General features: G+C 71.7%; 46 protein-coding genes and 1 pseudogene (2 of these 47 only partly in view). 30 read left to right on the top strand and 17 right to left on the bottom strand.

What is annotated here, in order from left to right; genetic code table 11:
* Positions 1-1,246, bottom strand: partial view of a GNAT family N-acetyltransferase gene (locus tag WMF17_RS44770; RefSeq protein WP_437599656.1) — the 5' portion only. It extends 41 nt beyond the left edge of the window; the window shows 1,246 of its 1,287 coding nt (coding positions 1-1,246); it begins with the start codon at positions 1,244-1,246; its stop codon lies beyond the left edge, outside the window.
* Between the two features lie 214 nt (positions 1,247-1,460).
* On the opposite strand from WMF17_RS44770, the gene WMF17_RS44775 reads away from it, so the two are divergent.
* The 3 genes from WMF17_RS44775 to WMF17_RS44785 all read left to right on the top strand — a co-directional run bounded on the left by WMF17_RS44775 (position 1,461) and on the right by WMF17_RS44785 (position 6,393).
* Positions 1,461-3,440 carry a DsbA family protein gene (locus WMF17_RS44775; protein ID WP_437599657.1) on the top strand — a complete coding sequence of 660 codons (1,980 nt, stop codon included), beginning with the start codon at positions 1,461-1,463 and terminating at the stop codon, positions 3,438-3,440.
* Positions 3,441-3,626: 186 nt separating this feature from the next.
* Positions 3,627-4,919, top strand: a complete 1,293-nt coding sequence (locus WMF17_RS44780) for a DUF6882 domain-containing protein (protein WP_437599658.1) — start codon at positions 3,627-3,629, stop codon at positions 4,917-4,919.
* 142 nt (positions 4,920-5,061) lie between these two features.
* Positions 5,062-6,393 (top strand): phosphoribosyltransferase family protein, encoded by a 1,332-nt coding sequence (locus WMF17_RS44785; protein WP_437599659.1) that lies wholly within the window; start codon positions 5,062-5,064, stop codon positions 6,391-6,393.
* Between the two features lie 37 nt (positions 6,394-6,430).
* On the opposite strand, the gene WMF17_RS44790 is transcribed toward WMF17_RS44785, so the two are convergent.
* Both WMF17_RS44790 and WMF17_RS44795 read right to left on the bottom strand, forming a co-directional pair.
* Positions 6,431-7,936 (bottom strand): hypothetical protein, encoded by a 1,506-nt coding sequence (locus WMF17_RS44790; RefSeq protein WP_437647039.1) that lies wholly within the window; start codon positions 7,934-7,936, stop codon positions 6,431-6,433.
* 356 nt (positions 7,937-8,292) lie between these two features.
* A complete protein-coding gene (locus WMF17_RS44795) occupies positions 8,293-8,463 on the bottom strand; it encodes a hypothetical protein (RefSeq protein ID WP_437599661.1) in 171 nt (56 codons plus the stop codon).
* A 12-nt stretch (positions 8,464-8,475) separates the two neighbouring features.
* Between WMF17_RS44795 and WMF17_RS44800 the strand changes: the two genes are divergently transcribed.
* The 9 genes and pseudogenes from WMF17_RS44800 to WMF17_RS44840 all read left to right on the top strand — a co-directional run.
* On the top strand, positions 8,476-8,706 hold the full coding sequence (locus tag WMF17_RS44800; RefSeq protein WP_437651469.1) for a hypothetical protein: 231 nt from the start codon (positions 8,476-8,478) through the stop codon (positions 8,704-8,706).
* Complete coding sequence (locus WMF17_RS44805; RefSeq protein WP_437599662.1) at positions 8,703-9,245, top strand: inorganic diphosphatase; 543 nt, start codon at positions 8,703-8,705, stop codon at positions 9,243-9,245. Before WMF17_RS44800 ends, WMF17_RS44805 begins: the two co-directional genes overlap by 4 nt.
* 186 nt (positions 9,246-9,431) lie before the next feature.
* A complete protein-coding gene (locus WMF17_RS44810) occupies positions 9,432-9,575 on the top strand; it encodes a hypothetical protein (RefSeq protein ID WP_437599663.1) in 144 nt (47 codons plus the stop codon).
* A gap of 296 nt (positions 9,576-9,871) precedes the next feature.
* Complete coding sequence (locus tag WMF17_RS44815) at positions 9,872-11,635, top strand: DUF1592 domain-containing protein (protein WP_437647041.1); 1,764 nt, start codon at positions 9,872-9,874, stop codon at positions 11,633-11,635.
* A 51-nt stretch (positions 11,636-11,686) separates the two neighbouring features.
* Complete coding sequence (locus tag WMF17_RS44820) at positions 11,687-12,994, top strand: DUF1552 domain-containing protein (protein ID WP_437647043.1); 1,308 nt, start codon at positions 11,687-11,689, stop codon at positions 12,992-12,994.
* An 87-nt stretch (positions 12,995-13,081) separates the two neighbouring features.
* On the top strand, positions 13,082-14,371 hold the full coding sequence (locus WMF17_RS44825; RefSeq protein ID WP_437647045.1) for a DUF1552 domain-containing protein: 1,290 nt from the start codon (positions 13,082-13,084) through the stop codon (positions 14,369-14,371).
* Positions 14,372-14,492: 121 nt separating this feature from the next.
* A complete protein-coding gene (locus WMF17_RS44830) occupies positions 14,493-16,871 on the top strand; it encodes a methyltransferase domain-containing protein (protein ID WP_437647047.1) in 2,379 nt (792 codons plus the stop codon).
* Between the two features lie 553 nt (positions 16,872-17,424).
* Positions 17,425-18,102: a hypothetical protein gene (locus tag WMF17_RS44835; protein WP_437599668.1), complete on the top strand. Its 678-nt coding sequence runs from the start codon at positions 17,425-17,427 to the stop codon at positions 18,100-18,102.
* A gap of 198 nt (positions 18,103-18,300) precedes the next feature.
* Positions 18,301-18,567: pseudogene (locus WMF17_RS44840) on the top strand (phytanoyl-CoA dioxygenase family protein); the annotation flags it as partial.
* A 124-nt stretch (positions 18,568-18,691) separates the two neighbouring features.
* Here the strand turns inward: WMF17_RS44840 and miaA are convergent.
* Genes miaA through WMF17_RS44855 form a run of 3 tightly spaced genes read right to left on the bottom strand, consistent with a single transcriptional unit; the run spans position 18,692 to position 22,244 of the window.
* On the bottom strand, positions 18,692-19,639 hold the full coding sequence (miaA, locus tag WMF17_RS44845) for a tRNA (adenosine(37)-N6)-dimethylallyltransferase MiaA (RefSeq protein WP_437647049.1): 948 nt from the start codon (positions 19,637-19,639) through the stop codon (positions 18,692-18,694).
* Positions 19,636-21,660 (bottom strand): DNA mismatch repair endonuclease MutL, encoded by a 2,025-nt coding sequence (gene mutL, locus WMF17_RS44850; protein ID WP_437647051.1) that lies wholly within the window; start codon positions 21,658-21,660, stop codon positions 19,636-19,638. Before mutL ends, miaA begins: the two co-directional genes overlap by 4 nt.
* Positions 21,657-22,244, bottom strand: coding sequence for a hypothetical protein (locus WMF17_RS44855; RefSeq protein WP_437599672.1), 588 nt, complete (start codon positions 22,242-22,244; stop codon positions 21,657-21,659). Before WMF17_RS44855 ends, mutL begins: the two co-directional genes overlap by 4 nt.
* A gap of 238 nt (positions 22,245-22,482) precedes the next feature.
* On the opposite strand from WMF17_RS44855, the gene WMF17_RS44860 reads away from it, so the two are divergent.
* A complete protein-coding gene (locus tag WMF17_RS44860; protein WP_437647052.1) occupies positions 22,483-23,784 on the top strand; it encodes an RNA polymerase factor sigma-32 in 1,302 nt (433 codons plus the stop codon).
* A 3-nt stretch (positions 23,785-23,787) separates the two neighbouring features.
* On the top strand, positions 23,788-24,666 hold the full coding sequence (rsmI, locus tag WMF17_RS44865; protein WP_437599674.1) for a 16S rRNA (cytidine(1402)-2'-O)-methyltransferase: 879 nt from the start codon (positions 23,788-23,790) through the stop codon (positions 24,664-24,666).
* A 37-nt stretch (positions 24,667-24,703) separates the two neighbouring features.
* On the opposite strand, the gene WMF17_RS44870 is transcribed toward rsmI, so the two are convergent.
* Complete coding sequence (locus WMF17_RS44870) at positions 24,704-25,855, bottom strand: mannose-1-phosphate guanylyltransferase (RefSeq protein WP_437647054.1); 1,152 nt, start codon at positions 25,853-25,855, stop codon at positions 24,704-24,706.
* A gap of 254 nt (positions 25,856-26,109) precedes the next feature.
* Here WMF17_RS44870 and WMF17_RS44875 point away from each other — a divergent pair, with 254 nt between their 5' ends.
* From WMF17_RS44875 to WMF17_RS44890, 4 genes are read left to right on the top strand one after another with little or no spacing between them, the layout of a single operon-like run.
* On the top strand, positions 26,110-26,628 hold the full coding sequence (locus WMF17_RS44875; RefSeq protein ID WP_437647056.1) for an NADH-quinone oxidoreductase subunit A: 519 nt from the start codon (positions 26,110-26,112) through the stop codon (positions 26,626-26,628).
* The gene (nuoB, locus tag WMF17_RS44880) at positions 26,625-27,173 is read left to right on the top strand and encodes an NADH-quinone oxidoreductase subunit NuoB (protein ID WP_437647058.1); all 549 of its coding nucleotides are present in this window, start codon (positions 26,625-26,627) and stop codon (positions 27,171-27,173) included. The genes WMF17_RS44875 and nuoB overlap by 4 nt, the downstream gene beginning before the upstream one ends.
* A 40-nt stretch (positions 27,174-27,213) precedes the next feature.
* Positions 27,214-27,762, top strand: a complete 549-nt coding sequence (locus WMF17_RS44885; RefSeq protein ID WP_437484678.1) for an NADH-quinone oxidoreductase subunit C — start codon at positions 27,214-27,216, stop codon at positions 27,760-27,762.
* Entirely contained in the window at positions 27,759-28,925 is a 1,167-nt protein-coding gene (locus WMF17_RS44890) for an NADH-quinone oxidoreductase subunit D (RefSeq protein WP_437647060.1), read from the top strand. The genes WMF17_RS44885 and WMF17_RS44890 overlap by 4 nt, the downstream gene beginning before the upstream one ends.
* A 17-nt stretch (positions 28,926-28,942) precedes the next feature.
* On the opposite strand, the gene WMF17_RS44895 is transcribed toward WMF17_RS44890, so the two are convergent.
* From WMF17_RS44895 to WMF17_RS44905, 3 genes are all read right to left on the bottom strand, one after another.
* On the bottom strand, positions 28,943-29,563 hold the full coding sequence (locus WMF17_RS44895) for a hypothetical protein (RefSeq protein ID WP_437647062.1): 621 nt from the start codon (positions 29,561-29,563) through the stop codon (positions 28,943-28,945).
* A gap of 246 nt (positions 29,564-29,809) precedes the next feature.
* Positions 29,810-30,211 carry an MmcQ/YjbR family DNA-binding protein gene (locus WMF17_RS44900; RefSeq protein ID WP_437647064.1) on the bottom strand — a complete coding sequence of 134 codons (402 nt, stop codon included), beginning with the start codon at positions 30,209-30,211 and terminating at the stop codon, positions 29,810-29,812.
* Between the two features lie 46 nt (positions 30,212-30,257).
* A complete protein-coding gene (locus WMF17_RS44905; protein ID WP_437647066.1) occupies positions 30,258-31,463 on the bottom strand; it encodes a methyltransferase in 1,206 nt (401 codons plus the stop codon).
* Positions 31,464-32,030: 567 nt separating this feature from the next.
* Here WMF17_RS44905 and WMF17_RS44910 point away from each other — a divergent pair.
* The 5 genes from WMF17_RS44910 (at position 32,031) to WMF17_RS44930 (ending at position 39,001) form a co-directional block, all read left to right on the top strand.
* A complete protein-coding gene (locus tag WMF17_RS44910) occupies positions 32,031-32,396 on the top strand; it encodes a hypothetical protein (RefSeq protein WP_437647068.1) in 366 nt (121 codons plus the stop codon).
* Positions 32,397-32,492: 96 nt separating this feature from the next.
* Entirely contained in the window at positions 32,493-36,587 is a 4,095-nt protein-coding gene (locus WMF17_RS44915; RefSeq protein WP_437647070.1) for a hypothetical protein, read from the top strand.
* A 218-nt stretch (positions 36,588-36,805) separates the two neighbouring features.
* On the top strand, positions 36,806-37,240 hold the full coding sequence (locus WMF17_RS44920) for a hypothetical protein (protein WP_437647071.1): 435 nt from the start codon (positions 36,806-36,808) through the stop codon (positions 37,238-37,240).
* Between the two features lie 339 nt (positions 37,241-37,579).
* On the top strand, positions 37,580-38,365 hold the full coding sequence (locus WMF17_RS44925) for a hypothetical protein (protein ID WP_437647073.1): 786 nt from the start codon (positions 37,580-37,582) through the stop codon (positions 38,363-38,365).
* 132 nt (positions 38,366-38,497) lie between these two features.
* Complete coding sequence (locus tag WMF17_RS44930; RefSeq protein WP_437599683.1) at positions 38,498-39,001, top strand: hypothetical protein; 504 nt, start codon at positions 38,498-38,500, stop codon at positions 38,999-39,001.
* Positions 39,002-39,222: 221 nt separating this feature from the next.
* Here WMF17_RS44930 and WMF17_RS44935 read toward each other — a convergent pair whose 3' ends face one another.
* Both WMF17_RS44935 and WMF17_RS44940 read right to left on the bottom strand, forming a co-directional pair.
* Complete coding sequence (locus WMF17_RS44935) at positions 39,223-39,762, bottom strand: carboxymuconolactone decarboxylase family protein (RefSeq protein ID WP_437647075.1); 540 nt, start codon at positions 39,760-39,762, stop codon at positions 39,223-39,225.
* 80 nt (positions 39,763-39,842) lie between these two features.
* Positions 39,843-40,307: a MarR family winged helix-turn-helix transcriptional regulator gene (locus tag WMF17_RS44940; RefSeq protein WP_437647076.1), complete on the bottom strand. Its 465-nt coding sequence runs from the start codon at positions 40,305-40,307 to the stop codon at positions 39,843-39,845.
* Between the two features lie 666 nt (positions 40,308-40,973).
* Here WMF17_RS44940 and WMF17_RS44945 point away from each other — a divergent pair.
* A complete protein-coding gene (locus tag WMF17_RS44945) occupies positions 40,974-41,387 on the top strand; it encodes a hypothetical protein (protein WP_437599686.1) in 414 nt (137 codons plus the stop codon).
* A 194-nt stretch (positions 41,388-41,581) separates the two neighbouring features.
* Here WMF17_RS44945 and WMF17_RS44950 read toward each other — a convergent pair whose 3' ends face one another.
* Both WMF17_RS44950 and WMF17_RS44955 read right to left on the bottom strand, forming a co-directional pair.
* Positions 41,582-42,853, bottom strand: a complete 1,272-nt coding sequence (locus tag WMF17_RS44950) for a serine hydrolase (protein ID WP_437647078.1) — start codon at positions 42,851-42,853, stop codon at positions 41,582-41,584.
* Positions 42,854-43,081: 228 nt separating this feature from the next.
* The gene (locus WMF17_RS44955; RefSeq protein WP_437647080.1) at positions 43,082-43,876 is read right to left on the bottom strand and encodes a phytanoyl-CoA dioxygenase; all 795 of its coding nucleotides are present in this window, start codon (positions 43,874-43,876) and stop codon (positions 43,082-43,084) included.
* A gap of 594 nt (positions 43,877-44,470) precedes the next feature.
* Between WMF17_RS44955 and WMF17_RS44960 the strand changes: the two genes are divergently transcribed.
* The 3 genes from WMF17_RS44960 (at position 44,471) to WMF17_RS44970 (ending at position 49,223) form a co-directional block, all read left to right on the top strand.
* Positions 44,471-45,334 carry a toll/interleukin-1 receptor domain-containing protein gene (locus WMF17_RS44960; RefSeq protein WP_437647082.1) on the top strand — a complete coding sequence of 288 codons (864 nt, stop codon included), beginning with the start codon at positions 44,471-44,473 and terminating at the stop codon, positions 45,332-45,334.
* Positions 45,335-45,618: 284 nt separating this feature from the next.
* Positions 45,619-46,257 carry a DUF6531 domain-containing protein gene (locus tag WMF17_RS44965; RefSeq protein WP_437647084.1) on the top strand — a complete coding sequence of 213 codons (639 nt, stop codon included), beginning with the start codon at positions 45,619-45,621 and terminating at the stop codon, positions 46,255-46,257.
* A 443-nt stretch (positions 46,258-46,700) separates the two neighbouring features.
* Positions 46,701-49,223, top strand: a complete 2,523-nt coding sequence (locus WMF17_RS44970; RefSeq protein ID WP_437647086.1) for a HEAT repeat domain-containing protein — start codon at positions 46,701-46,703, stop codon at positions 49,221-49,223.
* 72 nt (positions 49,224-49,295) lie between these two features.
* Here the strand turns inward: WMF17_RS44970 and WMF17_RS44975 are convergent, their stop codons facing one another.
* Genes WMF17_RS44975 through WMF17_RS44985 form a run of 3 tightly spaced genes read right to left on the bottom strand, consistent with a single transcriptional unit; the run spans position 49,296 to position 51,873 of the window.
* Positions 49,296-50,162 carry a helix-turn-helix domain-containing protein gene (locus WMF17_RS44975; RefSeq protein ID WP_437647088.1) on the bottom strand — a complete coding sequence of 289 codons (867 nt, stop codon included), beginning with the start codon at positions 50,160-50,162 and terminating at the stop codon, positions 49,296-49,298.
* A gap of 57 nt (positions 50,163-50,219) precedes the next feature.
* Positions 50,220-51,368 carry an SUMF1/EgtB/PvdO family nonheme iron enzyme gene (locus WMF17_RS44980; protein ID WP_437647090.1) on the bottom strand — a complete coding sequence of 383 codons (1,149 nt, stop codon included), beginning with the start codon at positions 51,366-51,368 and terminating at the stop codon, positions 50,220-50,222.
* A gap of 10 nt (positions 51,369-51,378) precedes the next feature.
* Positions 51,379-51,873, bottom strand: a complete 495-nt coding sequence (locus tag WMF17_RS44985; RefSeq protein WP_437599694.1) for a TlpA family protein disulfide reductase — start codon at positions 51,871-51,873, stop codon at positions 51,379-51,381.
* A gap of 281 nt (positions 51,874-52,154) precedes the next feature.
* Between WMF17_RS44985 and WMF17_RS44990 the strand changes: the two genes are divergently transcribed.
* The 3 genes from WMF17_RS44990 to WMF17_RS45000 all read left to right on the top strand — a co-directional run.
* Positions 52,155-54,848 carry a HEAT repeat domain-containing protein gene (locus tag WMF17_RS44990; RefSeq protein WP_437647092.1) on the top strand — a complete coding sequence of 898 codons (2,694 nt, stop codon included), beginning with the start codon at positions 52,155-52,157 and terminating at the stop codon, positions 54,846-54,848.
* A 240-nt stretch (positions 54,849-55,088) separates the two neighbouring features.
* On the top strand, positions 55,089-55,502 hold the full coding sequence (locus tag WMF17_RS44995; protein WP_437599696.1) for a hypothetical protein: 414 nt from the start codon (positions 55,089-55,091) through the stop codon (positions 55,500-55,502).
* Positions 55,496-57,514, top strand: partial view of a M20/M25/M40 family metallo-hydrolase gene (locus tag WMF17_RS45000; RefSeq protein ID WP_437647094.1) — the 5' portion only. The gene runs 60 nt beyond the window's last position; 2,019 of the gene's 2,079 nt are visible here — the first part of the coding sequence; its start codon is at positions 55,496-55,498; the stop codon falls past the right edge of the window. Before WMF17_RS44995 ends, WMF17_RS45000 begins: the two co-directional genes overlap by 7 nt.

Consider the following 57,514-nt stretch of genomic DNA (forward strand, 5'->3'; position numbering starts at 1 on the left):
GGTCGAGCAGCACGCGCCGCAGCTCGTCCGGGAAGCTGGGGTCGAGATGTACGATGAGCCACCGCGAGCCGACGCTCGGGGGGTGGGGGCGGGAGAAGAAGCCGAGCGCCCGCAGGCGCGCGCTGAACGAAGGGGGGGTCACGAGGAGCATCCCCACGGAGACGTGCCCCTCGCGCCGCATCGCCTGGCAGAACTCGAGGAGCAGGGCGTCGAGCAGGGGGCCGCTGTCCTCGCAGAACACGTCGGTCATCTCGACCTTGTTGTTCCGCACCGAGTAGACGGCGTAGCCGAGCAGCCGCCCGTCGTGCCTGTCGAGCATGCAGAAGAAGCGGTAGCGCGTGTTGCCGAGCTGCGCGTAGCGCCAGTTCAGGAACTGGGCGCTCCGCTCGCCGACGATCGGCGAGGGCTTCGCCCGCGACCACAGCTCGTCGAAGCGATGGTCGGCGGCGTCCACGAGCTCGGTGCGCACGCGGCTGCCCTTCGCGAGCAGCGCTGTGGTGTCCCGGAGCGCCATGGAGGCGTCGACGGCGCGCCCGGCGGCGCGCACCAGGGCGTTGTCCGGCTTCACCGTCGCTCGCTGCACGACGCGCTCGGCGGCCGTCGACAGCGCCTGCGTGAGGGGGGCTGGCGGGTCGCCCGGCGTCGCCGCCTCCCAGAGCGCGCGCCAGCGAGGGTGCGGGACCGCCGAGGCCGCCCGCTCCGCGACCCGCTGCACCACCGCGCTCACCGTGCTCCGCTGCTCCCCGGCCGACGAGGCGGCGAGCTCGCTCAGCTTGTACGCGGCCATGAGGGGGCGGACCCAGAGGGTGGAGTCCGCGATCTTCTTGTAGCCGGCGCGCTGGAAGATCGGGAATGACGCCTTGTTGGGGAAGCCGAACAGGAAGTCGACCCCGGCGTCGCGGCAGCCCTTCGCGAGCTCGCGCTGGATGCTCATGGCGGCCCCGGCGATGCGGTGCGCCCTGGTCACGCCGAAGTCGCCGAGCACGCCGGCCTTGAGCTTCCGCCCGCCGACGTGGACCTCGCGCGGGTAGAACGAGCCGCTGCCGATGATCTCCCGCTCCGGGCCGTGAAAGCCCATCCAGGTCCGCGGGGGGCCCGCCGGGTTCTGCTCCTGGAACCAGCGCATCCGCCGCTCCACGAGCTCCTGCGACACCTCGCCGTGGGCGAGGTTCTCTTTCCAGAGCTGCGCGAGGACGTCCCTGTGCTCTTCCGGCTGGATGCGGGCGGCGCTGTAGACCTTCTGCATGGCGTTCCGGTGCGCTCTCCTGGCGCGGCCGAGCGGCGCGCTGGGGCCGTCATGGCCGAAGGCGGCAAGGGCGTCAATCGTGCCTGGCCGGGGCTTCTCCGTTCACTTCGCCGTTCATCATCGACGACGCACGACGCGAGGGGGCGTTCCGCGCCGGGCGCAGCGAGGCGCGCGGGGCGACGGCATCATCACGGAACGAGGGTACACTCGCGCGATGTTCCGCCGCGCCATCGCCGCCGTCGCCTGGGTCTCGCTGATCTTCGCCCTGGCCTGCAGCTCTGCTCTCTCGCCGCCCCCTCCGGGCACCTCGCAGCCGAAGGCCGGCGGGGCCGCGGCGCAGCCGTCGGGGGCGGGCGCGCCGCTCGACGATGTCATGGTCGCGGAGGGCGACCCCGGGCCGGTGCCGGTGACCCGCGCCGATCCGGCGCGCGGCAGCCGGCTCGCGCCCGTGACGATCGTCGTGTTCTCCGATTTCGAGTGCCCCTTCTGCAAGCACCTGGACGGCACGCTGAGGCAGCTGGAGCGGCGCTACGGCCCGGACCAGCTGCGGATCGTGTGGAAGAACTTCCCGCTCGCCTTCCACAGGCAGGCTCGGCCGGCGGCCGAGGCGGGGATGGCGGTGTTCGCGCACGCCGGTCCCAGCGCCTTCTGGGCGTTTCACGACGCCATCTTCGGCGCGGACGAGCGGCTCTCGCCGGCGCTCGAGGCCGTGGCGCTCCGGCGGGCGGGGGTGACCCCCGGCCAGGTCAAACAGCTCGTTCAGCGGAGCGCGGCGGCGCAGAAGGTCGACGCCGACATGGCGCTCGCCGCGCGGCTCGGCGTGAACGGCACGCCGGCGTCGTTCATCAACGGCGTCGCCCTCGTCGGCGCGGAGTCGGCGGAGCGGTTCGCCGAGATCATCGACGCGCAGCTCGCCTCGGCGCGGGCGCTCCGCGCCGAGGGGACGCCGCCGGAGCAGGTGTACGCGGCGCTCACGAAGAAGAGCTTCGCCCCGCCCGCCGCGGAGCCCGAGGACGCCGAGGAGGAGGAAGAGCGCAGGACGGTGCACCTCGTGCCCGTCGGGGACTCGCCCGCGCGCGGCAAGGACACGGCGCTCGTCACGATGGTGCTGTTCAGCGACTACCAGTGTCCGTTCTGCAGGCGGATCACGCCGACGGTCGACAAGCTCGCGGCGCAGTACGGCGACAAGCTGCGCGTCGTCTGGAAGGACAACCCGCTGCCGTTCCACCCCCGCGCCGAGCCCGCTGCGGAGCTCGCGCGCGAGGCTCGGGCCCAGAAGGGGGACGCCGCCTTCTGGCAGGCCAATGACCGCCTCCTCGCCGTCGAGGCCAGCCTCGACGACGCGGCGCTCGAGGCCCTCGCCGCGGATCTCCGGCTGAACGTGGCGGCGGTGAAGCGCGCCATCGCCTCGCGCAAGCACGCGGCCAAGATCGAGGCCGACATGGAGCTCGCGGACGACCTCGGCGCCGCGGGGACCCCGCACTTCTTCATCAATGGACGCCGGCTCGTCGGCGCGCAGCCGCTCGAGAAGTTCCAGGCGCTCATCGACGAGGAGATCGCCAAGGCGGAGGCCATGGTCGTGGCGGGGACGCCGCGCGCGAAGGTCTACGAGTCCATCCAGAAGCAGGCTGTCCCGCCGGCGTCCCCGCCGAAGGTGTCCGTCCCGCCGCCGTCCAAGGGCCACCCCGGCAAGGGCGCGGCCGCCGGCAAGGTGGTCATCCAGATGTTCTCCGACTTCCAGTGTCCCTATTGCGCGCGCGGCGGCGCCACGATGGACGAGCTCATCAAGGCCTTCCCGGGCAAGGTCCGCGTGGTTTTCCGCCACCTGCCGCTCCCTTTCCACCCCGAAGCGCAGCTGGCGGCCGAAGCGGCCATGGAGGCGCTCGCGCAGCAGGGGCCGGCCGGCTTCTGGAAGATGCACGATCGGCTCTTCAAGGCCCATGACGCCTCGAACCTCGATCGCGCGGCCCTGGAGCAGCATGCCGCGAGCATCGGGCTCGACGCGGCGCGCTTCGCCCGGGCGCTCGACGAGCGCACCCATCGATCCGCGGTCGAGGCCGACGCGCAGACCGCGCGGAGCGCCGGCATCACCGGGACTCCCGGGTTCGTGATCAACGGTTACCTGGTCAGCGGAGCCCAGCCGCTCGCGAAATTCAAGAAGGTCGTGCGCCGCGCCCTCCGCGAAGCGAACTGAAGCGAAAGGAAGCGAAATGAAGCGAACTGAACGTAAACGCCCGTGAGCTGAACGCGGCCAGGCAGACCGAGCTTGGGCTGCGGGCTTCTGGCCTGGCGCTCGGTCGACTGGCCTTCCGTTCGCCATGCGCGTCTCTCGGGGCGCGTCCATCGGTATCGCCCGCCGAGCTCGTGATACCTTGTCCCAATGCCCAAACCGCGCGGTCGAGTAACCTCGGCCGAACCCAGGCGCACCGTCAAGGCATCGAGCGGGCGGGGGCGCGCGCAGCCTCGTGACAAGGCGGGCCAGCGCGGCGTCGCCGATGCGGGCCCGCCGGCCGCGCTGCGCGACAAGCAGGAGCGGTCGCCCGTCAGCGCGCGGGCCACGCCCAGGAAGGCGAAGGGGACCGCCGCGCTTGTGGAGGCCGCTCCGGCGGAGCGACGGGTCGCGCCGAAAAAGCGCGCTGTGACGGAGCGGCCGGCGCCGAGGAAGGGCGCCGCGACGGAGCGGCCGGCCGCGCCGAGGAAGGGCGCCGCGAGGGCGCGCGCCGACGAGCAGCCCCGCGCCGCGCCGCCTAAGCGACGACCTCGGACCGCGAAGGTCAAGAGCACCGCGAAGGTCAAGAGCGCCGCGAAGGTCAAGAGCACCGCGAAGGTCAAGAGCCAAGCGGGCGACGCGGAGCTCTCGCCTCCCCGTCCGCCGGAGCTCGACTGGGACGACACGCCGTCCGGCAGCGCCGAGGAAGCGCTCGCCCAGCGCTGGGCAGCGCGGGGCGAGGAGCTCTTCCAGCAGCTCGCCGATCACGGCGCCTCACAGCACGAGTACCGCGCCGACCTCAAGGAGGGGCGCTTCGTCTGGATCGCGCCGGGCGGCCGCGTGTCCGCCGAGGCGGGCGCGCGCCTGCTATGCAGCTGGTCGCGCGCCACGTCGGTCCTGGTCATGGCGTGGGCCGATCCGCTCGTCAGCAGCACGGGGATCGAGCGCTTCGACGGGATGCCCGCGGAGCAGGACAGCGTGGACGAGGAGGGCGCCTGGCAGATCGCGATGAGGTCGGCCGACGCCTGCGGCGCGGCGTACCTCTACCGCGTGTCCTCGCCGCAGGCCCTGTACTTCCTGGCGCTCGACGATCTGACGTTCTCGCCGAAGCGCGCCTCGTTCCACCCCGGCGCGCCGGTCGGCCTCGTGCTGCGCGCCATCGGCGAGATCCGCGAGGCGATCGCGTCCCGCGCCGAGCCCGCCGAGGTCATCCGCGACAGGATCTCCGCGCTCAGCGACTCGCTGTTCCACCAGGCCAGGTACGCCTACCGCGACACCGACTGGGTCGCGCGCCTCGACCGGACCGGCTCGTGCTTGATGCACCTCGCGAAGCGCATCCCGCGCGCGTGCTTCAGCGCGGTCGCGGCCGGCCAGCGCGTCGACGAGTGGCTCGAGCGCGAGCTCGCGCTCGAGCTGCTCAACGCGCTCTCGCTCATCGAGGACGAGTGGAGCCTGTTCGGCTGACGGGCCGCCGCGCCGCGCCGCGCGGCTGAGCTCGCGCCGGCGCTCGGCCCCGTCCCCCACCGCCCCCCGCCAGCCCGGTGCGTGACCCGCGCGGCACCGCTCTTGAAAGGTCGAGAGGGGGCGGAGGTGAGGGGAGGCGGCGATGGGTCGAGCGAAGCTGTTCCAGGATCGCAGGGACGCCGGGCGCAGGCTCGCGCAGCTGCTCTCGGGGTACAGGAGCGAGGCGCCGCTCGTGCTCGGCCTGCCGCGAGGCGGCGTCGAGGTGGGCTACGAGGTGGCGCGCGCGCTGGGCGCGCCGCTCGATGTGTGGATCGTGCGCAAGCTCGGCGCACCCGGGCAGCCGGAGCTCGGCGTGGGCGCGATCTCCGAGGGGGGCGAGGTGTACATCGACCGGAGCCTCGTCGCGCTGCTCGGGATCACCGAGGCGGAGCTCGCCGAGGTCGCGGAGCAGCAGGCCGCCGAGGTGGAGCGGGGGGTGCGCCGGTTCCGGGGCGACAGGCCGATGCCCCTCATCGAGGGGCGGACGGTCATCGTCGTGGACGACGGCATCGCGACCGGCGGCACGGTGCGGGCCGCGCTGCGCGACCTGCGCAGGCGCTCGCCGAAGCGGCTCGTGCTCGCGGTGCCGGTCGCCGCGCCGTCGAGCCTGTCATCGCTCGGCCGCGAGGTCGACGGCATCGCGTGCATCGAGGAGGACCCCGGCCTCCAGGCGATCGGCGCCTACTACGAGGACTTCTCGCAGACCTCCGACGAGGCGGTCGTCCGGCTGCTCGCCGAGGCGCAGCGCGAGCTGCCGCCGCCCGAGGGCGCGGAGCGGCCGCTCTGCGTCCAGGCGGGGACGGCGGCGCTGCCCGGGGATCTCGCGGTCCCGGAGAGGGCGGTCGGCCTCGTGCTCTTCGCCCACGGCAGCGGCAGCGGCCGCAGGAGCCCTCGCAACCGCTCCGTCGCGGAGGCGCTCTGGCGATGGGAGCTGGCCACGCTGCTCTTCGACCTGCTCACCGAGGACGAGGCGGAGGAAGATCGCCGGAGCGCTCGCCTCCGCTTCGACGTGGACCTGCTCGCCCGGCGGCTGATCGGGGTGACGGACTGGGCGCTCGCGCGCCCCGAGCTCCGTCATCTCGGCGTCGGCTATTTCGGCGCCAGCACCGGCGCGGCGGCCGCGCTGATCGCGGCGGCGGCGCGGCCTCGCGCCGTGGGCGCCGTCGTGTCGCGCGGCGGCAGGCCCGATCTCGCGGGCGCGGCCCTGGCCAGGGTGCGGGCTCCGACGCTGCTCATCGTGGGCAGCGCGGACACCGCCGTGCTGGCGCTGAACCAGGACGCGCTCGCGCACCTCGCGGGCCCGCGCCGCCTCGCCGTCGTGCCGTCGGCGACGCACCTGTTCGAGGAGCCGGGCGCGCTCGCGGCGGTGGCCCGGCTCGCGGGGGAATGGTTCGCGCAGCACCTGTCCCCGAGGGGCGACGAGGCGCGGCCGTGACGCGGCGGCCGGCGACGCGGACGCCGGCCCGCGTCGCCTACTTCGAGAGCCAGACCGTGTAGGCGTGCGGCATGAACGGCGCATCGTCGGGATCGAACGGGCGGCTCCGGATCATGCTCCCCGCGTTGACGCCCACGAGGAGCAGCCCCGAGAGGCCGTCGAGCCCGACCACGGTGCGCTGCGCGCGGCTGCTGCCGAAGATGCCGGCCACCTCGACGCGGCCGGCCTCGGCGCCCCGCCTGTCGACCTTCACGATCGCCCAGCGGAACAGCGCGGGCAGCTCCCAGTCGGCCACGAAGGTGATCTCGGCCGCCTTGAGATCCGGCCGAGCGCTCGCGTCCTCGGCGGAGAGATCGAGCCACAGGTAGGTGGCGCCGGTCGGCTCGATCGGCCGCAGGGGCGCGACCCGCCGCGGGAGCGTGGCGTAGGGCAGCGACCACTCGAAGCGCACCCGGCCGAAGTCGCCGAACCGCTCGGCGTCCGACAGGTGGGCGCCGTCGCTGCGGCTGCCCAGGAACGCCCGCGCGATCGCGAACTCGAGGAGCAGGTCGTCGAGGTCCTTGCCGCGGGACCTGAGCGACGCCCGGAGCGCGTCGAACGTGTCGGGCTCGGCGCGGAAGCGCGCCGCGCCTGCGGGCGTGGACTGCGCCGCGATGGCGAGCAGCGACATCGCGACCTGCGCCGGCGTCCCGGTGCCGTAGGCGTCGTCGAGGTACCACGGGAAGAGCAGGGCGCCGTCGAGCGCGCCGAGCGCCGCGCCCGTCAGCGCCCGCTCGGGGGCGCGCTGGAAGGCGTCGATCGCGGCGAGCTCCTCGGCCGCGCAGGGCGCCGCGATCGCGGCGAGGTAGCTCGCGGCCATGGCGAGCGCGCCCTCCTCGGCCCCGGCGTCGAGGCGCACGGCGACGGCGTGCCCGAGCGCGTACGCCGCATCGGACGCGCTCGGGCACCCGCCGCGCCCCGGCGCCGCGATGAGGGCGAACGCGCTCGCGGCGTCGAACCGCTCGCCGACCGCCCGCAGGTCGTGCCCGACGCGCGTGGGCCTGCGGCGCGGGCCGCGCTCCAGGTAGAGATCGTACGACGGGCTGCCGCCCCGCGCGCCGTCGGGGAGCGGCCGCGGCAGGCCGAGCGCGTCGTAGGCGCGCATCGCGGCCTCCAGGTGAGCGAGGCTCTCCAGGAGGGCGGCGCCGGGGACGTCCGCGGGCGCATGCACGCACACCGGCAGCGTGAAGGAGCAGGCGCGCTGCGGGGCGTCGCGTTCGCCGGGGCGCTGCACCGGCGAGACCACGGGGCGGCCCTCGGCCGGCGAGCCGGCGGCCTCGTCGGGGGGCGCGCCAGGTTGCGCGCTCGACGCGGGCGGGCCGGTCGACGGCGCGTCCGGCGCGCGCGCTGCCGCCGCGTGGGGGCCGCCGAGGGACGCGATCAGCGCGATCAGCGCGAGCGCGCAGGGCGCCTTGCGCCGCGGCCGCTGCGGAGCAGGCGCGCGCTCCCGCCCCTGGGGTGGGGCGTGCGTGGGGCACGGTCTCGTGGGGAGCGCTACAGCCATCCGGAGGCCCGCGGGCGAGGTCTGCCCCCGCGATGGGGCCCTAGCTCATCGCACGAGCGGCGCCTCCTGCCCATCCCGGGATGCTCCACGCGGCCGGCTTGCGCGGCGCCGGGTCGGGCGGCCGGGCCGCGGAGCGTCCTGCGGATTGTACCGGTGTGACCGTGCCAGATACTGCCGAGCTCGTTGCATGGCTGTGCTCGGACGAGGAGGTGTTGAGCGGCCGAGGTACAAAGGATGTCTGGAAGATAAAATCGCGACTTCTCCTGTGGCGCAGCGGCTCACGCGTTGTGGTGCATGTGCGCCGAGCTCGTTCCAGTCCAGGGCTCGCTCAACGAGATGCACACCGCGAGCTACTCCTACGTGAACCAGGAGCTCGCGTCGTTCTGTGGCCTGGAGGCGCCGGGCGGGGCCGCGGACCAGGACGGCATGACGCGGGTCGACCTCACCGGGTCGAACCGGATGGGCATCCTCACGCTCGGCAGCGTCCTCCGCACCCACGGCGCGCCGCCGGGTCGTCGCCCGTGCACCGCGGCAAGTTCGTGCGCGAACAGCTCCTTTGCCAGCCGCTGCCGCCGCCGCCCGCGGGGCTCGACGTCAAGCCGCCATGGACCAGGCCGAGCTGGCATGGCCGCGTCCGCCCGGCCGGGTCCGCTCGGCCGCCAGGTGCGTGGCAAGCGACACGCCGAGCGCCAATTTGCCTTGAATTCTGCTATCCTGCGTACCCCCCGCCCGCCTCCAGGGCGGGGCGAAAGCCCAGGACGCCTCAATGACACATCCGCTTCACGACATCGTGCTTCCTGACAGCCGGCACGATTTCTTTCCCGTGGTGATCGAGATCCCGAAGGGATCGAAGTGCAAGTATGAGCTCGACAAGAAGACCGGGCTCTTGATGCTCGACCGCGTGCTCTACTCGTCTGTGCACTATCCCGCCAGCTACGGCTTCATCCCCCAGACGCACGCGGGCGACGGCGACCCGCTCGACGTCCTCGTCCTCATGCAGGAGCCGGTCGTGCCGCTCACGATCGTGCGGGCGCGCGCCATCGGCGGCTTCTTCATGCGCGACGACAAGGGCGTCGACGACAAGATCATCGCGGTCGCCGTCGACGACCCCTCCGTGGCCCATTACCTGACCCACGAGGAGCTGCCCCCGCACGTGACAAAGGAGCTCATGCGGTTCTTCATCGACTACAAGACGCTCGAGAACAAGCTCGCCGAGGTCGACACGATGTACGACAGGAAGCGGGCCCTGGAGGTCATCGAGGAGTCCGTCGCCAGCTATCGCTCGATCAGCGCCTGGTCCAAGGGCTGACGTGGCCGGGGTTGGGGGGCCCGGTCACAGAAGAGCACGGATGGATCGCTGCCGGGGTGGATCACGCTTCCTGGACTTTTTGGCGTCCACCCACGCGAAATCTCCGAAAAAATCCATAAACTGGCCCAGGACCCATGGGTAGCTCCTGAGAGACGGAGCGGCACACGGGTTGCTTAGTATTTCTCCGTGGATCGCTTTTCGACACTCACGGGAAATGAGCAGCTCGGCGCGAGCCCCGAGGTCGAAGCGCGCCTGGCGATCCAGCGGCCCCGGTCCGGCTTCGACATCGAGGGCGGGCCGAGCTCGTTCGCGTGGCGGATGGCATCGTGAATTGGCTCGACGCAAAGCGTCGAACACGACTCTACCCCTGGAGAGCCAGCTCGGTCCGCCAGCGGAACCAGGCAGAAGCGCTGAGAGATCCGATAAAGATTCGGGAACAGAGCCGGGAACAAGCCGGGAACAGAGCCGGGAACAGAGCCGGGAACAGAGCCGGGAACAGAGCCGGGAACAGATTCGATAAAGAATGACGAGTTGCGTCAGGGCGCGTGAGAAATCACGCGAGTTATCGAGGCGACACCGCTTGATCGGGGCTTGACAACATGAGAGACATCAGCTTTTCTCAAGCAATGATGAGCACGCTTAACAGCTTGGTTTCGGCGAGGGCGTGTCGCCGCTATTCCGCGGTCGCGCTCCTCCTCGCCGGCCCGCTCGGTTGCTTGGGCAATCTGGGCGATGTTGACGGCACGGCCGCCGAGGAGGGGGAGGAGGAGAACAAGCCCGATCCCACCAACCCGCTGCCGACCGACGATCCGCCGCCGCAGCCGCACGACATCCCCAAGGTGTCGGCCTGCATGGTCGAGGACCTCGGCACCCCCGGCCCGCGCGTGGTGCGTCGCCTGACGGTGGACCAGTTCGAGGCCACCGTCCGCGATCTCTTCAAGGATCCGAGCGTCGCCCTCCCGAGCATCTTCAACGATCCGCAGGTGCTCGGGTTCACGGCCGACGCGAACGCGCTGGTGATCCGTGACCTGACGGCCCAGCAGATCATGGACTGGGCCGAGGCCACCGCCGAGTGGGCGGTGACGAGCAAGCTCAACAGCATCACCTCGGTCACCTGCAGGGCGACGGACGCCGCCTGCCGGGGCGAGTTCATCCGTGACTTCGGCCGCCGCGCGTTCCGCGAGAAGCTCTCGGACGACCGCGTCGCGTCCTACGACGCCCTGTTCGCGCCGGAGAAGACGTTCGAAGACGGCGCCAAGGTGGTCGTGAGCGCCATGCTGCAGTCGCCGTTCTTCCTGTACCGCCACGAGATCGGGACCGATGCCGGCGGCGCGGGCGTCTACGAGCTCACCCCGCACGAGATCGCGAACAACCTCTCGTACCTGCTGACCGGGACCATGCCGGACGAAGCGCTGCTGCAGGCCGCCGACGCGGCCGCCGCCCAGGGCACCACGCTGACCAGCGAGCAGATCTCCCAGCACGCGCTGCGCATCCTGGAGGACCCGGCGACCAGGCCGCTCGCCGAGGCGGAGATGATGCGGTTCATGCGCGGCTGGCTCCAGCTCAACCGCCTGGTCACCAGCGTGAAGGACAACACGGTCTTCCAGCTCCCGGACGCGCTGCGCAAGGACATGATGTCCGAGACGCAGGCGCTCATCCTGGACGCCGCGTTCACGCAGAACGGCACGTTCTCCAGCCTGCTGCAGGCGGACTACACGTACATCAACAGCGACCTGGCGGCGCACTACGGCCTTGGCGGGGCCGGCGGCACCGAGCTGACCCGGGTGCAGATCCCCCCCGGGCAGCGCGATCGGGGCATCCTGGCCCACGGCAGCTTCCTGACCGGGCACGGCGGCGCGAAGCTGTCCTCGCCCACCCAGCGCGGCAAGATGGTCCGCACCCGTCTCCTCTGCCAGCCGCTCGAGCCCCCGCCGCCCGGCGTCGATCCGAACGTCAAGCCCCTGGAGACCCCGGCGACCACGCGTGAGACGCTCGCGAATCACACCGCCGGTACCTGCAACGGCTGCCACAAGTACATGGACAACATCGGTGTCGGCTTCGAGCACTACGACACGTTCGGTCGGTGGCGGAACGACGAGAACGGGCTCCCCCTCGACGTGACCGGCACGATCATCGAGCCGCCCTCCGGGTCGGACTTCAATTTCAGCGGCGCGACCGAGCTGGCCGACTACCTCGCGGCGAGCGAGGACGTCAAGGCGTGCATGGTCCGTTACTGGTCGTACTACGCGTTCGGCGGCACCTGGCAGCAGGACGGCTGCACGTACGAGAAGGTCCAGCAAGAGGCGGCGGTCGACGAGTACCGCATAAAGAGCGTGTGGCTCGCGCTGACGCGCGCGCCGCACTTCACCCGCAGAGTCCAAGGTCCGTGACCCCACGGCTGCAAACAACGAAGAGATCGGTAGTCAGCGAAAGGATCGGTCATGCGCAGCCACAGCCGTAGGAACTTTATCAAGGGTGTCGGTGCCAGCCTGGGGGCCAGCCTCCTGTTCTCGCCGTTCTATGACTCCATCGCCAACGCGGCTCCCGGGAAGAAGCCGAAGCGGCTCCTGATCTTCTTCACCATGGGGACGGCTCCCGAGGTCTGGAAGCCGAAGAGCGTCTCCGGGGAGACCCCCACGTTCAGCGAGGCCACCTCGCCGCTCGAGCAGGTGAAGGAGCACATCGTGATGCTCGATGGCCTCCCCAGCGCGAGCCCCGGCAACAACCACGGGTCCGCCGACGGCATCACGGGGATGGGCTACTACAGCAGCGGCCCCTACGGGCTGATCTCGGTCGACCAGTTCATCCTGGAGAAGCTGAAGCCGGCGACGCCCTTCCCCTCGCTCCTGCTCGGCGCCGACACGAGCGGCGGCAAGACGGGGTTCTACAAGAACAACAACCTGGTGCCCATCGGCTCCCCGATGTCCGCCTACTCGACCGTGTTCTCGGGGGTGGGGCCGACGACCCCGATCCCCAACGACACCTCCGCCGAGGATCGGCTGCGCCGGCGCAAGAGCATCCTCGACAACCTCAAGGGCGAGATCACGACCCTCAAGGGGAACCTGGGCTCGGAGCAGAAGTACAAGCTGGATCTGCACCTCGAGTCGCTCCGCCAGATCGAGCAGCGGCTCTCGACCGCGATCCCCGGCGGAGGGGGACCTGGGGGCGGCGGCTGCTCCGTCCCGACAGCGCCCTCCGGCGATATGAGCAACGCGATGAAGGCCAACCAGCTTCATCTGGACATCATCGTCGGCTCCTTCGCGTGCGACATCACGCGGATCGCGGCGATCCAGTGGGGCTCGGATCAGATGATGAACGTGAATCTGCCGGAGATCGGCCTGGCCGACGAGGAGCACAACGGCCTGATCCACGGCAACGACCCCGGGCACGTGAAGCTGATCAAGCTCGAGAAGTGGCTGCACGAGCAGTTCGTCGGCGTCATCAAGAAGCTGAAGGAGCTGCCCGAGGCCGACGGCTCCGGCTCGCTCCTCGACAACACGCTCGTCGCCTGGTGCCGCGACATGGGCGACGCGCCGGCGCACACGCAGAACGAGATGAAGTTCGTCCTGGCGAGCGGCAACGGCGGCTACCTGAAGACGAGCCCCGGCGGCCGGTTCATCCAGAGCAAGGAGCGGCACGAGCGCGTGCTGCTCAGCCTGTGCGACGCGATGGGCGTCACGGACTACGCCGGCTTCGGCGATCCGGCCCTGTCGGCCAAATCGCCGCTCCCGGGCCTGGCGGCTACCTGAGAACAGGGGGCGCAAGGCCCTCCGCCGCGACAGGCGCGCCCCCACGCGCCTGTCGCGGCGAGCTCCGGGCGAGTGAAAGGGTCTTTCATGCGCAGCCATCATCGTAGAGCTTTTCTTAAAGGCCTCGGGGCCAGCGCAGGGGCCAGCTTCCTGTTCACGCCGTTCCTCGACTCCATCGCCCAGGCGGCGCCCGGGAAGAAGCCGAAGCGCCTCCTCCTGTTCTGCACGATGGGCACGGCGCCCCAGATCTGGAAGCCCGCGAGCGTCTCCGGCGAGACGCCCACGTTCAGCGAGTCCACGTCGCCGCTCGCGGACGTGAAGCAGCACGTCGTGCTCGTGGACGGCCTCCCCAGCGGGAATCCCGGGAACAACCACGGCGCCCCCGATGGCCTCACCGGGCTCGGCTTCAGCGACCCCGCCAAGCTGATCTCCGTCGATCAGTTCATCGCGGACAAGCTCGTCGCCGGCGGGACGAAGACGCTCATCCCCTCGCTCCTGCTCGGGGCCGAGAGCACGGTGAACAACGGGAGGTCGCCGTATTATCGCAAGGACAACCTGCCGACGATCGCTTCCCCCAAGTCCGCCTACACCACCCTGTTCGGCTCGGCGATCCCGTCGAACACCACCGCGGACGACCTGCTGCGCCGTCGCCGGAGCGTGCTCGACAACCTCAAGAGCGAGATCGCGACGCTCAAGGGGAACCTGGGCTCGGAGCAGAAGTACAAGCTGGATCTGCACCTCGACTCGATCCGGCAGCTCGAGGAGCGGCTGTCCAGCGCGCCCTCCGGCGAAGGCGGCGCCTGCGGCGCGCCGGCGACGCCCGCCGGCGATCCGAGCGACCCGCTGGCGGCCAACCTCTTGCACATGGATCTCATCGTCGGCGCGTTCGCGTGCGACATCACGCGGGTCGCCGCGATCCAGTGGGGCTCGGATCAGGCCATGACCGTCGAGCTCCCGGACATCGGGCTGCGAGGCGAGGAGCACGGCACCATGATCCACACCGGCGCCCCTGCGCACCTCGACCTGATCAAGCTGGAGAAGTGGCTGGCGCAGCGGTTCGTCGACCTCATCACGAAGCTGAAGGCGATCCCCGAGGCCGACGGCTCCGGGACGCTCTTCGACAACACGCTGATCGCCTGGTGCCGCGACATGGGCGACTCGCCGAACCACAACATGAACGAGATGAAGTTCGTCCTGGCGAGCGGCGAGGGCGGCTATCTGAAGACGAGCCCCGGCGGCCGTTACCTCAGGAGCAACGAGCGGCACGAGCGCGTGCTGCTCAGCCTGTGCGACGCGATGGGCGTCACGAGCTTCAGCGGCTTCGGCGATCCGAACCTCCAGGCCAAGTCGCCGCTCCCGGGCCTGGCCGCGAGCTGAGGCGGCCGGCGCGCGGCTCCCCCCGGAGCGGCCTTCGCCGGTCCCATGACCGCGCCGGCGCTGCCCGCGCCGGGGCGACCGTCGTCGATCCGTGTCCCTCGACCGGCGTACACTGGTCGTCATGACGACGAGCGCGCCGGCGGGGTACGAGGCGGAGCAACGGCGAGACGACCTGTCCGCGTACGCGCGGTACCTGGCCGCGATGGACGCGTCCATGCGCCAGAAGGTCGCGCTCACGGCCGCGCACCTCCTGTGCGAGGGCCGCGTCGCCGACATGGGGATGGGCTCGGGGCAGGGCAGCGCCGCGCTGGCCCAGCTCTACCCGCGCCTCGAGGTGATCGGCGTCGACATCGATCCCGCGGTCATCGAGCTCGCGCGCCGCGCTCATCGGCACCCGAACCTCAGCTTCCAGCTGGGCGACATCGCCACGGCGGTCTTCCCGCCCGAGAGCCTCGACGGGATCTTCGACTCGTCGGTGCTGCACCACGTGACCTCGTATGGCGGCTACCGCCACGCGAACGCCGCCGACGCGCTGGCGGCGCAGGTGGAGCAGCTCGCGCCGGGCGGGGTGCTGGTGGTGCGGGACTTCGTCGACCCGGGGCCGGAGCCGGTGCTGCTCGACGTGCCCGCCGACGACGGCGACGACGGCCCCGACCCCCGCAGCGCCTCGACCGCGGCGCTCCTCGACCGGTTCGCCGGCGAGTTTCGCTCGCTGTCGCCGGAGCCGGGGTTCCCGCTGGCGCGCGTGGCGCCGGCGCCGTCTGGCGCGCTCCCCGCGCCGCGCCCCGGGTGGCGCCGGTATCGGCTCACCCACAAGCATGCTGTCGAGTTCCTGTTGCGGAAGGATTACCGCGCCGACTGGGAAGCCGAGGTCAAGGAGGAGTACACCTACTTCTCGCAAGCGCAGTTCGAGGCGCTCTTCGCCCGCCTCGGCCTGCGCGTGCTGTCGTCCACGCCGCTGCGCAACCCCTGGATCGTGCGCAACCGGTTCGCCGGCCGCTTCGAGCTCCGGGACGCCGCGGGCGCGCGGCTGCCTTGTCCGCCCACGAACTACCTGATCGTCGGCGAGAAGGTGAAGGCCGGTCAGGGGGTCGCGTTCGGGCTCCGGCCGGCGGAGGGCCCTCCGCGGTTCCTGCGGATCGAGCATCACCAGGATCGCGCCACCGGATGGGTGTTCGATCTGGCGGCGCGGCCCCACCCCACGCTCGACATCTTGCCGTTCTTCTTCGCCGGCGAGACGGCGTACGTGCTGGCGAGGACGAGCTACCCGCGGCCGATCGCGCACGCCTGCCGCGAGGAGACGCCTCCCCTCGACGGCAGCGGTCCGGCCGACTACCTGGCCGAGCCGATCGCGGTGGTGCAGAGCGAGTTCCCGGTCGGGCACACGGTCGAGCGCGCGCTGGAGCGGGCGGCCGGCGTGCGGGCGGCGGCGATCCAGCGGATGATCCCGGGCACGACGTACTACCCGTCGCCGGGCGGCATCCTCGAGGAGGTGCGCTCGATGCTTGTGGAGGTCGAGCCCACGTTCGTGAACGCGCCCTCGGAGGACGTCTCCGGGTTCGCCACCTCGGGCCGCATCCGCGCCATCGAGGCGCGCCAGCTGCTGCGCGCCGCGCAGGTCGGAGGCCTGCCCGACGCGCGGCTCGAGCTGAACGTCTACGACCTGCTGGCGCGCTTCGGATTGCCGTTCGGGCCGTGGATCGGCGACGACATCGCGCTCCCCGAGGGGCGCGCCGATCCGCCCGGAGGGGGCGCGGCAGGCGCTGCCGACGCGGGCGTCGGCGGGGACGGCGGCGCGGTGGCCGTCGTGCGGCCGACGTCGCTGCGCGCCCTGCTCGAGCGCCCGAGCCGCCGGCGGTTCTCGCGGGTGGACCCGAGCGCCAGCACCGGGTTCCTCGAGGTGCGGCGCGCGCGCTTCGAGGAGCTGGCCGAGGGCGGCGCCGTGGTGGCCGCGCGCGAGCTCGAGTACGTGGTGCCGCGGCCGCTCGGCGCGCTGACCGTCTCGACCACGCTGCTCGCGCGCGCGCCGTCGGGAGAGGTGCTGCTCGGCGTCGACGACCATGACCTGCCCGCCGCCCAGAGCTTCTCGGGCAGCAGCGAGCTCCTTGTCGCGCCGGCGTGGCGGCTGCCGCGGAGCGCGCGCACCCTCGCGGACGCCGAGGCCTTCGTGCGGACAAGGCTCCGGGTCGAGTACGGCGTCGAGGCGGGGGAGGCCGTCGAGCTCGGAGGTGCCTACCGCCCCTCGCCAGGGCTGACGCCGGAGCTTGTGCAGCCGCTCGCCTTCGTGGTCACCGCGGTGGCCGCGGAGGCGCCGGCTGCCCCGGCCGCCGCAGCGCCCCGGGTCGCGCCGGCGCCCGTCCCGGATCGGCGGCTGTACTGGGTGCCGCTGACCGAGCTGGTCGCGGGGCGGGAGCACCTGCCCGACGGTCACCTCCGGGTCGTGGCCCTGCGCGCCGCCCACGCGCTCGGCGCGGCGATCTCGCCGCCGCGCCCGCGGTGACGCGGCGCCGGCGCAGGCCACGCGCCGTCGTGTCGGTCCGATAGGCCACCTCGGACAACACGGCACAGATCGTCCCGCGGGCTCCTCCCCTGGTCGCCCCATCCGCCAGCGTCTCCACGAACATCGATGCTTCGCCGCCCGGCGCGCGCCGGGTGTCTCCCTCATGATGCCTCCGGGGAACGGCCGGGAGCGATCTCGGATTGTCACGGGCGGACGAAACTCTGCCTTCCGCGCCGGTGCGCGAAACGGACCCTCTCACGGCGCCAAGGATGAGCACAGGACGCCCTCCGAGCGCAGAGGTGGATTGCGTTCGAGCTGCCTGATGCCCGGACACAGCAATCGCGTGCGATGGGCGGCGGTCCCGAGACATCAGCGGCATTCGTCGCCATTCGTCGCATCGCGCCCCTCTCGCGCGCATTCAGCGCGCTTTCGCGCGATGCGCCGGGGTGCTGACGCATCGAAAGGCTGGCACGCCGCGCGCTTACAGCGCCGCACATTGCCGGCGATTGGTCGCCCCCGCAGCGCACAGCGGGACGGAAACCCCATGGACCTTATGAGCAATTCCCTGAAGATCGCGATGGCTGGCCTCTTGCCCACGAGCCGCTCCGTCCGCGGCGAGGCGCTCGGGCAGGACGCCCGGGCCGACGGCGGTCGGGCCAGCTCGTTCGTCGCGCTGCGCGCGCGCCTGCTCGCGAGCCCCAGCCTGGCCGGCGCGCTCAGCTTCATGCAGGGCACCACCCGCCCGTGGGAGCCCCACGAGCTCGCGGCGTGGCTGCACGAGCATGTCGTCGCTCCCGGCTGGATGAGAGCCCCGCGCGCGCTGCGCGAGCCGGGCGCGGAGACCGTGGAGCTCTGCGAGCTCGACGAGCGGCACCGCGAGGTCGCCGTGCTCACCGGGTGCGCGCGCCGGCGCGTGGCGCTCGCGCTGCTCGATTTCGTGGCGCCGAACCCCGAGCGCGGGTTCCTCCGCGCGGCGCTGTACAGCGCGCGCGTGCGGTGGAGCGTTGTCGGCGACCGCTCGGGCTGGCTCCCGGCGCCGCGCGAGAGCGACCTCCTGAGCGACATCGTGCTCAGCCTGCTCGCCGCCGAGATCCTCTCGGACGCGGAGCTCTACCGGAGCCACATGACCGTGTGCGCGGGGTGCGGCCGTGTCGCGTTCGCGCAGGAGGCGCGGCCGCGCGGCGCGGGCTGCCCCCGCTGCGACGGCGAGGTCAGGTGGCAGTCGCGCTGACACCGAGGGATCCAGCGCCGCCGACGCGGCGCCATCCCGGCGGCGCGCAGGATGAGATCGCCTGTCCGTCCCGCGTGCGTGGTCCAGGCGCCTGGAGCGGTATCTCCTCCTCCGAAGACGACGATTCCGGCAAAGAGGGTGTCGGGGTGAATCGGCGGTGAACGAGTGCTGTGCTTGACGACTCACTAGCGCCGCCCGGTCTCCATGGAGCTCGGCGACGTCATGGTCCGCGACGTTCGCGGCCTCCACCGCGGGACCCCGAACCGCTCGCGCGAGCCGCGGCCCATGGTGGTCATCGGCTACAGCCGCCGCTGGCTCTTCCGCCCGGAGGTCTCGATCCGGGTGCCCCGCGAGCGCCTCGCCCACCTGTCGGAGCGCGCGAAGCGCATGCTCCGCTTCAACCCCATCGTCGAGTCGCTCGACGGACCCGACGAGACCGAGGTCTACCAGGCCTTCGCGTACTGACGCGCGCCGTCGCTCGCGAAGGCCGCCCGCGGGGCCGCTCCTCGGCGACGTCTCGCCGCTCGGAGGCGCTGCCATGCGCCCCTCTCTCGCTTCGTAAGATATTGTAATTACTGAGAATATTGGATCAGGCGAGCGTGACGTGCGCGACCGCCTGATCCCTCAGCCAGGTGCGCTGCCGCCGCACGAAGACGCGCGTGGAGCGCACGATGGCCGGCGCGAGCTCCGCGGCCGGCAGGCCCCCTTCCAGGTGCTCGCGCACCTGCCGGTAGCCCACCGAGCCCATCGCCCGCGCGTCGCCGTAGCCGCGCGAAAGGAGCGAGCGGACCTCGTCCACCCAGCCCTGCTCCAGCCACCCGGCGACGCGGGCCGCGATGCGGCGGTCGAGCTCGGCGCGATCCCTGTGCACCGCCACCAGGCGCGCGGCGTGCCGGCGCTCCCGGAAGCCGTGCTCGGCGTGCCACGCGCTCTGCGTCCGGCCCGAGCGCTCGTAGATCTCCAGCGCCCGGCTCACGCGCACGAAATCGTTCGGCGCGAGGCGCGCCGCGCTCGCCGGATCCACCTCGGCGAGGCGCGCGTGGAGCGCGGCGCGCCCCTCGGCCTCGGCGACGGCGCGGTGGCGCGCGCGCACCTCGGGGTCGGCGGGCGGCGCGGGCGACAGGCCGAAGACCAGCGCCTTCACCCAGAGGAACGTGCCGCCGCAGACGATGGGCACCCGGCCCCGGCCGCGGATGTCGCCGAGCGCCGCCTCCGTGAGCTCCGCGAAGCGCTGGGCGTCGATCGCCTCCAGCGGATCGGCCGCGTCGATCAGGTGGTGCGGCGCGCGCGCCCGCTCGGCGGGCGTCGGCTTGCCGGAGCCGAGGTCGAACTCCCGGTAGATCTGCACGCTGTCGGCGCTCACCACCTCGCCGCCGAAGCGCTCCGCGAGCCGGATCGCGAGCTCGGTCTTGCCGCTCGCCGTCGGGCCGACGACGACGAGCAGCTCGCCCGGCGACGGCGGCGCGATCGTCTCCCACGACGGCGGCGCGACGGCCGCGCTCGCCTCCGGGGCGAGCTCGTGCTCCGCCTCGATCACCGCCGCCCCACGCGGTGCTCCAGCTCCGGCCAGCCGACGCGCATCACGATGGGCCGGCCGTGCGGGCAGTGGCCGGCGAAGTCGACCTCGTCGAGCGCCGTGAGCAGCGCGCGCGCCTCGTCCGGCGCCACCGGGTCGCCCGCGCGCAGCGAGCCGTGGCAGGCCATCGTCGCCAGCGCGAGGTCCACCGCGCCGGAGAAGGCGCGCTCGCCCGAGTGGCTCAGCTCGTCCACGAGATCGCGCACGAGGCGCTCGGGCGCCGCGCGGCGGAGCAGCGTCGGCACCGCGTGCACCGCGAGCTGCGCCGCGCCCGCCGGGCGGACGTCGAGCCCGAGCCGCGCGATCGCCTCCTGCGCCTCCTCGATCAGCGACACCTCCGAGGGCGCCGCCGGGACGATCACCGGGAAGAGCAGCTTCTGCGTCGCGACGTCGCGCCCGTCGTACGCCGCCCGCAGCCGGTGGAACGTCACGCGCTCCGCCGCCGCGTGCTGATCGAGGAAGTAGATCCCGTCCGGCCCCTCGCACACGAAGTAGGTGTTGCGCACCTGCGCGAGGAACCGCAGCGATTTCCAGGCGAGGGCGCGCTCGGCCGCGGCGAGCACGGGCCCGCTGCCGGTCGGGTACGGGACGGGCGGCGCGCCCGGCACCGACGCCGGCTGCTCGCCCGGCGCGCCCGGCGGCTCGCCCGCCCCGCCGCCCCGCTCGGCCAGCGCGACGTCGGCCCACGCCTCGAGCTGCACCGCCGCGCCCGCGCCGGACGGCGCGGCCTGGGGGCGCGCCGGCGGGACCCCGCCGAGATCGCCGCCGAGGCCCCACGGGTCGGCCGGCGGCTCGCGCCGCTCGCCCGGCGCGCCCGCCGCGATCGGCTCCGCGGCGGGGCTGCTCGACCAGACCCAGGCGTCCGCAGGCGGCGGGGCCGCGTCCTCGAAGAGCTTGCCCTTCCGGCCCTGGAAGCCGCCGGGGGGCGGCGCGGGCAGGCCGAACGCCGCGGCCACCTGCGCGGCGACGATCTTGTAGAGCGCGTCGGCGACGGCGCGGCCGTCGGCGAAGCGGACCTCGGCCTTCTGCGGGTGGACGTTCACGTCGACGAGCTCGGGCGGCAGATCGATGAACACCGCGCCGATGGGGTACCGGCCCGGCTCGAGCACGCTGCCGTAGGCGAGCGCGATCGAGCGCGCCAGCGATCTGTCGCGCACGTGCCGGCCGTTCACGAACATCCAGAGCCAGCCGGCGCCCGAGCGGGCGCGCTCCGGCCGCGACACGAACGCCTCGACCGTCAGCGGCCCCCGCTGCCCCGCGCACGTCGCGAGCTCCTCGCCCGCGAGGATCGAGCGCACCCGCTCCGCGCGACTCGCGGTGCGCAGCCACTCCCGCGCGACGCGCCCGTCGCGCGAGAGGATCAGCGTCACGCCGGGCTCGCCGAGCGCGACCGCCTGCGCGATCTCGGTCACGTGCGCCGACTCGGTCCCGACGGCGCGCAGGAACTTGCGCCGCGCTGGGACGTTGTAGAAGAGGTCGCGCACCTCGACCACGCTGCCGACGGCGCACCCGCAGGGGACGACCTGCGCCGCGCCGCCGCCCTCGATGCGGATCTCCGTCCCCTCGGACTCGCCGTCGCGCCGCGTGCGCAGCGAGAAGCGGCTCACCGAGGCGATGCTCGGGAGCGCCTCGCCGCGGAAGCCGAAGCTCTGGATGCAGCGGAGGTCGTCGAGCCGGGCGATCTTGCTCGTGGCGTGGCGGACCACCGCGAGCGCGGCGTCCTCGCGGCTCATCCCGGACCCGTCGTCCGCGATGCGCACCAGGCCGACGCCGCCGCCCTCGATGTCGACGCGGATGCGGCGCGCGCCCGCGTCGAGCGCGTTCTCGACGAGCTCCTTCACCACGCTCGCCGGCCGCTCGACCACCTCGCCCGCCGCGATCTGGTTGGCGAGGTCGTCCGGCAGGACGGCGACCCTGCGCTCCTCGGGCGTCGCGGGGTTCGAGCGAGGATCCGCGCCGGCGATCCTCTCCGCGGTGCTCATGGCTCGTCGCTGGGGTCGACCGTCCGGGCGACCGCCTGGAAGTACAGCTTTGTGCGCTCCCGCGTCATCGCCAGCGCGGCGGAGCCGAGGATGGCCAGCTCGAAGACCACGAAGCGCACCCGCTCGGCGGTCCACCAGAGGCCCGGGTTCGTGAGGCCCGCGCGCTCTGGGACGTCTGGCGGCAGGAGCGCCCCCGCCTGCGCCACCATGTCGATCCAGGCGCCGCGGACGCCCCGGGTGAGCGCGTACTCGACCGCGGCGAAGGCCAGGTTGGCGAAGAGGACCTGGAGCACGAAGCCGCGTGTGCCGGGCCGCCCGCCGAGCGCCAGCCCGCTCGCGATGACCAGGAGTCCCCCGAGGAGCACCTTCCCGATGCTGAGCGGAAAGGAGACGTCCTGGTGCAGGCTCAGGGCGCGCGCCTGGGCGGCCTCCAGCACGAGGTACGTGAACTGGAAGGGCTCGCCCTGGTCGCGCGCTTGCTCGGCCACGGCCATGACGTCGGGGGCCATGCCGTCGCGCAGGTACATGGCCGTCCCGCAGCCGGCCATGAACCCGCGCACGCCGATGAGCCAGGTAAGCAGCATGGCTGCGACCAGGTACCAGGGGCGCAGCGAGCGCGGGCGCGGTGGTCGGTGCGAGTCCACGTGGAGGCTGCCGTGTAGCACGTTCTGCGATCTCGCGCGCGGTCTTCCTGCGGTCTTCTCACTGACGCCTTACCCGCGGATCGCGGAGCGGGTAGCCTCGGAGCGCGAGGTGCCTGCGCGCCGGCGCAGGTGGCGCGGTGCGGCGGGGCTGTACTAGAACTTCGAGGACGAGGTCCTGGTGGCGAAGAGCAAGAGCGAGCCGCGAACGAAGCGAACGAAGGGGACCGGTGCGCCACAGCCCGCGGGGACGGCGAAGGCGGGTGCCCCGCCCGGGTCGGAGGACGAAGACGCGGGCCTCCGCGCCGACACGGACGCGGAAGCGGCCCCCCGGCCCGCCGCCAAGCGCCGCGCGCGCTCCTCGGCGAAGGGCGCCGGGAACGCGCGCGGCGAGGCGCAGCCCGCGGCCGGCGACGACGACGGCGCGCGCGAGGAGGACGACGACGAGGGCGACGCCGCGCCCGAGAGCGGCGCCGCGAGGGCCGGCGACGCCGACGAGGGCGACGTCGTCGAGGTCGTCGGCGAGGTCGTCGGCGAGGTCGTCGACGACGCGAACGTCGATCTGAACGACATCGAGCTCCCGCGCGTCGCGCGGGCCAAGGCCGGCGAGGGCCGCGGCGGGGACGCGGCGCTGTCTCGCACGGACCCGCTGCAGGCCTACCTGCGCGAGGTGCAGCGCCACCCGCTGCTCACGCCGGACGAGGAGAAGGAGCTGACGGTCAAGTACACGAAGACGCAGGACGTCGCGACCGCCGCGCGGCTCGTGACGGCGAACCTGCGGCTCGTGGTCAAGCTCGCGTACGAGTACCGGCGCGCCTACAAGAACATCATGGACCTCATCCAGGAGGGCAACATCGGCCTGATGCAGGCCGTGAAGCGCTACGACCCGTACCGCGGCGTCAAGCTCTCCTCGTACGCGGCCTGGTGGATCCGCGCGTACATCCTGCGCTTCATCCTCAACAACTGGCGCCTGGTGAAGCTCGGCACGACGCAGGCGCAGCGGAAGCTCTTCTTCAACCTCAACAAGGAGAAGGCGAGGCTCTCGGCGATGGGGATCGAGCCGACGGCGGCGGAGATCGCGAAGCGCCTGTCGGTCGAGGAGAAGGAGGTCGTCGACATGGACCGCCGCCTCTCGAGCGGCGAGGCGTCGCTCGACGCCCCGGTCGGCGATCTCGAGGGCCGGACGATCCCGCGCGTCGAGCTGCTCGTCTCGTCGGGGGCGAGCCCGGACATCGCGTTCGAGGCGAGGGAGATGGGCATGCTCGTCCACGATCGGCTCTCGAAGTTCCGCGAGACGCTCAAGGGCAAGGACGTGATCATCTTCGACAAGCGCATGGCCGCGGAGGACCCGCTCACGCTCCAGGAGCTCGGCAACGAGTTCGGCATCTCGCGCGAGCGCGTGCGCCAGCTCGAGGCGCGGCTCCAGTCGAAGCTGCGGACGTACCTCCAGGAGGAGCTCGGCGACGCCGTCGGAGCGGGCTAGGCCTTGTCGAGCGGCAGCGAGCAGGGCGGTGCGACGGGCCACGGGTGCCTCTACGTGGTCGCGACGCCGATCGGCAACCTCGGCGACGTCACGCTGCGCGCGGTCGAGACGCTGCGCGGGGCGGACCGGATCCTCGCGGAGGACACGCGGCGCGCTCGCGCGCTCCTCGGCCACCTCGGCGTCTCGGGCAAGCCGGTCGACCGGTTCGACGCGCACGCCTCCGAGGCGGACGCGGCGCGGGCGGCCGCGCGGCTCTCGGCGGGCGAGTCGATCGCGTTCATGACCGACGCCGGCACGCCGGTCGTGAGCGATCCGGGGACGGCGCTCGTGCGCGCGGCGAGGGAGGCCGGGGCGCGCGTCGTGGCGATCCCCGGACCGAGCGCGGTGATGGCGGCGGTGAGCGCGTCGGGGCTCGTGACGGGGGGCTTCCGCTTCGTCGGGTTCCTGCCCCGCGGCGGGCGCGAGCGGCGCGAAGCGCTGGCCCTCGTCACGTCGACGCCGGAGGCGGTCGTGCTGTTCGAGTCGCCGCGGCGCTTCCGCGAGACGCTCGCGGAGATGGCCGAGCGCATGCGCGGTCGTCGCGCGGTCGTCGCGCGCGAGCTGACGAAGGTGCACGAGGAGCTCCTGGGCGGCACCGTGGAGGAGCTCGCGGCGATGGAGCGGGAGTGGCTCGGCGAGATCACGCTTGTGCTCGCGCCCGCCGAGCCGGCCGCGGCGGGCGCGCGCCCGAGCGACGAGGAGCTCGACGCGCGCATCGACCGGGAGCTCGCCCAGGGGAGGCGGGCGAAGCACATCGCCGAGGAGCTGTCGGTGGAGCTCGGGCTACCGCGGCGGGAGCTCTACACGCGGGTGGTGGCGCGGCGGGGAGAGCCGGGCGGGTAGGCGAGGGATCCGGCCGCCGAGGCGCCGGGGACGCCGGTCACGTGTGCCGGCCCTGTCCGCGCGCCTTGAGGGCGTCGACCACGTGCTTGACGTCCTGCGCCCGATCGCGCGGCACGATCAGCAGCGCGTCGTCGGTCTCGACCACCACGAGGTCCTCCACGCCGACGAGCGCGATCACCCGGCGGTCGATCTCCGCGCGCGCGCCGCGCGCGTCGAAGCGCCCGCGGAGATCCACGACGTGGTTGCCCTGCGCGTCGATCAGCACCGACCCCGCGGGCGCGCTGTTGCCTCGCTCGTCCTTCTCGGCGAGCTCCCAGGCGCTCTGCCAGCTGCCCAGATCGCACCAGCCGAAATCGCCGGGCACAACGGCGAGCCCGGCGACGTGCTCCATCACGCCGTGATCGATGCTGACGGCCGGCAGGCGCGGGAACACCTGCAGGACCGCCTCCGCCTCGGCCGCGGCGCCCAGCGCGGCGGCGCGGTCGATCTCGTCGAGCCCCTCGGCGAGCGCCGGCAGGTGGGCGCGGATCGCGGCCCGCATGTCGCCCGCGCGGAAGATGAACATCCCCGCGTTCCAGAGGAAGCGGCCGCTCGCCACGAACTCCGCGGCGCGCTCGCGGCTCGGCTTCTCGACGAAGCGCAGCACCCTGCGGGGCGCCGCGCTCCCCGCGCCGGCCGCCTCCTCCGTTTCGATGTAGCCGAAGCCCGTCTCCGGGTGGGTCGGGCGGATGCCGATCGTCGTGATCGCGCCGCCCTGGGCCGAGGCGACGGCGGCCTGCAGCACCTCGAGGAACCGCGGCACGTCGGCGATGTGGTGATCGCTCGGCAGCACGACCACGACCGCCTCGGGATCGTCGCGCGCGATGGTGGCCGCCGCCCAGCCGATGCACGGCGCCGTGTTGCGCGGCGCCGGCTCGACGAGCAGGCGCCGCTCGGGGACCTCCGGCAGCGCGACCCGCGTGGGCGCCACGAGGTGCTGGCCGGTCGCGATCCAGATGCGCTCCCAGCCGGCGCTCCCCCCGCCGGCGCACAGCGGGAGCACCCGGCGCGCCGTCGCGGTGATGAGCGGCTCGCCGCCGACGAGCGGCAGGAGCTGCTTCGGGCGCGCCGCGCGCGACGCCGGCCAGAAGCGCGTGCCCGCGCCGCCGGCGAGGATCAGGACATGGACGGGGGCTGCGGTCGAGCTCATGAGCGAACGCCGGAGGTCACGCGTCGAAGCTTACCGCAGGGCCGCGGCGCGGTGGCAGGGGGCCGCTCAGGTCAGGGCCGGCAGCGCGTGCGCGGAGGCCACCCTCGCGAGGCCGAGCGAGACGACCCACAGCGCGCTTCCCCTCCAGGGTCTGCCGGCTTGCCGCGCTTCATCTTTTCACCTACATACCACCCGTGGATCTGGCGCTCTCTCGCCCTGGGCGAGGGAGGGCGAGCCGAGCGAGGTTCCGTTCGATGTTGATGGCATATGCCAGCGTTGCCGCGTTCTTCCTGGTGGCGATCGGCTTCATCCTCGGCTCTCTGCTGTTCGGGAAGCTGCTGCGCCCCAACAACATGTACCCCGGGAAGGTCGAGACGTACGAGTGCGGGGAGGCGCCCGTCGGGCCCGCGTGGTTCAACTTCAACCCGCGTTTTTACATCATCGCGCTCGTCTACATCATCTTCGACGTCGAGATCGCCTTCATCTACCCGGTCGCGGCGGTGTTCAAGCGCTGGGTGGACCAGGGCAACGGGCTCTTCGCGCTGATCGAGATCTTCCTCTTCGTGGCCATCCTGATGCTCGGCTTCGTCTATGTCTGGGCGAAGGGCGATCTCGACTGGATCCGCGCCATCAAGGGCGATCCGCGCGGCGCTCAGAACGTGAGCAGCCGGTCCCGGGCGCGCGCGCCGCTCCTCGACGCGCGCGCGGGCGAGGGCGCGCCGGCGGGGCAGGCGGGGCAGGCGGCGGTCGCCGACGGAGGTGCGGAGTCATGACATCGAACCTGAACCTGATGGCCCCGCCCCGCGGGTGGGAGGCCAAGTACGAGAGCGACGGCGGCGGCGTCATCACGACGAGCGTCGACCAGACGGTGAACTGGCTGCTCAACTGGGGGCGGTCGAACAGCGTCTGGTACATGCTCTTCGGCCTGGCCTGCTGCGCGATCGAGCTCATGCAGACCGGCGGCCCCCGCGGCGACCTCGAGCGCTTCGGCGCGGCCCCGCGGCCGAGCCCGCGGTCGAGCGATCTCTTCATCATCGCGGGGACGCTGACGTACAAGATGGCGCTCCGGGTGAAGCGCCTCTACGACCAGATGGCGGAGCCCCGCTTCGTCATCTCCATGGGCAGCTGCGCGAACTGCGGCGGCCTCTTCCAGTACGCCTACTCGGTCTGCAAGGGCGTGGATCAGATCATCCCGGTCGACGTCTATGTGCCCGGTTGCCCCCCGCGCCCCGAGGCGCTCCTCGAAGGGCTCCTGAAGATCCAGGAGAAGATCAAGAGCGAGCGGGCCCTCGACCGCCGCGGCGCGACGGGCGGCTGAGCCCTCTCCTCTCGCTGTTCGTCCTGCGCTCCCGCACCCCATGACACCCGAAGAGATCTTCCAGGCGCTCCAGGCGAAGCTCGGCGAAGACGCGGTCTTCGACCTCCACCCCGTGTCCGCGAAGGATCGCGACGCCTGGTTCCAGGTCGCGCCGGAGAAGATCCTGACCGTGTGCCATCACCTGCGTGAGGCGCCGGAGCTCGATTTCGATTACCTGGAGTGCATCACCGGGGTCGACTATCCCGATCTCAAGAAGATCGTTGTCGTCTATCACATCTACTCCTACGCGAAGAAGCGCCGGATCGTCCTCAAGGCGTTCCTCGACCGGGAGAGCCCGGCGATGCCGACCTTGGTCGACGTGTGGTCGGCGGCGAACTGGCAGGAGCGCGAGTGCTTCGACCTGCTCGGCGTGCGCTTCGAGGGGCACCCGGATCTCCGGCGCCTGCTCCTGCCCGACGACTGGGAGGGGCACCCGCTCCGCAAGGACTGGCAGGAGAAGGCGGACTACCACGGCATCCCGACGCAGCGGCCGAACCCCGTCGAGCTCTTCAAGATCAAGCTGCCGAAGAAGGACGCGGAGGCGTCATGAGCCAGGTCATCTTCAGCGTCGACCGCGGGGGCGCGGGCCCGGGCAGCGAGCCGGAAGACGAGATGACCCTCAACATGGGGCCTCATCACCCGTCGACCCACGGGGTGCTCCGCTTCGTCATCTCGACGGACGGCGAGATCATCCGCAAGGCGGTGCCGGACGTCGGCTACCTGCACCGGAGCATCGAGAAGATCGGCGAGCGCTGCACCTACAGCGGCTTCATGCCGTACACGGACCGCGTCGACTACATCGCGGCGATGTTCGCCAACGAGGCCTGGGCGAGCGCCTGCGAGAAGCTGATGGGCATCGAGGTGCCGAAGCGGGCGCAGTACCTGCGCGTCATCTCCTGCGAGCTCAACCGGATCGGGAGCCACATGATCGCGCTCGGCGCGATGGCGATGGACGTCGGCGCGGTCACGCCCTTCCCGTGGGCGCTGCGCGAGCGCGAGTACATCAACGACTTCATCGAGGAGCTGTGCGGCGCGCGGCTCACGTTCAACTACCACCGCATCGGCGGCGTCTCGTTCGACCTGCCGGCGGGGTGGGCCGACAAGGTGAAGCGCTGGCTCGAGCGCTTCGAGCCGATCATGGTCGAGTTCGACCGGCTCATCAGCCTGAACGACATCTTCATCAAGCGGCTCGCCAACGTCGCCGTGGTCACGGCCGAGGAGGCGAAGGACTGGGGCCTCGTCGGCCCCAACCTGCGCGCGTCCGGCGTGAAGTGGGATCTCCGGAAGGAGGACGGCTACTCGGTCTATCCGGAGCTCGACTTCGACGTCCCCGTGGGCCGCGGGCGTTACGGCGCCGTGGGCGACTGCTGGGATCGGTTCTACGTCCGGGTCGAGGAGTGCCGCGAGTCGGCGAAGATCCTCCGCCAGGCGCTCGACAAGATCGACGAGCACCCGGAGGACGACCTCCTGGGCAAGCTGCCCAAGAAGATGAGGCCTGACGGGGAGGCCTACGCGCGGATCGAGAGCGCCCGCGGCGACATGGGCTGTTACGTGATCGGGCGGGGCGCGGAGGAGGCGTACCGGGCGCGGTTCCGGACGGGGAGCTTCACCGCGATGGCGATGATCGAGGCCAAGAGCCCCGGGCTATTCCTGGCCGATCTCGTGGCGCTCATCGCCAGCTTCGACGTCGTTGCGCCCGAGATCGACAGGTAGCCGGGGGAGGGAACGCCTCAGGGGCTCGCGCCGCCGGCCCTGCCCTCGGTCCCCTCGTCGAAGAGCTCCGGACACTTTTCGCTGAGGGCCTCGCACTCCGCAGGCAGCGCCCCGAGGTCCTCGAGGGTCGATGCACACGTGAGCGCCTTGAGGAGCTCGATCTGGCCGTTCGTGCAGGCCTTGAACTCGCCGACCGTGGCGGTACACCCCGCGATATTCTCCGCGGGGCATGTCCCCGGTCCCGGGGGCTCCTCCGGATCGCTCATGCACGCTTCCTTGGCGGCCTCGCAATCACCGCCGAGCGCGGCGGTGGCCATGCTCAAGAGCTCGCAGCTGTCCTCCTTCGAGAAGTCGGCCGACGCGGCGAGCTCGTCGCACAACGCCTGCGCCTCCTCGCCCGTCAGGGAGTCGAGCTGCTTGCCATCGTCGTCGCCCCCGGTCTCGCCGCCGTTGCCGCCGGTGCCGTCCGTGCCGCCGGTGCCGTCCGTGCCGCCGTTGCCGCCGGTGCCGTCCGTGCCGCCGGTGCCGCTGGTGCCGCTGGTGCCGCTGGTACCGCTGGTGCCGGCAGTGCCCCCCTCGTCATCATCGCCGCACGCCACGAGCGCGAGCCCGACCATCAACATTCCAAGAAGCTTCATCCGTGTCATCGAGCGCTCCATCATCATCGAGAAAGTTCACCTGAGGGTCCGCGCGGCGCTCGAGGACGGCTCCGTTGAAGGAAGCGAGCGGGCTGCATCGTCGACCGGGCAGGCGCGCGGGGTGTGAACCTACTACGGCCCTGATCGATCTTTACTTCCTTGTTGGAGGACGTATCCAGCATTCTGCGGCGCGAGCCTCTCCGTGCGCGGCCGATGCGACGTCCGGATCGCGTGTCCCGGTGTCCGTCACGTCGCGCGCCGGCGCCTCCGCGGACGTGAGGGAGACCCCGGCGGCGCCGCCGGCTCCCCGCTGCGTCCGGCGTCCCACTGCGCGACGGCGCGCTTCGGCGCCACGCGACGCCAGGCCCCCACGAGCAGCTCTTCCAGGAGCGTCCGGTCGACGCGACGGAGCTCCACCCGCGTCCAGCCCTGGTGTCCCCACGGCGTCACCGAGAAGACGTCGGGCTGCGCCTGCACCAGGCTGTCCTGCTCCTCCAGCGACAGCTTCAGGACGGCGCCCTCCTGCTCCACCCAGTGCGTCGCGAAGATCTTCCCTCGCACGCGGAACGACGGCTTGCCGAAGTGGTCCTGCTCCTCGGCCTCGGGCAGCGACAGCGCGAGCTTTCGAAGGTCGTCGGAAGAGATCATGGCGGTGTGCCTCGGCAAGGGGATGGGTCGCTGTCGTGAAGGGAGCTCAGGCCCGCGCTGCCTCGAAGACCCGGAAGAAGCTCGGCGTCTCTCGCACGCTCGTCACGCCGAACCCCGCTGCCTCGAGCAGCGCGCGGTACTCGGCCTCCGTGCGCTCGCGTCCTCCCGTGTTCACGAGCATGTTGATATCGCTGAACGTGAGGACCCAGTCGAGGGCCGTGTTCCCGCGCTGGGCGGGGGAGGCGGGGGCGGGCGCCTCCACGACGAGCAGGCGCGCCGCGCCGGCCATCGCCTGGCGGCACTTGCCCAGGATCTGCAGGCTGCGGGCGTCGTCCCAGTCGTGGATCACGCTCTTGAGCACGTAGACGTCGGCGGCCGGAGGCGCCGTGTCGAAGCAGCTCCCGGCGACGAAGGAGGCGCGGGCGGCGACGCCGCGCGACGCGAACAGCTGGAGCGCTCCTCCGCGCGCGTGCTCGAGATCGAAGACGACCCCTTCCACGCCGGCATGGGCCTCCAGGATCGCGCAGAGCAGGGCGCCGTAGCCGCCGCCCACATCGACCACCCGGCGCGCGCCGCGGAGATCGACGGCTCCGACGATGCCGGGCGCGACCCCGCGGGTGAGCTCGACCATGGCCTGGTGGAAGATCGCGGCGGCGGCCGGGTCGCGCGCCATCTCGTCGAAGTGCTCGGTCCCGGACGACGCCGCGGCGTCTCCGGCGCTCCACGCCATCCGGCCGGTGCGGACGCAGTCGGCCAAGCGGCCCCAGGCCTGCCAGACGCCCGGTCCGCCCATGAGCCGAGACCACGCGCGCCGCGCGGTGGGGGAGCTCGTCTCGAGGCATCGCCCCATCTCGGTGAGCTCGAGCTGCTCCCCGCGCGCGGCGAGCAGCTCGAGCGTGACGAGCGCCCGGAGCAAGCGATCCGTCGCGTCGGGGTGCGTGCCGAGCCGCGCCGCGACCGCGCTGCTCGGAAGGGGCCCGTCGGCGAGGACGTCGGCGACGCCGAGCTCCGCGGCCGCGTGGACGACCTGCGGCACCCAGAGGCTCATGATCATCTGATTCAGGCGGAACGCAGGGGGAAGATTCGTGGGAGACCCGCTCGACATGGTGTTCGCTCCTTCGGGCCTACCTTGGGGGGCACGACGCCGGGGGTATTGTAAAGATTTTACCTTTCCCGTACCACGCGCTCTCGAGCATGAGCCGCCTTCGACGGGATTGGAACATCTGATAGCAGCCATATTTGTTTTCTGCATTGCTCGCGCGTGCGTGCAAAAGAGCGCATTGACGGCTGCTGCCCGGGTCGAGCGAGCGAAGCGGCCCTACGGGCGACGGTGGGCAGGCGCAGAAACCAGCAGGGGCGACGTTGCGGACGACATGTCCCCATGACGCGTTCTCCCCGTGACGGCGACCGTGACATGTCACGGTAGAGCGTGACGGCGACCGTGACATGTCACGGTAGAGCGTGACGGCGGCCCCGTCGGGATCCTCGGCTCGGCGCGCGGCGTGAATCGCCCTTTTCGGCCTGATTTGCCTCGCCGGCGCGGCGCGCTGTGGGGAGCTCTCGAGCCGCGAGGTCATGCACGGCATGCCAACGATCACGATTCCAAGCAGCCCTTTTCTACTGGAGCGTTCCGCTCGCGCCCTTCGGAGCTCCAGATCCGGCGTCGATGAACCGCAGGAATGCGAGAGCATCCGGCTGGCACGCGCCCTGCTTACACAACGTCGACGCGCAACGTGGATGTGAACGTGGCGCGTGCGCGCACGTGCGCGGATCGAGACGGCTGTCTTTGACGAGCCAGTGGTTCGAGAGGTCAACTATAATGCACTTTCCGGCTCATCGTTGGTGGTCGATCTTATCCACCTTGCTTGTCGGCGGCGCGATCGCTATCTGCGTCGCCGGCTGCATGTTCGGCTCGGAGCCGCCCGCGGCCGACGATCTGCGGCTTCACTTCCCTGAGCAGGCCGCGCAGGTCCTCGGGACCGGCGAGGCCTGCGTGGCGGTCGAAGGGGGCTTCGGGCTCGCCTCGACGAGCGCGCCGCAGGGCGACGTCGACGCCCTGTTCCCTCGCCGAGGCGGGCTGCACGCCGCCATGCCGGCGCGCGGCGACGACGAGGTCCGCTTTCATCTGCCCGGGCCCGTCGGGCGACGCGGTCTGACGATGTTGTCTTCGGCAGAATCGACATAACGCAGCGGATACGGATCCTGATAACGACTTGAACCTTGGGATGAACGCATGACTCGCAAAATAGGTAGATTCAGTTGCCATCGACTGCTCATGGCGATGACGACCGCCGTCGCGGCGACCTCGCTCTCCGCGCCGGCGTCGGCGTTCAAGGTGGGCACGCACATCGCCACGGCGAACGAGACGGTGGCGCAGCTCGGGCTGCAGATCACGGAGGGACTGCAGCCGGACACGATCACGTTCACCGTGAACGGCCGTCAGCTCGACGTCGTCATCAGCGAGAAGGAGGCGTACGCCGCCGTGATCGACAAGCCCGAATTCTTCAACGCCGGCGTGACCGGGCCGGACGGCTTCCCCGATCCGTTCACCGGCCAGATGATGATGCACGGCAACGAGACGTCGAAGTTCAAGGATCTGGTAGAGCAGGTCACCGGCGTGCCACTTTCCGACCACTCGCACCATGACGCGTACGAGAACCGCAGTGGGCCCACCGAGTTCCGCTCGATCGACTTCGCGACCGCGATGCTCGAGTTCTTCGCGACCTACGAGGCATCCACCGAGGAGCGGAAGGAGGTCCTCGCCTTCATGATGGGTTACCTCTCCCACGGGGTCGGCGACAGCTTCTCTCACACGTGGGTGAACGACCTCGCCGGAGGCGCGTGGGCGCTGGAGGAGGGCGGGGGGATGTGGGGTAGCTTCAGCGAGGAGGTGAAGCACGTCGCGATCGAGAGTTACATCGACTCGATGGTCCCCGACGCTCTGCTCAGCATCAACGGCGATGGCGGCGGGCGCGGGCGCGTCACGCTCTCCGCGCCGGTCGCGTTTCTGGATGCGTTCTACTCCAGCCGCCCGGCGCACGCCCCGCCTCCGCCCCAGGATCAGGGCAGCACCTTCGATGGATTCGCGCAGTTCTTCGGCAACGTCAACCAGTTCTACGGCGGGCCCTTCTACAACTACTTCAACGCCCAGGTCGCGCTGGCGCCGTCGATCAAGGGCTGGTCCCGGCTCGGGGGCTTCTTCGACTTCGCCGAGGACGTCAGGAACAACGCCTTCGTGAACTTCGGGCTCGACGCGGCCGAGCTGCCGGCCGACATCCTGGATGATCTCGCCGTGAACTCCCTGTCGTGGGTCGACGACCTGACGCTCGGATTCGCCGACTGCCACGCGGAAGAGGGCGGCAGCAACGTCGTGGAGGAGCTGCGGGCGGCCATCGACTACGTCGGCGGCATCAACGACCGGCTCGAGCGGCACACCCGTCACGCCGAGATCGTGCGCCGGAACTGGATCCTCCTGAGCCAGTGCTCGTCGCAGAACCTCGCGAAGACCACCGCCGCCGACTTCGATCCGGGCGATCCGACGCTCAACACGGACGCCTGCGCGGATGTGGTGCGCGCGGGCTGGCAGGACGAGGGGAACCCGAGAGGGCTCTACCGCGGGGCCGTGCGCCCGGGGTCGCCGGTCGACGACGACTTCCTCCTGCGCCTCAAGGCCGCCTTCCTCGGCGGCGACGCGGACACGCTCTTCCTCGGGATCAACGACCCCACCCGCGGCGATGCGCCCTGGCACGACGAGCTCACGTTCGAGTCGGAGAACGGCCACCGCTCGATGCGCCGGAACCTGACCCGCGAGATCGACTATCTGGTCGGCTTCGGCTTCCGCGCCGCCGACCTCAAGGAGGTCATCTTGCCGGAGAAGGAGGTGGCCGGCATCAAGGAGTCGTACGACGCGTTCTGCGGCGCGGTCCGGGACCCGGCGTTCGAGACCTGCCTCAACGCCGCGTTCGCCCCGATCGCCGCGGCAGCGCGGCACGCCACCTGCGTCGCAGAGCACGTGCAGTGCGTCGTGGATAGCACCACGACGTGCCTCCAGAACGTGTGCTCCACGGCGTGCGGCCTGGTGCCCGGCGACTGCGACGCCGCCTGCGGTGTCGAATCGAGCGGCGCGTGCGAGGACACGTGCGTCGAATTGACCTGTCCGGGCTACATCGAATGGCTCCCCCCGCCACCGCCCCCCTTCTGCAGCCCCGGGGCCTTCCTCGCGTGCAGGGCGCTGTGCCCCATCTTCGACGACGAGAGGCCCAACTGCGTCGAGGCCGCCATCGACCAGTTCGAATGCGACCTCGAGTCCGTCGCGTGCAACTTCGATGCGATGAAGGACACGATCGAGCTCGACAATTACGCCAGTGAGCTGCTCACTCCGGCGCGGCAGGCCTGCACCACGATCGACGACACGATCGCGTTCATCGAGTGCCTCGAGGGGGACCCGAGCAAGACCCCGGACGAGCAGAAGGCAGACCGCAGGACGTGCGTCGTCGACCGTTGTGACCAGCTCTCCGACATGACGAACGCGGAATGCGCGGCGATGTACGACGACCTCGAGGACGCCTACGAGCAGGCCGAGCGCATCCAGGATGCCCTCAGCCAGGCCGCCGATGCGCTGCGCGAGAGGCCGGCGCACGAGATCGTGAACCTCGCGTTCTTGCAGGAGGACCTGCAGGACCCCGACTACCTCGCGGACATCAGGGACGCCATCGACACGGCGCGCGACGACCTCTCGACCAATCCGCCCCTCCCTGGCGCGGCGCCCGACGAGGTGGCCAGATACAACCGCAAGATGGCCGTGCTCGATCGCTGGGATGCGCTCCTCGACGACGTCGCGTCCGCGTCCGTGTCTCCGGCGCCGCTCGCGGATCTCCGCAACGCCGCGGAGGACGCGGGCAACCTCATCGCCGACTCGGTCGCGCTCGGCCTCATCCCGACCGTGCTCGGGCCCACGGCGCAGCGGATCTTGAGCGACGTCGGGCCGTCGTTCACGGACACGTTCTTGCCGTTCTTCAACTCGGTGCAGGGCATGAAGCTCGCTCCCATGACCAGCCAGGACGACATCGCGGGCCTGTTCACCCAGGAGAACGTCAGCGCCGCTCGGCTGCCCTGGAACAGCACCAACACGTACTCGGCCGCGTGCGCGGCGGACTCGACGAACCTGTATTGCGACGCGCTCAAGAGCTTCGACGACCCGAACTGCCAGGACTGCGATGCGACGGCTCTGGCCCCGGACCCCGCGCGATTCGGCTGGATCCGCGGCCGCGGCCTCGTCGCGTGGAACGAGTACGACGCGAGCGACCCGGAGCGGCACGTCATCACAAGCTTCCCGCTGTCGAGCAGCGATGCGTTGTACGACAGCCTGTACACGCGTGTATTCGAGGTGCCCCTCGGGGCCCCGGGGTTCGCCGGCTTCGACGACCCGGGAGCGCCCTGGACGAGCGATGAGGCCGGGCTCGGCTCCGACTTCACGCAGTTCACCGAGGGATCGAGCTCGCTCCAGCTCAACGGCTGCAACTCCATGTCCGTGAAGAGCCCATTCTTCCGGACGGCGGACTGGGAGGCGGTGGGGGACCGGCTGCAGTTCGATCTCTTCGTGCCGGTGTCGCAGCCGAATCCGTTCTGGGTCGGCGGCATCCAGGCCATGATCACGATCCCGGGCGCCGGCGTCTTCTCGCAGCAGCTCCCGGTATGGACGAGCCTGACGTCGCTGCCCCGCGGCGCGTGGAGCACGATCGAGCTCATCGTCCCGCCGACCATCAAGGCGGCGCTGCTCGGCGACTTTGCGGACGCTCAGATCCGGATCGACGTGACCACGGCCTCGTGCCAGGATCCATTGCTCCTCGACAATCTGCGCTTCGGCGGCGACCGTTCGGACCGGGAGATTTACCACCTGCGGGGCAGCCAGATCTTCCAGGTCACGACCAACCCGCTGTTCAGCTTCGACGATGCCGGCGACTGGAACTCGACCGTCCCGCTGTCTACCTCGAGCGAGCGCGTCGAGGGGACGGGCTCGGTGGCGTTCACCGCGTCCGGGTACCTCGTGGTGACGAGCCGTCCGTTCAGCACCTCGGAGCTCGGGGGCGCCACCCAGAACCTCAGCGTCGACGTGTTCATCCCCGAGAGGCAGCCGAGCCAGCCGTGGAATGGCCAAATGCAGGCGTTCTTGACGTGCGGTCCCCACAACACCCTGCCGCTCGGTTCCCACAACCTCGTGAACCGGTTCGCCGGAGAGTTCAACACCGTCGAGTTCGTGCTGCCCTCGCAGGTGGTCGACACGCTGAACGGGAGCTTCCAGAATTGCCGCGTGAGCCTGACGCTCAACGCGAGCCCATCGGGGCAGGTTCGCCTCGACAACATGGGCTTCCATTGATGGTCGGCTGAGCGTCGGAGGTCCTGGGCGACCGGGGCCTTCGACGCACCGTCTCGGCTCGTCGGCGAGCCGAGACGAGCGAACAGGCAGTTGCCTCGAACGAGATTGAGTGCTAGCAAGCTGCCTCTGGCAGGATATTCACGGCGCTCCGGCGCTTGCCAGTACGAGTCGCGCTTGTGCCTGCTGCGCGGGTCTTTTGAGAACGGATGGTCTGAACGATGAATCCAAGGACGAACCGTGGACAGGCGACTGGGCTCGTTGGCGGCCTGTCGCTCGTAGGGATCCTGCTCTTGAGCCCGTTCATGATGGGGCACGGCTGCGGCGAGAGCAAAGGGAGCGTATGCGACGAGGCGGGAGCCACCGAGATGACCTTCGACGTGACGGGCTCCTGTGGGCCGACCGGCCGCATCACCGTGAGCGCGTGGACCGGCTCGTGCTCGCTGGCGGTCACGGGCGACGATGTGGCTCTCCCGATGAAGGGGAACCGCAGTCATGCCGTCGACCTTGTCGATCTGATGAAGGGGGGATGGTGGCTGGAAGGCGACACCGGCGAGCAAGGCATGCGCTGCGATTTCTTCGAGTCCGGCGGCGGGCTGGAGGCCCGTTGCAACGGCGGGGAGTTCGACTGCACGACTCATCTGGAGGCGCAGTGAGCCGCCGCGGCGACGTAGTCCGCTCGCGGAGCGGCGCAGCGGCGCCGAGGGCGCCTGCCAGGTAGCGCGGCGCCGAGCGCGCCGAAGGAGGCCATGGGAAGGGGAGCGCGACAGGACGGACCATGACGGTGGGCCCGTCCGAGATCGCCGCAGGACGTCGATTCCGGACCGCCCTGTCGCGCTCGAATCGAGATCCCCTTTCGGCTCTTCGATGTTTCTGCTTCACACGACAAGCGGCTTCACGCATCCAACATCCATTGCCGCCGGGGCGCTCGCGCACGATCCGCGGGCTGCGAGGCGAGGGCGCCTTGGCGGCGCCAGACGGCGAGGCTACGTTCCATGATGGCAATCACGATGATCCGGCGCAGCTCCTTGCAGATGGCCTGCGGCGCCGCCGCCTTGCTCTGCGGCGTGCTCCTCGGCTGCGGCGGCGATGAGGTGGATAAGGATGATCCCGTCTACATCGGTGGCACCGGCGGGATCGCGCTCGACGATTTCTTCAACGCGGAGGGCGAGACCTACTGCCGTCTCTCCTATGCTTGCTGCTCTCCCGTCGCCCTCGACAACCCGTTCCTGGCGACCACGGAGGAGACCTGCGCGGAGTTCAGGTCCGTCCTGCAGAGCGCGAGCACGCTGCCGGTCCTGCGCGCGTCCGTCGCGGCAGGGCGCCTCGTCTATTACCCCGACAGGATGCGCGCCTGCATCGATCGACTGAACACCGCCGGGTGCGCCGCGACGGACACCGACTGGCCCTGCCTCTTTGATGCGTTCGAGGGGCAGGTGCCGCTCGGAGGAGAGTGCACCGTCGAGCACGACTGCGAGAACTGGCACTGCGTCAAGCCGGACCCCGACGCCGACGTGGGCACCTGCGCTCCGTGGGCGCCCGACGGCGCAACGTGCAAGACGTTTGGCGAGTGCGACAGCGGCCGGTGCGACATCTTCGGGACCGACACGTGCGGGCCGCGGCTCCCGGTGGGGAGCGAGTGCGTCCTGCATCCGGACTGCGAGACCTATAACTGCGTGGAGGACACTGGGCTGTGCGGGCCGTCGCTCGACGACAACGGATGTCCTGCCGACGGGCGGATGCTCGACAACAAGACGCCGGCGGGCAACTGGTACCGATGAGCGTCGGCCGGCGCATCGCCCCTCGCCGTACGGCCGCTGGATCGAGCGTCGAGGGCGGCGGCCCGGAGGTCGAGCCGCGCCGGCATGCGCGGTGTGGCGCGGGCGCCCGCCGTTCGATTACTCTACGCGCCCATGAGAAAGCGGAGCGGGCGCCTCGCGCCGATGGCCGACGTGTTCGCCGCGAGGAAGCGACAGGCCGTCCCCCATGAGTTCGTGCTCGAGGCGCTCGCGCCGCTCGGGCCCGTGACGCGCCCGATGTTCGGCTGCGTGGCTGTCTATGTGGAGGAGAAGATCGTCCTCATCCTGCGCGACAAGCCCGCGCCCTCGCAGGACAACGGCGTCTGGCTCGCCACGACCGAGGAGCACCACGCGGCCCTGCGCGCGGAGTTCCCGGGCATGCGGAGCATCGAGGTGCTCGGGGAGGGGGTGACCGGCTGGCAGGTGCTCCCGGCGGACGCGCCCGATTTCGAGGAGGCCGCGCTGCTGGCCTGCGCGCTCATCCGGGCCGGCGATCCGCGGATCGGGAAGGTGCCCGGAGAGCGGCGGAAGCGGCCCGCCTCGCCACGGGCCGAGACACCGGCGAAGGTGGCATCGAAGAAGCGGCCCGCCAAAAGGCGGCTGGGGCGCTCGCCGTGAAGAAGGCGGCGACGAAGCTGCGCCCGAAAAGGGCCGCGACCATCGCCGGTCCTCGCGAACGCGCATTCGTGCGATCGCTCACGTTTCGTGAAAAGGCTGAGTTGTATTGATGAGCTACAGATCCGCGGACCAGGACGCGTTGTGGTCTCGGGCGGGCGCGGTCGCGGAGGGACCAGGATGCGTTGTGGTCTCGGGCGAGCGGCCCCGCGTGCCCGGGCGCCTCAGCGCATCGCGTGGCTGCGGGTCATCCGGTTCGCGAACGTCGACAGGGTGAACGTGCCGATGCCAACGATCACCTCGAGCGCCTGCTCGGCGGTGAAGCCGGCGCGGAGGAAGGCGTCGAGCTCGGCGTCCGTCACGTGACCCCGCTCGCGCAGCGTCGCCTCGGTGAATGCGGCGAGCGCCTGGAGGCGAGCGTCGGGCACGGGCGTTCGCTCGAACAGCGCAGCGGCCACCGCGGGAGGAGCCCCCGCGCGGAGGAGCAGCTCGCGGTGCATCGTGCGGCAGAGATCGCAGCCGTTCTCGCCCGCGACCACCATCACCACGACCTCGCGCTCCATCGGCGAGAGGGTCGCCTCCTCGAAGAGGGCCAGGAGATCGTCGAAGGCGCGGACCAGGAGCGGCGAGGTCGCGAAGCGGGCCACGGGCAGCGGCACGAAGCCGAACTTGCGCGCGGTCCGCTCCAGCGCAGGGCGGACCGCCGCGGGCGCGGTGTCGAGCGTGTGGGCGGGGAAATGAGGGGAAGGAGCGGGCTGGCTCATGAGGTGGACGTCCCTGGGTTATTGGTTGTCAATGCAATCAATTGGGTGTCGGAGCGCAGGGTCGAGGGCCGGCGCGGCGCTCAGCCCTCGGGCTCGAGGTTCGCGAGGAGGCGCTGCAGCGTGCGCCGGGTCGTGAGGAGGTCGTCCTCCGGGATGCCGGCGCGCAGCGCGTCGACCATGGCCATGGCCTCGCTCGACAGCGCCTTGCGCAGCTGGCGCCCGCGCGCCGTGAGGTAGACGAGCCGGGCGCGCCGGTCCGTCGGGTCCTGGCGGCGCGCGATCAGCCCGTCGCGATCCATGAGCGCCAGGATGCGGCTCATCGTGGGCACATCACGGAAGGTGCGCTCGGCGAGGTGCGTCTGCGTGACGCCCTCCTGCTCCCACAGCCGGACGAGCACCATCCATTGCTCGGGCGTGATCTCGACGCCATGGGCGCGGAAGCGCCGGTACATCGCGGCGCGGGACGCGAGGTACACGCGCGCCACCCAGTAGCCGAGCGCGTTGTCGAGGATGATCCCCCCCTCGGCCGTGAACTGGTCGCGCATGGTGGACCGAGCGTAACCCCGGCGTGTTGGTTGTCAATGCAATCAATTGTCTCGCGCCCCGCGCTGGGGCGCGCCCGGGGCCGGAGCCCGAGGCGGGTGAGCGCGCCCCCGCCGCGCCGTGGCGTCACGCGCTCGTGACAGCTGTAACCCCTGTAACCCCGCGCTGTTGCGGGCGCGCGACACCCGGCCGAGGTGCCGCCCCGCGCGGCCCGCCCGCGCCCCCGCCCGGAAGCCCCGTTGCGCCGCCCGAGCGGGGCGCAGGGGCAGCCGGCGAGCGCCGCATGCGCGCGCGCCGGAGCTCCGGCACCGCGCTTGCGATGGGCGCTCGTCGACCCCGATCGGCACGCCAACCGACTCACCCACTCCAGAGACGACAAGGAGAAGCATGACGACCATGAACCTCGCCCACGTCCTCGCCTGCATGAGCTCTCTCTCCCTTGTGGCCTGCGTGGCTGGCGAACCGCGAGAGTCGCCCGGAGGGGCGCAGGGCCCGGACCTCGCCGACGCCGGCGCGCGAGACCCGCTCGGCGTCGATCTCGAGGCTGTGGGCCTCTCGGCGGGCGACACGCCCTGCGGCGACGACGCGCACGTCGCCTCGATCGCCGACAGGGTGGGCCGCTACCCACCACGCTGGGCCCCTGCCAGAGCACGGCGGTCTTCACGAACGTGCATTGCGACGCGATCGACGACTACGCTTCGGGCCCGGCGATCGCGGACTCGGTCTCCTGGTGCCGCGTCGGCCCCTTTGCCGGCGACGCGCAGCGCTCCGCCAGCTCCCAGGGCCTGCCGGACGCCTTCGAGGGCCGCCAGACCGTCGCGGCGTGCGGCACGGCGAGGACCAACCTCAAGGGCCATGTCAAGAAGGGGCTCAGCGGCGCGTGGGCCGTGCCCCCGGGGAAGAGCGTGAACATCAGCCCCGGCCACGTCGCGACCGTCGACGTTCACCACCACGACCTGATCGAGTACGACAACTTCGACACTCCCTACGGCGGGAGCGATCTGCGCTTCACCGTCACGCCGAGCGCGGGCGCCTGGTACCGCTACACCGGCGCTTACATCGAATACTTCCCGGTGCCCTGAATCGAAGCCTCTGCGATGGCGTCGCGCCGCACCGGCGCACGCCATCGAATGCCGCCCCGCGCGCCCTGGGCTCACGCCCCCCCGCTCGCAGCGGGACGGGGCGGCATTCTGCCAGGCAAGCTCGAGCGGTTCGCCCAGGTGGCCGGGCACGAGGCGACCTCGCCGTCCTCGTGCCCGCCTTCCTCGTCCGAGGTCTACTCCAGGGCGTTGGCGAACGCGTTCTTCAGCTCGGAGGCGATGTCCCCCGACGACATCTCGCCGGAGTTGACGATGCCCACGGCGTGGTAGCCCGACGGCAGGCGGATGACCGCGGAGCGGGCGTGGGTCGTCCTGAAGGCGTTCGGGACGCTCCCGCTGCGGTTCACCGGGTGCGAGCCGCCATGGTAGGGGCTCGCCTTCCAGCCGTAGAGGTCCTCGAGCTTCGCGCTCGCGATCTCGCTGGACCAGACGAGCCGATTGCTCCGCGTGGCCGAGGAGCCCGTGGGCGAATAGAGCGCGTCGTAGGTCGAGGGGCTGATGAATCCGCTGCTGTGCCCGAGGTACTGGAAGATCGAGGCGAACGCCTTCGACGAGTAGTACCAGCCGCCCTGCGCCTTGCAGTGCCCGGCGAGGACCTTCGAGTTGTAGATGACGCCGGCGTACGGATCGGTCTTCGTCGTGTACGCCCCTGCGATCGTCCACCCGTTGACCAGGATGCCGAGGGCGTTCGGATCCGGGTTGCAGGTGGCCGCGAGGTCGGGGTCGACAGGGTCGAAGATGTAGTGGCGGACGAACGTCTCGTACCACCACCCCATGGCCTGGATGATGTCGTTTCCCGTCGCGCTCCACCCGTTGTTCGCGACGGCGTTGTTGATCGCCGGCAGGTTGGCCGGGTTCCCGACGATCGGGACCAGGTACGTGAGCAGCTTGCTGTTGATGTTGTGGTAGCTCCGGACGCCGTAGTCGCTGTCCTCCACGGGGACCAGGAGCTGAACGAAGGGGTTCGCCGGATCCCCTCCTCGGATGCCGGACCTGTGCTGGAGGAGATCGCGGAACGTGATCTTCCGGTTCTCGACCGGGAGCGCGTTCTTCACCACCGCGGGCAGGTAGTGGCGGATCTCGTTGTCGAGGAAGCTGAGCACCTGCGGGGTGCTCTTCCCTTGCTCCTCCAGCACCTTCACGAGCAAGAGCCCGCCGACCATCTTTGTCGCGCTGCCCACGTTCGCGAGGACATTCCAGGTCATCGCGTTGGAGTGGGTCGCCGCTCCTCCGGACACGCCGTAGCGGAACCCGGTCGTGCGGACGAGCGTCGTGGAATATCCCTTCGTGCTTCCGAAGCGGCTCCGGATCTGATCCTCGTATTCATCGACGTTCAGCTGTGCGCCTTGAGCCGGCGCGCTGAGCCCCGCCGTCGCGGCGACGAGCGACACGGCTCCGAGGGCCTGGAAGAAGGCGCGGGGCTTCGAGCGGTGTAATGATGCGAACATGGGCTTCTCCTTGCGTGACATGGGGGTTGGACCCGCCGAGCCTGGCCCGGGAGGTCGAATGAGACATCCTCGCGAGGCGCGGAGCGGAGCGCCGAGAGGTCATGCGGTGGCAAAGCGCGCCGCGGTCACGGACAGGTGCTCGACGCGCGCCTTGGGCTGAGCGCAATGCACGCCGTGTGCCGGCGTGAGATGGCCGCTCCGACCGCGCCGTGGGTCAGGGACAGGCGCTCAGGGGCGAACGAGCGCCATCCGAATCGCACGCTCGACCGGAGAGGCGTCGTCGCGCCACGGGTCGAGCGCTTCCCTCGGCAGCAAGGGAGGTTGCGCGAGGAATCTGGGCCGGTCGCCGCGCAGGAGGGGCTGCGCCGCGTGAACGAGGAACGGGTGACACAGGTACACCGTGCCAGCCGGTCCAGTCGCGACGGCCTCGGGGCGGTGCGACGACTCGGCGAAGTCGGTGCTGGCGAGCTCGCCGAGGGTCAGCCCCTCCGCTCCGTGAGGTTCGAGCCTTCGGACGATGTCGAAGTGCGAACCAACGCGAAGACGCGTCGGTGCATCCTGGTCACCGACGTCGGAGAAGAGGAAGAGCATGAGGAGCGCACGCCCCTTCGACGCCACGTTGGCCCGCCACTTGAGGAAGTCCGGCTCGCCCTCCGTTCCGAAGCTCACATCGATGTGCCAGCCGCAGTCGCCCGGATCGTCTGGCGAGGGGAAGCGGATCGGGAATGTGCCGAGGCTGCCGCGAGGCATCCAGCGTCCAGGCCCCACGAGCGCGTCGTAGGCCGCGTGCAGCTTCGGTGTGCTGGCCGCCGCACGGAAGAGCGGGTTCGGGATCTCGCCGACACGCACGACGGGGCGCGTCCAGGTGGAGGGCGCGTCCTCCGCACACCCGGTGGCGAGCCACAAGACTCGACGACATGCGTCGGCGAGCTCACGGGGGAAAGCTTCGTCGATCCGAACGAAGCCATCGTGGACGAACTGTTCAATCTGCGCTGCGGACAGCGCGAAATCATGATGAGGCATCTGAGATCTCCTGTTGTTCCAGCTCAAGGCACACGACTGCGCACGACGCGCGCGTCGCGGACGACCCATGAGCGCCGGGATGCGGCGCTCAGCCGAGCAGGAACACGGAGAACTTCATCATCGACGGAGTAGTAACGGACGGCTCGCAGTCCGTCAATGAGGTCCGTCGTCTCGCCGAGGTCGCCGAGGCCCAGCTCCCGGCGGTTCGGCAGCACGCGCATCGCGCCGGGCGTCGACGACTGCGGGACGATGTAGAGGATGCCCGCGTCCTCGGCGATCGTCGGTCGTGGGCCGAGCTTCTGCGCCGCGCGTTCGCGCTCGCGAGGGGGCCCCGCGAGCCCGGGCGCGTCAGCGCATCATCATCACCACGACCTCGCGCTCCATCGGCGAGAGGGCGCGCTCGCGCCGTGACGTGTCACGGATCCAGCGTTCCAGCGTGACATGTCACGGGGGGCGGAACGGTCGGTGCTCGCGCGCAGGACGGATCCCGGAGGGTAACCCCTGCGCCCCGGGGGCAGCGTTCCTCGATGTACAGACTCGCCAGGATCTGGCAACGAGGAAAGGCTCTGAACAAAGGTCGCTCGGCTCGTTCGCATGGCTTCTTCCTGGTACGCTCTCCTCGTGTTTCCCGCGCCTGGTCCGATTGACGTCTTCATCTCGTACGCGGCCGCGAACGAGAAGCAGAAGGACGTGCTCAGAAAACATCTGTCGGCCCTGAAGCGCGAAGGGAAAGTCCGCACCTGGCATACCGGGCGCGTCGGGGTCGGGAGCGATCGAGACGCCGAGCTCGCGGCTCGCCTCGACGCGGCTCACCTCATCGTCCTTCTCGTCAGCGTCGATTACCTCGCCGCCGACGCGCAGTGGCGAGAGATGGAACGGGCGCTCGGGCGCCACAACGCTGGGCGGGCGCGGGTCATCCCCATCCTCCTCGACGCGTGCGACTGGGAGGGCACGCCGTTCTCCGCTCTGGCGCCGCTGCCCCCCAACGGCGTCCCCGTGATGTCGTGGGAGCGCGAGAGCGAGGCGTGGACCTCCGTGACGCTCGCCATCCGGGCCGCCGTCGCAGACTGCACGCACAGGACCACTGCGCCCACCCTGGTGGACACGAGCGCGCCGACGCGGCCGGCACACACGGCACGCACCGAGAGGACACTCGACACGTCCCCACCCGCTGCCGCCCTGCCCTCCGCGGGGACCGGCGGGGCCCCACCCGCGCGACACCGAGGCAGAGCCAGGGCCTCGACGGCAGCTCGCGCGCTGATGGCCATCGTCGTGCTGGGGCCGTTCGCGGCGGTCGCGCTCTTCATCGATCGATTCACCACGACAGGTCAGACGGCAGGCGCGGCGGCGGCGGACGCGGGGCCGGCTGACGCGGGACCGACGGCGCGGCCGCGGACCCCGCCGCCGAGGACCGTGACCGCCGGCGAGCCGGAGCCGCGGCCGCCGCGCGGACCCTAGCGACGGTGTGACGACCCTCCCCAGCGCGAGCGCGCGCGCCGCAGGCGTGACCTGCGAGATTGTCACGCTCACTCCGCAGAGCCAGCGGGCGCCGGCGAACTGGGCAGGGGGGCGAGGGCGCGGAAGGCGCTGCTGGCCGTGATGGACGCGCGAGGGGGACGGCCTCTCGCCGATCACCTTCGTCTCCAGCGCCGATGCCGGACACTTGACGCGGCCTGGGGGTAGTCGACAATGCGCCTATGGCGCGCACCGCTCCGGTCCCGAACATCCCCGCAATCCCTGGCATGAACCCCGGTGTGTGGATCATGGGCGGCGAGGGCGGAGGTGGGGGAGGCAATGGCCGCGGCGGGAGCGGCAGCGGCAATGGGCAAGGCGCTGGCGGTGGCAATGGAGGGAACGACGCGCAAGGGGGCGGCAAGGGCGCCGGATCGTGCGGTCCTGGCAGCGGGGCCGGCTGTCCCAACCCGTCCCACGGCGGCGGGGGCGGCACACACGCCGGCGACCCCATCGACCCGGTGACCGGCCGTGTCTACACGGTCCCTGCGGTCGATCTGGCGCTCCCAGGGCCGCTGCCGCTCGTGATCAAACGAACCTACAGCAGCACCGGCTCAGGTGAAGAGCACGTCCTCATGCGCAGCCCCGCGGGGCGGATCGTCGAGGAGCGGACCTTCGACGGTCGAACGATCCGATCCAAACACGATCTGCTCGGACGCATCGTTCAGAGCGAGAGCGGCTCCGGCGAGATCACCGAGTTCAAATACGACCCCGTCGGGCGGCTCGTCGAGCGGGCCTACGCAGACGGCACGGCGGAGCCGTTGAGTACGACGCGGTGGGACGCCTGCTGTGTGCAGAGTCCTCCGTGTCCGAGACGGTGTTCAGGTATGATGGCCGCGGACGGCTGGCTGCAGAGCTGCACCGGGTGAACGGCCATAACTACGTCGTCGAGAGCGCCTACGGTGCGGCCGGACATCGCACGCGCAGGAGCACCTCCTTAGGATACGTCGAGAGCATGGTGATCGGGCGCATCACGCACCAGCGGGTATTCCGCCCCGCGGGCCAGCCGCGCGTAGGCGAGCCTGCCTGGGCCGGTCCCAGGCCACCTGGGCTCACGGAAGAGCATTATCACGCGTACACGTCCGCGGGCGACCTTCAGGAGGAGTGGGGGCTCGTCGAGGGGCGCATGGGGTACACGTACGATCCGGTCTCGCAGGTCCTGTCCCGGGTGCCTCAGCGCGCGCGCCGAGCTCTTCGGCTACGACACGGCGGAGAACGTCCACGAGGCCGGTCCCCCGGCGCAGCTCTGCAGCCGGCCGTCCACCTCGGCTTTCGCTGACCGGAGGCGAGGCGGACCGCCATGTCAGATGCCATGATTCCCGTCTGGGAGACCTCGGGCTGGTCCGACGCGGAGGTCGGCGTCGCGGCCATCCACGCGCTCAGGGCCGACTGGGCCTCTCAGGAGCGGCTGCGGGAGCTCGCGCTCGCCGCGGAGCCTGTCGCGATCCGCGAGGCGGCCCTCCTCGCCGTGGCGCTCGCGCCGAGCAACCTGCCGGTGTTGCGCCAGGGTGTGATCGCGGCGCAGCACGAGGTGCGTGCCGCCTCGGTCGCCGGCCTGCGCGCGGATCCTCTGGCCCGACCGCTCGCGGCGCACCTCCTGGCGAGTGACCCGTCGTGCGGCGTGCGCGCGGCGGCGGCGACGTTGCTCGCCGGCGATCCCAGGTACACGCCCGCTCTGCGCCGGGCATTCGAGGCGCCGCTGCCGAACCCTGGCGTGGATCCGGAGGCACCTCGGCTCGAGGGCGCACTGGTGCGTGCGCTGGTCAGAGAGCCGGCGGTCGTCGAGCAGGTGAAGGGTCGGCTCGCTGCGCTGGCGAGTGATGTCCGCGATCTCGTGCTCGAGCACCTGTGGGCACGTCCGGAGCAGCGCCCCGATGTGCGCGCCCTGCTCGCGCACGAGGCCGCCCTGGTTCGCGCGTCGGCAGCGCGGGCGCTGCGTCGCGATCCGGAGGCGGCGAGCGCGCTGCTCGACCTGGCCCATGATCCGTCGCCGCTCGTCCGGGCGGCAGCGGTGTCCGTGCTCGGCTTCGATGCGGTGGCGGCGCAGGTGAGGGCAGGCCGGCTCGCGGACGCGAGCGAGCACACGTCGGTGCGCGTGGCGATCGTGGAGACCCTGCGCGCCGGCGAGGAGGAGATGGTTCGAGCGCTGCTGTCCGATCCGAGCCCGACGCTCCGCGGGGTGGCCGCGTCCGCTCTGCGGGACGACGCGGCGTCCGTCGCGGCGCGTCGGGCCCTGCTCGAGGACGCCGCGCCGTTCGTGCGGGCGCGCGCCGTGAGCAGCCTCGCGCGTCAGGATGCGCTGTTCGACAGCGTCATGCCCTGCCTTGGAGATCCGGATCCCCACGTCCGCCGGGCCGCCATCGAGGTCCTCGGTCGATACCCGCCGGCGCTTTCGCTGCTCCGGCGGCACATCGATGCGCGCTCCCCGGTTGGACCAGCCGCGATGCAGGCGCTGCGCGACGAGCCGGAGTCGCTCCCGCTGCTGCGCACGCGCCTCCGTCCGGCCCGGCGCGTGGAGCGGCGGCGCAGGCTGCGCGACCTGGCCCGGGATCCCTCCTCGGTCGCGGGGGTGCGCGCGCTGCTCGACGACCCCGACGTGCTTGTCCGGGCCGATGCGGCCAGCGCGCTCGGCGACGCCCGGGATGAGGCGATCGTGCGCCGGCTCGACGATCCAGACCCGTGGTGGCGTGCGGTTGCGGTGAGGGCCGTCGCCGGGACGGCGGAAGCGCGGGAAGTGCTCCTGCGACGGCTCGGGGACGGCGACGGCGCCGTGCGCGCCGCGGCGGCGGAGGCGCTGGCCGGGGACGAGGCGGCGGCGCCGCGCATCCGGGAGCTCCTCGACGAGCCCGCCGCCGCGGTTCGCGCCGCGGCGATCACGGCGCTCGCGCGAGACGCGGGCTCCGTGGAGCGGGTCGCCGCCACGCTGGACGAGCCCTCGGACATGGACGGGGATCCAGCGCAGCTCGCGGCGGCGCGGGCGATCGCCGGCCGGCCGGAGCTGGCGGGCCGGCTGCGCGCCCTCGTGGAGCGAGGCGACTACGCCGCCGAGGTGACCCGGGTCGCGCTGGAGTCGCTGGCACCCACGGACGCGCCCGTGGATACCCTCCTCGGGATGCTGGACGACGTCCAGGAGCTCGATGCGCTGAGGCTCCCGGCCGCGAGGCTCCTCTGGGCCCAGGGTCAGCACCGCGCCGCGGTCATCGCCCGGATTGACGATCCCAGCCCCGCGCTCCGCGCCGCAGCGCTGGAGCTCCTCGGCGACGACGCGAGCGCCGTCGATCTCGCCCGGGCGCGCCTGCGCGACAGCGACGCGCGCGTGCGCGCCGCCGCTGCTGCCGCCCTGCGCCGCCGCACGCCCACGGACCGGGGTGTCGCGCTCGTCGAGCTCGCGGAGGAGACGCGGGTCGCGACGGAGGGCAGACTTCACGATGCTCCGGTCCTATCGCGATCGGAGCTGCGTTTGGAGGTCGACCCACGAAAAGACGCTGTGATCGCGTGGCTCTGTGCGCGGCTTGCGAGCGACGAACGCGGCGGGGCTATCGCGGCCGGCGCGGAGGTGGCGCGCTCGGAGGTGCCGTGGGGGGTCAAGGACGTGTACCTGGTGCGGCTGCCGTTCGATCAGGAGGAGGCCCCGCTCGCGGCCGGCGTGTTTCCGATGCACAACCTGATCGAGATCTCTGCGGTTGCGCGCCAGCTCACGGCCGAGAGGTCACCGTCGATCTGGCTCGTGTGTGCGGACGTCGCGTTCTCGGATCTGGCGCCGCCGGAGCTCGAACCGGGCACGGTTGCGTGGGGACCCACGTATTTCGGAGTGCGGATTTGCCGCTCGCACTAGCTCGTTCTGGCCGCATGAAGTGCGGTCAGGGCTGGGCGGCCGCTGGACGCGCGAGGCCGCCGCGACGAGGGCTCAGGGGCTCATGCCGGTGAGGTCGATCAGCGCGGCGCGGGCCCGGGTCGGGGTCGTCCCGGTGAACTGCTTCACGTCGCGCGCGAGGTGCGCCTGGTCGTAGTAGCCGAACCGCTGCGCGAGCTCCGCCCAGGTCCCCGAGGCGCCCGCCTTGAGGTGCTGCACCAGCCGGTCGAAGCGCACGAGGCGGGCGAGGAGCTTGGGGGGGACGCCGACGTTCTCGCGGAACAGGTCGATCACGTGCTTCTGGCTGTAGCCGAGCTCGCGCGCGAGCGCCCGCATGTCGACCGCGCCCCCGCGCTCCTCGATCCGCCGCACCGCCCACGGCACAACGCCGAGCTCGTGCCGCGCCTCGTCGACGCGCTCGCCGAGCGCGCGCTCGATCAGGTCGAAGCGCTCGTCCCACGTGGGGAGCTCCTCGAGGCGCTCCGCCAGGCGGTCGTGCTTTCTGGGCAGGAGATCGCGGGCCGAGACCACGCGCCCGGTGAGCTCCGCCATCGGCACGCCGAAGAAGAGCCGCGCCCCGATGGGCGTGAGGTTCACCTGGAGCCCGCGCTGGAACCCGTCGTGCTCGGTCAGCGTGAAGGTGTCGCCGAGCCCGGCGACGAAGCCGCCCGGGTACAGGGCGTGGCGGCCGTCGGCCCCGGCGTCGAACACGCGAATCGGCGGTCCGAACTCGATGATGACGACGACCTGCGGCACCGGGAACTCGACCCGCCGCAGCGGCCCGGGCGCCTCCTCCGTGTAGCCGCTGTAGTCGCGGATGTAGGGGCGGAGCCGCGCCGCCGGGGGCCGGGTCGCGAGCTCCCAGCGGCTCTCACCGGACGTGCCTCCCGTGACCCGCGCACGCTGAGCCAGCGCTTGCATCGAGGGGCAAGCGTAACACGGGACCTCCGCGCCCCGCGCACCGGCGACCCGGATACGTCAGCGGGCGGTCTTACAGCACCTGAACCCGAGGTGGTAATTCACGTGCCACGCGTTCTCCATCGGCTCCACGTGCCAGCGTGGGCTGTAGGAGCAGTGGTCGGGGTACGTCTCCCGGCCCTTCGGCCGGGGCGCGTCGTGCGCGCGGGCGACCTCGACGTAGAACCAGGCGCTCCCCTTGAGCTGGCTGTACTGCTTGCCGTCGTCCCGGTCGCGGCGGGTCATGATCTCGGCCACGTTGCCGTGCTGATCGAAGACCCCGAACCGGGAGCGGCACGCCGGGTGAGCGCCCGCCGGCTCGGTGTCGGTCGCGCAGGTCTCGTAGGCGGAGCGCGCCGTGTCGGCGTCGCAGGGCTTGCCGTCGATGTCGCGCTGCCGCGCCTGCGTGTGGCAGACGGTGAGATCGAGCTCGTCGCCGTAGGCGTACGTCCTCGGCTGGCCGCCCTCCGGGTCGCCGCGGCACGCGAGGCTCCACTCGTCCTCGGTGCAGAGGCGCTTGCCCTGCAGGCTGCACACGGCCGCCGCCTGCGTCGGGCCCGCCCACACCATCGGCAGCTCGCACGGCTTGTTGGGGAACTCGAAGATGTCGATGCAGAACTCGGCCGGCCTCGGCTTCCCGCGCGCGTGCTTGAAGACGGGCACCATGTTCTCGTGGCCGCCGCAGCGCGCGCGCTGCTCCTCCGTCTGGAGGACGACGCCGCGGAGCCCCTCGAGACACTGCTCCTTCGAGCGCGTGTGCCGCGCGAGCGCCCTGTTGCCCTGGTTGATGCGCGACGGCCCGCCCGAGCCGAAGTTCTTCTCCAGGAAGAGCTCGGGGTTCTTGAGCCTGCGCTCGCGCGCCGTGAGCTCCTTCAGCGAGAAGAGCCGCACCAGATCCTCGCGCTCCTCGTAGTGCGTCGCCATCGGATCCCCGGCCGGCGGCGCCGAGCCGCCGTCCGCCGGAGGAGCGCCGGCGGGAGGCGCGCCGGCTGAGCCCGAGGCCGCAGGGCCAGCGGAGGCCGCGGGGCCCGCCGCGGGTGCGGAGGGGCTCGCCGCGGGCGGCGCGGCGGCGTCGCCGCGGCCGCGATCGGCGTCGCCGCGGGAGCAGGCCGGCATGGCCGCGGCGAGCGCCGCGAGCGCGAGGCGCAGGGGACGGGAGCGCTGTGTCACGTGGGCGAGGTCAGAGGGTCGCAGCGACGATCTCGGAGAGGCTCGCCTCGTCGACGACGCCGGTCAGGTACGCCGCGACGTTCCCCTGCCGGTCGATCACCACGAGGCTCGGCAGCTTGTCCACCCCGTAACGGACCGACGCTTCCTTCGCGTCGTCGATGAGGATCGGATACGAGAGGCCCTTCTTGAGGGCGTATTCGCTGGCCACGTGGGGCGGGTCATCCACGTTGACGCCGAGCACCACGAGCCCCCTCTTCTCGTACCGGCGCGCGATCCGGTCGAGGATCGGCGCCTGGACCGCGCAGGGCCCGCACCAGGTGGCCCAGAAATCGAGGATCACCGGCTGGCCCTTGAGCTCGGCGAGCTGCATGCGCGCGCCGGGGTCGCCGTTGGCCGCGACCGGCAGCGTCACGTCGGGGGCCGCTGCGCCGACCATGCCCCCGACCCCGGGCGACAGCCGCGGCAGGATCGCAAGGCCGAAGAGCGCGCTCAGGGCGATGAGCACCGCGACTGCAGGGTAGAGAATCTTACCGGAATTGAACTCGGGTTCGGCCATACGGGGGCCTCGGCTTCATAGCAAATCTTTGGGCCTACGCCCGAGCGCCTCTGGTACGGTCCGGCGCCTCGACCGGCCGGGCGCTTCGTGCCCGGCCCGGGGTCGGAGGCGCAGCGCGGCCCGCCGCGCGACGCCGCCGCCGCCGCCGGTGGGGTCGGGAGCGCAGCGCGGCTCGCCGCGCGCTGCCACCGCCGTTCGGGTCACGTCGTCGCCCGCGCGCTGGAGGAACCATGCTGGATCGTCCGAATCTTTCACGAGAAAATCCCACGGGGCCGCGCGGACGGCGCCCACCGCCCGGGCTCCTTCCGGTCAAATGGGCGGCCAAGTGGCCCCCCGATGACAGCGATCTGCCCGGAGCTCCGCCGGCGCCCGGCGGCGGTGGCTTCGCGGACGACGGCAACTTCAAGCGCGGCCGGTTCAGCCCGGCGTCGATCGTGGTCGGCCTCCTCCTCGCGCTCGGCGCCGCGGGCGCCATCTGGTTCGGCGTCAAGCAGGAGAGCCAGAGGATGACGGTCGACGCCATCGCCAAGGAGAAGAAGAACATCTTCGTCCTGCCGAAGAACGACCAGCTGCCCCTCTGGCGCACGTGGGCCGCCTCGAACGCCGAGCCGTCGCTCCAGCAGGAGGCGCTCATGCAGCTCGCGTGGGCCGGCGACCCCGAGGGCATCACGCTCGCGACGAAGACGCTCTCGCTCCCGGACCACCGCGTGAAGGGCGTCGCCGCGCAGGTGCTCGCCTACTACGGCTCGCCCAAGGCCGACAGCGCCAAGCCCGCGCTGCTCGAGGCGCTCAAGGCCGCCGACGAGAGCGACCGGCCCCAGATCGTCTGGTCCCTCATCGAGCTGAAGGAGCCGGCCGCGTTCAAGGACGCGATGGACCAGTACCGGAAGGGGTTCCTCTCGAAGGTCGAGCGGCTCGGCGGCGGCATGGCCTTCGATCCCGAGAAGCTCGCCGGCCTCGTGTCGCTCGAGGAGCTCGCGAAGCTCGCGACCGACGAGAGCCCGTCGGTGCGGCAGCTCGTCGCGACGGTCCTGTCGCGCAACGCCGAGTCCAAGTGGACGAGCGCGCTGATCTCGCTCGTGAAGGACAAGGACGTCGAGGTCGCGCGCGAGGCCGCGAACGGCCTCGGGCGGATCGGCGACGAGACGGCGCGCGCCCCGCTCCTCGAGGCGCTGTCGAACGCCGACAAGGACAGCCGCCAGCGCTTCCTCGAGGCGCTGCGCGACGGCATCGGCGGCGAGGGGCTCGTCCTCGCCCTCGAGAGCGTGAAGACGGACCCCGAGGAGACGACCTGGTTCCAGACGAAGCAGATCATGGAGATGCTGCGCGAGCTCGCCGATCCGCGCTCGGCCGATCCGCTCGTGAAGTGGATCGAGGCCAAGAAGCCGCCGCTGCACTGGCAGGGCGAGGCGGGGACGCGGCTCGCCGAGGTCGGCGACATCCGCGGCGCCAGGTACATCGGCGAGCGGATGCTGGCCGACCCGCTCAAGCTCTACAAGCTCGAGAAGTTCTGGGAGGCGGACGAGGGCGGGCACCTGTCGCGCACCGACCTGCCGCGCGTCGTCGGCGCCCGCATGCTCGCCGACCTCGCCACGGTCCACGCCGACAAGAGCGCCGAGCTCAAGGCCGCAGCCGAGGCGCCGATCATCCTGTGGCTCAAGGATCGCCCGCAGCCGCACGCGAACGGCCTGCGCTTCCTGGCCACGATCCGCTCCGAGAAGATCCTGAAGGACATGCGCGACTGGGCCTTCCCGACGGATCCGCTCCCCAAGGAGGGGCAGCAGCCGCCGTTCCCGGCGGCGTTCGAGACCGCGCAGAGCGCGCTCCGGTACGTCGGGCGCATGAAGGACGAGCCCTCCTACCCGCGGCTGCTCGATCAGTTCAACCGGAAGAAGGACCCGAAGATGGACATCACCCAGGACGGGCTCCAGGGCGCGGGGCTCGCGATGATGGGGATGGCGCTCCGCGCGGTCGCCTACGGCGCGTCGCAGGGGCTCGCCGAGTGGGGCGACCCGCGCGCCGTCGAGCCGCTGACGAAGCTCATCGAGGACGAGATGTGGCACGAGGAGGCCCGCCAGGCCGCGTGCGAGGCGCTCGCCTGGTGCGCCGACGACAAGGCGATGATCGAGGTGGCGAAGAAGGCGAAGGAGTTCGCGAGCCAGAAGGAGCCGCGCAAGCAGCTCATCGGCGCCTGCTACGCGTCGTCGCTCGCGCTCCGCCCGGTGCCGAGCGCGGCCGGCGAGCTCGTCCCGCTGCTCGTGGCCGACGTCGATCCCGGGGTGCGCATGGCCATCGCGCGCGCCATCGGCATCGGCGGCTTCGACGAGGCGGTGCAGGGGCAGCTCTTCGAGAAGCTGAAGGACGTCGAGGTCCGGAACGCCGCGGCGCTCGCGCTCATCCTCGGCGGCACGAGCGACACCGCGGCGCGGACGGTCGCGATGTACGCCGACTTCGACAAGGCGGCGCTCGACGACCTCAAGGACCACTACTACCGCGCGTTCGGCTACTGGTCGGACGAGGACTTCAAGCGCGGCAACCTCTACCGGTACGTCGCGAACGCCGAGGCGATCACGCGGGTGAAGGTCGCCGAGGCGCCGCAGGAGTGGGCGCGGCAGCGGCTGCAGGCCCAGTTCGACAACCTGAAGTACGACAACGGCCCGCACTCCGAGACCCGCGTCGTGCTGCGCTACCGGCTCTACCAGGCGGCCAAGAGCGGCGACGGCGGGCAGAAGAAGGGCGCGATCGAGACGCTCAAGTTCATGAAGGAGAAGGGCGTGCTCATGGCCCTGCGGCACGAGCAGGGCGAGACCGGCGCGCTCGCGAAGCGCGCGTTCCACGAGCTCATGAACCCGAAGGCCACCGTGGCCGAGGACCTGAGCGCGCTCGCCCCGGCCACAAAGGCCGGGGGCGCCGGCGTGCAGTAGCGCGCGCAGCCCGGCGCGCGGCCGCGCCGCGCTCGGCCGCGCGATCCGGGGGCAGGAGGCCCGGGAGCTCTCGAGGGAGGTCGTCCTCCCCGGGGATCCCGGGCTTCCCTGTTTTTGTTCGGGCTGCGCGGCCGAGGCGATGTCCAGCGCGCATCGGGCTGGCCGGAGCGCCGGGTGTCCGGCGCGTGTCGGGCTGGACAAAACGCACGTTTCGGAAGAGTGTTCGCGCCGAGGTGCATCGTGGCTACCTGGCGTGATGAGCTCATCGAAGCCGTGAAATCGAAGGCGGAGCGCGAGGCGGAAGAGCTCGCGCGGCACAAGAAGCGGGTCGCCGAGGCGCTCGCGGCCGCGGAGTCGGCCGTGTCGCATGGGGCCGAGTCGCTGAAGTTCGCGCACGAAAAGCTGCAGGAGAAGGGGCAGCCCGTCGTGCTCTCGCAGGAGCCGGACAAGCACCGGATCGCGTTCGGCGAGTTCAGCCTGGCGCTGGAGCTCCTGCGCGACTCCGCGATCGTCCGGGTGACCTTCGGCGACGGCAAGCCGCGCGAGTTCGACTTCGCGAAGGACCGCCACATCGCGCCCGCCGACGTGGAGGAGTACATCGGCCGCCGCGCGCTCGAGCTGGTCCGCGCGGCGCAGAAGGCCGCGCCGTGGTGAGCGCCGAGCGCGCCTCGGCCCGTCCGACGCGCGCGGTGGGGCTCCGTTGCGGCTTCGTCGCGGGCCTGCTCGCCGCGCTCGCGGCCTGCGCGCCGCCGGCCGTGCCGCCCCGCGGGGCGAGCGCGCCGTCGGCCGCCGCCGTGGCGCCCTCGGCGCCGGCCTCGATCGACCTCGACCCCGCCGCGGAGGCGCGGATCAAGGCGGACGTCGCGTACCTCGCGTCGCCCGAGCTCGCGGGGCGCGGTACGGGCGAGCCGGGGGCCGAGCTCGCGGCCGATTTCATCGCGCGCCGGTTCGCCGAGCTCAAGATCTCGCCGCTGGGCGGGCAGGGGAGCGACGCGAAGGCGTACCGGCAGGTGTTCGACGCGCGGGTGGGCGCCGACGTGGCGCCGGCGGCGCTCGCGGTGCAGCGCGCGGGCCGGAAGCAGAGCGTCGAGGCCGGCAAGCTGGTCACGGCCGACGGGAGCGCGAGCGGCACGGTCACGGGGGCCGCGGTGCTCGTGGGCCATGGCGTGACCGCGGCGGCGCTCTCCTGGGACGACTACGGCGGCCGCGACATCGAGGGGAAGATCGCGATCGTGCTCGACGGCGTGCCCACGCTGGGCGGCGGCGCGGAGGCGACGGCGCCGGCGGGGCCCGCGAAGGCCGGCGCGGCGCACGCGGGGACCGCGCAGGCCGGCGCGGCGCACGCGGGCCCGCACGGCGCAGCCGCGCACGCGGATCCGCATCACGCGCCGTCTCCGCGGCCGGCGGACGCGCTCCGCGACTTCGGCAGCGTCCGCTACAAGCTCCGCACCGCCCGCGAGCACAAGGCCGCCGGCGTGATCCTTGTCGCGGCGGGCGACGAGCTCCCGCGGGTGCCGGACGACGCCGCGAGCATGGGCATCCCGGCCGTGATGATCACGCGCTCCGCGGCCCGGGCGCTCTTCCCGACGGCCGGGCTCGCGCCGCCGGCGAAGCCCGCGGCCGCGAAGCAGGCCGCCGCGACGCCCGCGGCCGCGAAGCAGGCCGCCGCGAAGGCCCCTGCGCCGAAGCCGCTCGACGGCATCACCGTCGAGATCACGACCCAGGTCACCCCGCGAACGGCGCCGGCGTCGAACGTGATCGGCCTGCTCCCGGCGCGGGACGGCTCCCCTCACGCCGGCGAGTACGTCGTCGTCGGGGCGCACTACGATCACCTCGGTCACGGGGGCAACGCGCACTCGCGCGCGCCCGGCGTGCACGCGGTGCACCCGGGCGCCGACGACAACGCCTCGGGGACCGCGATGCTCCTGGAGGTGGCGCGGCGGTTCGCCTCGCTCCCCGCGCGGCCGGACCGCAACCTGCTGTTCATCGCGTTCGGCGCCGAGGAGATCGGCACCATCGGCTCGCGCCACTTCGTCGATCACCCGCCGGCGCCGCTCGGGGGGATCAAGCCCGTCGTGGCCATGATCAACGCGGACATGGTGGGCCGGATGCAGAACGACAAGCTCCTCGTCGACGGCCTCGGCACCTCGCCCGACTGGAAGCCGATCGTGGACGACGCCGCCCGCGGGCTCGGCCTCGCGCTCGAGTTCGGCGCCGAGGGGTTCGGCGCGAGCGATCACACGTCGTTCACCGCGTCGCGCGTCCCGGTCGCCTTCCTGTTCACGGGCGCCCACGAGGACTACCACCGGCCGAGCGACACGGCGGACAAGATCAACGCCGCGGGCGTCTCGCGCTGCGCGGTGCTCGCGACGCGGATGGCGCTCGCCCTGTCGCAGCGCGACGCGCGGATGGCCTTCACCGATCCGCCCGCCGATCCTCACCGCGGCGGGCGCGGCGGCTTCCGGGCGTCGCTCGGCACGCTGCCGGACTACGTGTACCAGGGGCCCGGCGTGAAGCTCACGGGCGTGCGGCCCGACGCGCCGGCCTCCCGCGCCGGGATGCAGGCGGGGGACGTGATCGTGCGCATCGGCGCCCACGCGGTCACGAACATCCACGACTTCATGTTCGCGCTCGGCGATCTCGAGCCGGGCCGCGAGGTCGAGATC

Source organism: Sorangium sp. So ce362, assembly GCF_051519845.1.
Classification (GTDB): domain Bacteria; phylum Myxococcota_A; class Polyangia; order Polyangiales; family Polyangiaceae; genus Sorangium.

Coding starts and splice junctions, on each gene's coding strand:
- WMF17_RS44775 (WP_437599657.1), top strand. CDS start 1,461: ATGTTCCGCCGCGCCATCGCCGCCGTCGCCTGGGTCTCGCTGATCTTC.
- WMF17_RS44780 (WP_437599658.1), top strand. CDS start 3,627: ATGCCCAAACCGCGCGGTCGAGTAACCTCGGCCGAACCCAGGCGCACC.
- WMF17_RS44785 (WP_437599659.1), top strand. CDS start 5,062: ATGGGTCGAGCGAAGCTGTTCCAGGATCGCAGGGACGCCGGGCGCAGG.
- WMF17_RS44790 (WP_437647039.1), bottom strand. CDS start 7,936: ATGGCTGTAGCGCTCCCCACGAGACCGTGCCCCACGCACGCCCCACCC.
- WMF17_RS44805 (WP_437599662.1), top strand. CDS start 8,703: ATGACACATCCGCTTCACGACATCGTGCTTCCTGACAGCCGGCACGAT.
- WMF17_RS44815 (WP_437647041.1), top strand. CDS start 9,872: ATGATGAGCACGCTTAACAGCTTGGTTTCGGCGAGGGCGTGTCGCCGC.
- WMF17_RS44820 (WP_437647043.1), top strand. CDS start 11,687: ATGCGCAGCCACAGCCGTAGGAACTTTATCAAGGGTGTCGGTGCCAGC.
- WMF17_RS44825 (WP_437647045.1), top strand. CDS start 13,082: ATGCGCAGCCATCATCGTAGAGCTTTTCTTAAAGGCCTCGGGGCCAGC.
- WMF17_RS44830 (WP_437647047.1), top strand. CDS start 14,493: ATGACGACGAGCGCGCCGGCGGGGTACGAGGCGGAGCAACGGCGAGAC.
- WMF17_RS44835 (WP_437599668.1), top strand. CDS start 17,425: ATGAGCAATTCCCTGAAGATCGCGATGGCTGGCCTCTTGCCCACGAGC.
- mutL (WP_437647051.1), bottom strand. CDS start 21,660: ATGAGCACCGCGGAGAGGATCGCCGGCGCGGATCCTCGCTCGAACCCC.
- WMF17_RS44855 (WP_437599672.1), bottom strand. CDS start 22,244: ATGCTGCTTACCTGGCTCATCGGCGTGCGCGGGTTCATGGCCGGCTGC.
- WMF17_RS44870 (WP_437647054.1), bottom strand. CDS start 25,855: ATGAGCTCGACCGCAGCCCCCGTCCATGTCCTGATCCTCGCCGGCGGC.
- WMF17_RS44875 (WP_437647056.1), top strand. CDS start 26,110: ATGTTGATGGCATATGCCAGCGTTGCCGCGTTCTTCCTGGTGGCGATC.
- nuoB (WP_437647058.1), top strand. CDS start 26,625: ATGACATCGAACCTGAACCTGATGGCCCCGCCCCGCGGGTGGGAGGCC.
- WMF17_RS44885 (WP_437484678.1), top strand. CDS start 27,214: ATGACACCCGAAGAGATCTTCCAGGCGCTCCAGGCGAAGCTCGGCGAA.
- WMF17_RS44890 (WP_437647060.1), top strand. CDS start 27,759: ATGAGCCAGGTCATCTTCAGCGTCGACCGCGGGGGCGCGGGCCCGGGC.
- WMF17_RS44895 (WP_437647062.1), bottom strand. CDS start 29,563: ATGAAGCTTCTTGGAATGTTGATGGTCGGGCTCGCGCTCGTGGCGTGC.
- WMF17_RS44900 (WP_437647064.1), bottom strand. CDS start 30,211: ATGATCTCTTCCGACGACCTTCGAAAGCTCGCGCTGTCGCTGCCCGAG.
- WMF17_RS44905 (WP_437647066.1), bottom strand. CDS start 31,463: ATGCAGAAAACAAATATGGCTGCTATCAGATGTTCCAATCCCGTCGAA.
- WMF17_RS44910 (WP_437647068.1), top strand. CDS start 32,031: ATGCACTTTCCGGCTCATCGTTGGTGGTCGATCTTATCCACCTTGCTT.
- WMF17_RS44915 (WP_437647070.1), top strand. CDS start 32,493: ATGACGACCGCCGTCGCGGCGACCTCGCTCTCCGCGCCGGCGTCGGCG.
- WMF17_RS44920 (WP_437647071.1), top strand. CDS start 36,806: ATGAATCCAAGGACGAACCGTGGACAGGCGACTGGGCTCGTTGGCGGC.
- WMF17_RS44925 (WP_437647073.1), top strand. CDS start 37,580: ATGATGGCAATCACGATGATCCGGCGCAGCTCCTTGCAGATGGCCTGC.
- WMF17_RS44930 (WP_437599683.1), top strand. CDS start 38,498: ATGAGAAAGCGGAGCGGGCGCCTCGCGCCGATGGCCGACGTGTTCGCC.
- WMF17_RS44935 (WP_437647075.1), bottom strand. CDS start 39,762: ATGAGCCAGCCCGCTCCTTCCCCTCATTTCCCCGCCCACACGCTCGAC.
- WMF17_RS44940 (WP_437647076.1), bottom strand. CDS start 40,307: ATGCGCGACCAGTTCACGGCCGAGGGGGGGATCATCCTCGACAACGCG.
- WMF17_RS44950 (WP_437647078.1), bottom strand. CDS start 42,853: ATGTTCGCATCATTACACCGCTCGAAGCCCCGCGCCTTCTTCCAGGCC.
- WMF17_RS44955 (WP_437647080.1), bottom strand. CDS start 43,876: ATGCCTCATCATGATTTCGCGCTGTCCGCAGCGCAGATTGAACAGTTC.
- WMF17_RS44960 (WP_437647082.1), top strand. CDS start 44,471: ATGGCTTCTTCCTGGTACGCTCTCCTCGTGTTTCCCGCGCCTGGTCCG.
- WMF17_RS44965 (WP_437647084.1), top strand. CDS start 45,619: ATGAACCCCGGTGTGTGGATCATGGGCGGCGAGGGCGGAGGTGGGGGA.
- WMF17_RS44970 (WP_437647086.1), top strand. CDS start 46,701: ATGATTCCCGTCTGGGAGACCTCGGGCTGGTCCGACGCGGAGGTCGGC.
- WMF17_RS44975 (WP_437647088.1), bottom strand. CDS start 50,162: ATGCAAGCGCTGGCTCAGCGTGCGCGGGTCACGGGAGGCACGTCCGGT.
- WMF17_RS44990 (WP_437647092.1), top strand. CDS start 52,155: ATGCTGGATCGTCCGAATCTTTCACGAGAAAATCCCACGGGGCCGCGC.